Source organism: Rhodopseudomonas faecalis (genome assembly GCF_003217325.1).
In the GTDB taxonomy this organism is placed as follows: domain Bacteria; phylum Pseudomonadota; class Alphaproteobacteria; order Rhizobiales; family Xanthobacteraceae; genus Rhodopseudomonas; species Rhodopseudomonas faecalis.
Genome location: NZ_QJTI01000001.1, coordinates 273050 through 329608 on the forward strand (window position 1 = coordinate 273050; position 56559 = coordinate 329608).

Consider the following 56559-nt stretch of genomic DNA (forward strand, 5'->3'; position numbering starts at 1 on the left):
TGGTGCCCGAAACGCTGCCGAAATCGCTGCTGGTGATCGGCTCGGGCGCGATCGGCATCGAGTTCGCCTCGTTCTACCGCGCCATGGGCAGTGAGGTGACGGTGGTCGAAGTGCTGCCGCAGATCCTGCCGGTGGAAGATGCCGAGATCGCTGCGCTCGCCCGCAAACAGTTTGAAAAGCAGGGCATCAAGATTCTGACCGGCGCCAAGGTCAGCAAGCTCGACAAGAAGCCAGGCAGCGTGGTCGCCACCATCGACAGCGGCGACGGCAAGCAACAGACCGCGACCTTTGAGCGGGTGATCTCGGCGGTGGGCGTGGTCGGCAATGTCGAACAGCTCGGGCTCGACAAGCTCGGCGTTCAAATCCAAGGCGGCACCATCGTTGCCGATGGTGTTGGCCGCACCAATATCCCAGGCATCTATGCGATCGGGGACGTCACCGGGCCGCCGATGCTGGCGCACAAGGCCGAGCATCAGGGCGTGATCTGCGTCGAGGCCATCAAGGGCCTGCATCCGCATCCGCTCGACAAGGGTCTGATCCCGGGCTGCACCTATTGCCACCCGCAGATCGCCTCGGTCGGCCTGACCGAAGCGAAAGCCAGGGAGCAGGGGCGCGACATCAAGGTCGGTCGTTTCCCGTTTGCCGGCAATGGCAAGGCGATTGCACTCGGCGAGGATCAGGGGCTGATCAAGGTGATCTTCGATAAGGCGACCGGGCGGCTGCTCGGCGCTCACATGATCGGCGCGGAGGTCACCGAGCTGATCCAGGGCTATGTGGTCGCCATGAATCTCGAGACCACGGAAGCCGAGCTGATGCACACCGTCTTTCCGCATCCGACGCTGTCGGAGATGATGAAGGAAGCGGTGCTCGACGCCTATGGCCAGGCGCTGAACGTCTGAACGTTCGCGCCTGAATTGCGCCGGGCGGCATTTGGGCCGCTTTGGGCGTGGTAACTCGGCAACTTATGTGGCGACACCGCAACAGTCTGGCGACTTTTGAGCGCGATCACACCCGGCTCTTGCTTGCGCCGCTTTTTGGCCACACCCCTCTATGAGATCATCCTTGGTAGTCAATTTGGCGCGGCACCTGTGCTGGCGATGGAAAATCCATCCGCCTGCCATCGGGCAGACAGGACAGCGCCGGGAAACACGATCGCGATGGATCACAGGGGCACCAGCACGGCACAGACGATCGACCGTCGACAGACGGCCGGTGCGAGCTATGCGTCGCCGGCTGGTCGCGCCCATCACGGCGCGGTGGAAATCGCAAATTGGTTATGCGCTGCCTCGGATTTGCAGAACCCTGGCCGTGATCTTGCCAAAGAGCTTGGCGACACTGCTGCCATCGCAAGACTGACGACATCCTTCGATCAGTGCGACCGGCCCGCGGGCCTCGTCTCGGTCAGCGGCCGGCACCAAGCAGCAGAAGGCTTGCTGAACGTGACCGGTGTTTCGATTGCTCACCCGATCTACCCAAGCCTTCCTCCACGCACAGCCGGCGTTGCACACGATCGCTACGAGCGCGCGCCCTCGAATTGCGTGGACCCGCTTAACATAAAATTGACCGCGGTCGCAGCCGCTGCCGAGGCGACCGCACAAAAGCCTCGAACGACAAACCATTCGTCAGCTTGGCTGTGGAACGTTACCCCGCCAGGTAGCGTGGCAGTTGATGGCGTGGTGACCCATCCGGGCAGTTGGTACGAGTACAGTGATGCGGGTATTTGAGCGTCTCATTCCGGTGGTGGTGCTGGGCGTCCTGGTCGGGGCGCCGGTGATGGCCTTTGAGGGCACGCCGCTGGTCGGCGGTGACGCCGCCATTCCGGTGGCGACCACCCAGCCCGGCACTGTGGTGACCATGAACAAGGCCGCCGCGTCCGCCAGCCCGACCACCTCGCTGACCGCTCTGCAATACGCTGCCGAGGGCGGCCATCCGGTGGCGCAGTGGAAGCTCGGCCGCATGTATGCGATCGGCGATGGCGTCGCGCAGGACGATCTGGTCGCGTTCGAGTATTTTAGCCGGATCGCCAACGCCCATGCCGAGGACAGCCCGTCGGCGCCGCAGGCCGCCATTGTCGCCAACGCGTTCGTCGCGCTCGGGCGGTATTATCTTGGCGGCATTCCCAATTCCAAAGTGAAGGCCGACGCTGAACGCGCCCGCGAGATGTTCTCGTATGCCGCGTCCTATTTCGGCAACGCCGACGCCCAATATGACCTCGCCCGGCTGTATCTGAACGGCATCGGCACCCCGCGCGACTCGCGCTATGGCGTGCGCTGGCTCGGCTTGGCCGCGCAGAAGGGCCAGCACCAGGCGCAGGCCTTGCTCGGCCAGATGTTGTTCAATGGCGAGCAGCTGCCGCGCCAGGCGGCACGCGGCCTGATGTGGCTGACGCTGGCCCGCGATGCCGCTGCGGCGGACGAGGGCTGGATCAAGGACAGCTACGCCAAGGCCTTCGCCAAGGCCTCCGATGACGAGCGCGCCATGGCGCTGCAGATGCTCGAACATTGGGTGCAGGGCCGCCGCGACTGAGGTCGTCGCGACCAAGATCTTCGCGACTATGCCGCGACTGAGGTCGCCAGTCGCGCGCCGCTCTAATCCTGACCAATCCCATCGTTCGCTGAGCGAAGCCTATTTGGTGGCAAAATCCAGGTCGGCCCACACCGGCACGTGGTCGGACGGCTTTTCCCAGGCGCGGACGTGCTTGTCGATGCCGACCGCGCTCAGCCGGTCTGCGGCCTGCGGCGACAGCAGCAGATGGTCGATGCGCAGCCCCCAGTTCTTCTGGAACGCGCCGGCCTGATAATCCCAGAACGTGTATTGCCCCGGCGCATCGCTCACCGCGCGTAGCGCGTCGGTCATGCCGAGCCCGAGCAGCGTCTGATAACTGGCGCGGGTTTCCGGCTTGAACAGCGCGTCATTGATCCAGGCCGTCGGCTGATAGACGTCGGCCGCGGCCGGAATGACGTTGAAGTCGCCGGCCAGGATCAGCGGCTCCTCAGCGCGCAGCCGTTCCTTGGTGAAGTCAATAAGCCGCGACATCCATTTCAGCTTGTAGGGATATTTGTCGCTCTCGACCGGGTTGCCATTGGGCAGATACAGGCAGGCGACCCGCACCACGCGGCCATCGAGCGACACCACGCCTTCCAGGAACCTGGCGTGCAGATCGTCGTCATCGCCAGCCAGCCGAGGCTTTGTTTCATCGAACGGCAGCTTCGACAGCAGCGCCACGCCGTTAAATGTCTTTTGGCCGTGCGTCACCACATTGTAGCCGAGCGCCTCGATCGGCTCGCGCGGGAACGCTTCATCGACGCATTTGATTTCCTGCAGGCAGACGATGTCCGGATCGCGCTCGCGCAGCCAGGCCAAGAGATGATCCAGCCGTTGGCGGACCGAGTTCACGTTCCAGGTGGCGATGCGCATGGGAGTTCATTACCGCAATTTTAGCTGCCGGCGCATATCATGAATACCGGCGCTATGCTAAGCCGAATGACAATTTTGAAGCGGTCCGAGAAGCACCGCGCCAGGGCAGGACAGGCGGCGATCGTCGTCGTTCGGTGACGCGAGGCGGCATGAGACAACGCAAATTGCTGATGGTTGTTGGCGCGCTGGCAGTGCTGGCGCTCGGCTCCTATTGGGGCTGGTCGAGCTGGAACAGCCGCAGCGTCAACGCCGCCGCGCCGCCGCGCGCGCGCATGGTGTCGGTGGAAACCGCGCTGGCGCAGCGGCGCCCGGTGCCGATCGATGTCGACGCGATCGGCATTGTCACCCCGATCTCCAGCGTCGCCCTCAAAGCCCGGCTGGAAACCACCATCATCGGCGTGCATTTTCAGGACGGCGCCAGGGTCGAGCAGGGCGATCTGTTGTTCACGCTCGACTCCCGGCAGATCGATGCTCAGATCGAGCAGGCCGAGGGCGTTTTGGCGCGCGACACCGCGCAGCTCGCCGCCGCGCGCCGCGACGCGCGGCGCTTTACCGAGCTGATCGGCAAGGGCGCCACCACCCAGGTCAATCTCGACAACGCCAACACCCAGGCCGACATTTTGGCCGGCACCATTCAGTCCGACCAATCGGCGCTCGACAATCTCAAGGTGCAGAAGAGTTTTACCCTGATCCGTGCGCCGTTCGCCGGGCGAATTAGTGCCGCCAATGTCAAGGTCGGCAATTTCGTGCGGCCGGCCGACACCTCGCCGCTCGCCACCATCAATCAGATGGCGCCGGTGTACGTCACCTTTGCGGTGCCGCAGCGCGTGCTCGCCGATCTGCGCGAGGCGATGGCGTCCGGCACCACGCAAGTGGTCGCCACCATTCCCGGCAATGGCCGCTCGGAAAGCGGCAAGATGGCGATGGTCGAAAACACCGTCGATGCCGCGACCGGCATGGTGACGGTGCGGGGCATCATGGACAATGCCAGCGAGACGCTGTGGCCGGGCACGCTGGTCAACACCAAGCTGACGATCCGCACCGAAACCGCGGTGGTGGTGCCGACCGTGGCGGTGCAGCGCAGCCAGACCGGCAATTTCGTGTTCGTGATCCGCGACGGCGCCGCCCATGTGCAGCCGGTCAAGGTCGATCGCACTTATCAAGGGCTGTCGGTGATCAGCGAAGGGCTGTCCGGCGGCGAGGAGGCGGTGGTCGACGGCCAGCTGTTGCTGTCGCAAGGCACCAAGGTGACGACGCGCAACCGCAAAGCCGGGGTGTGATCGATGACGCTGTCGGAGCTGTGCATCCGTCGCCCGGTGATGACCACGCTGCTAACGGCGTCGATCATCGCTTTCGGCATTTTCGGGTTCCGACTGCTGCCGGTGTCGGCGCTGCCCAAGGTCGATTTCCCCACCATTGCGGTGACGGCGACGCTGCCCGGCGCCTCGGCCGATACCATGGCCGCGTCGGTGGCCGGCGTGATCGAGCGCCAGCTCTCGACCATCGCCGGCATTTCGTCGATGACCTCGAGTTCCTCGCAGGGCACCAGCGTCATCACCATTCAATTCGATCTCGACCGCAGCATTGATGCCGCCGCGCTCGACGTGCAGACCGCGTTGACCATCGCGCAGCGCCGATTGCCGGTGGAGATGAAAAACCCGCCGAGCTTCCGCAAGGTCAATCCGGCGGAATTCCCGGTGCTGTTCATCGCGCTGTCGTCGGGGACATTGCCGCTCTCGACCGTCAATGAATATGGCTCGATCACCATCGGCCAGGCGCTGTCGCAGGTCTCCGGCGTGGCGCAGGTCACGATCTACGGCGAGCAGAAATTCGCGATCCGTGTGCAGGCCGATCCGGAAATCGCCGCGGCGCGCGGGCTGTCGCTCGACGATATTCGCGCCGCGGTGTCGGCCGCCAATTCCTCGACCCCGGTCGGCACGCTCAATGGGCCGAAGCAGGACGTCGCGCTGCAGGCGTCCGGGCAGATGGACAAGGCCGAGGACTATCGCCAGATCGTGGTCGCCTGGCGCAGCGGCTCGCCCGTCAAGCTGGACGAAGTGGCCCGGATCTATGACAGCGTCGAAAACGACAAGATCGCCACCTGGTTCAACGGCGAACGCGCGATCGTGCTGGCGATCCAGAAGCAGCCCGACGCCAACACGGTCGCGGTGGTCGATGCGGTGCGCTCAAAACTGCCGTCGCTGCGCGCCCAGGTGCCGCCCTCGATCAACATGCAGGTGTTGATGGATCGCTCGATCTCGGTGCGGCAATCGGTGGCTGATGTCGAGCACACGCTGCTGATCGCGGTGGCGCTGGTGATCCTGGTGATCTTTTTGTTCCTGCGCTCGGCGTCGGCGACCTTCATTCCGGCGCTGGCGGTGCCGATCTCGCTGATCGGTACCTGCGCGGTGATGTATATGCTCGACTTCTCCATCAACAACATGACGCTGCTGGCGCTGACGCTGTCGGTCGGCTTTGTGGTCGATGACGCGATCGTCATGCTGGAAAACATCGTCCGCCATATCGAGCATGGCATGCGGCCATTCGAGGCGGCGCTGAAAGGCGCGCGCGAGATCGGCTTCACCATCATCTCGATCACCTTTTCGCTGATCGCGGTGTTCATCCCGGTGCTGCTGATGGGCGGCATCGTCGGCCGCGTGTTCCGCGAATTCGCCGTCACCATTTCGGTGGCGATCCTGGTGTCGGGCTTTGTGTCGCTGACGCTGACGCCGATGTTGTGCGCCCGGCTGCTGCGCGCTCATGACCCGGCGCATCGCCAGAACTGGCTGCTGCGCCAGTTCGAGCGCATGTTCGCAGGGTGGCTGCGCGGCTATGAATGGGCGCTCGACAAAGTGCTGGCGCACAAATTCCTGATGCTGCTGGCGACGCTCGCGACGCTTGGCGGCACGGTCTATCTGTACATGATCGTGCCCAAAGGGTTCTTTCCGCAGGAAGACACCGGCTTTCTGATCGGCGTCACCGAGGCGGCGACCGACACTTCGTTTGAGGCCATGAAGGAACGCCAGCAGGCGCTGACCGCGCTGCTGCGCAAGGACCCGGCGGTCGACTACATCAACTCCACGGTTGGCGCCGGCGGGCCAAACAGCACCGCCAATTACGGCCGGCTGTTTGTCGGGCTGAAACCGCTCGACCAGCGTGAGCCGGTGAGCGCGGTGGTGGCGCGGCTGCGCCAGCAGGCCGCGCAGGTGCCGGGCCTGCAGGTGTTCTTCCAGAGCATCCAGAATCTCAATATCGGCGGCCGGATTTCCAAGAGCCAATATCAATACGTGATGCAGAGCGGCGACACCGAAGCGCTGTATCGGTTGGCGCCGGAGATGCGCGACCGGATCGCGCAGGTGCCGGGGCTGCAAGACGTCACCACTGATTTGTACATCAAGAACCCGCAGATGACGGTGGAGATCGACCGCGAAAAAGCCGCGGTCTATGGCATCACCGTCGAGCAGGTGCGCAATCAGCTCTACAACGCCTATGGTACGCGGCAGGTCGGCACCATCTACACGCCGTCCAATGACTATCAGATCATTTTGGAGGTGCTGCCGCAGTTCAAGGTCGATCCCTCCGACCTCTCCAAGCTCTATATGAAGGCCGCCAACGGCAAGACCATTCCGATGGATGTGGTGGCCAAGCTAGTGCCGACCGTCGGGCCGCTACAGATCAACCATCAGGGTCAGCAGCCGGCGGTGACGATCTCGTTCAACCTCGCGCCGAACTACTCACTGGGCTATGCGGTCGATCAGATCACCGCGATCGAGCAGGCGGCGCGGCTGCCGGTGACGATCGCCACCGGCTTTTCCGGCACCGCTCAGGTGTTTCAGGACAGTCTGCGCGGGCAGGGCGTGCTGATCCTGGCGGCGGTGTTCGCGGCGTTCGTGATCCTCGGCATTTTGTACGAGAGCTTCATCCATCCGATCACCATCATCTCCGGGCTGCCCTCGGCCGGCATCGGTGCGATCCTGACCCTGATGCTGTTCAACATGGAGCTGTCGGTGATCGCGATGATCGGCATCGTGATGCTGGTCGGCATCGTCAAGAAGAACGCCATCATGATGGTGGATTTCGCGCTGGAGCGGCGCCGCTTCGGCCTTGGTGCCGAGCAGGCGATCCGCGAAGCGGCGCTGCTGCGCTTTCGGCCGATCATGATGACCACTTTTGCCGCGATTTTCGGCACGCTGCCGATCGCGCTTGGCGCCGGCGCCGGCACCGAACTGCGTCAGCCGCTCGGCGTCGCGGTGGTCGGCGGCCTGTTCGTGTCGCAGCTGTTGACGCTGTTCATCACGCCGGTGGTCTATATCTATCTCGACGGCATTGATCGCCGGCTCAAGCGGCGGCTCGAGCCGCAATCGGAGCCGGACCAGCGGCCGCGCATCGCCGCGGCCGAGTAAGGCGGCTGCTTGCCGGTTAGATCGAGAAGCTTGTGCCGCAGCCGCAGGACGCGGTGGCGTTTGGGTTGTTGACCCGGAACGAGGCGCCGATCAGGTCATCGACAAAGTCGAGCTCGGCACCGCTCAGGAACGGCGCCGAGGCGGCATCGACCAGCACCACAGCGCCGTCGCGCGTGATCACGAGATCGTCGGCGGCCTTTGTGCGATCGACATCGAATTTGTACTGAAAGCCCGAGCAGCCGCCGCCTTCGACGCTGATGCGCAGCATGGCGCCGTCGCCTTCGCCGCGTAGAATTTCGCCGATCCGCCGCGCCGCGCGCTCGCTGATGGTGACGCTGGGCATCATCAAGGGCTCCTTGTCGTTTCAGCGCGGCAAAACGTTGGAATGCGCCGCTCGACATAGTTAAGTGCGGCGCAGACGGGAATCAATCGCGGAAGGAACGGATCGGGTGATGCAAGCAATGACGGCCGACCGGGCACCCTATGCGTGCGATCCGGAGTTGAGCCGCGGCCGGCGCCATGACGAACCGCCGAGCCGCACCCGCAGCCCATTCCGCCGCGATTGTGACCGGGTGATCCACTCGACCGCGTTTCGCCGGCTCAAACACAAGACCCAGGTGTTCGTGTTTCATGAGGGCGATCATTACCGCACCCGGCTGACCCATTCGCTCGAAGTGGCGCAGATCGCGCGCGCCATCGCCCGGCAATTGCGGCTTGATGAAGATCTCACCGAAGCGCTGGCGTTGGCCCACGACCTCGGTCACCCGCCATTCGGCCATGCCGGCGAGCGCGCGCTCGACGCCTGTCTGCGCGATCATGGCGGTTTTGACCACAATGCGCAGAGCCTGCGCGTGGTCACCGCGCTCGAACATCGCTACCCGACCTTTGACGGCCTCAATCTCAGCTGGGAGACGCTGGAGGGCATCGTCAAGCACAATGGTCCGCTGATCGAACGGGACGGCACCCCGCTTGGGCATTATCGCGAGCGCGGCGTGCCGCTCGGCATTGTCGAATTCAACCGCGATTTCGATCTCGACTTGTGGAGCTTTGCCTCGCTGGAGGCGCAGGTTGCCGGCATCGCCGACGACATCGCCTATGACGCCCACGACATCGATGACGGGCTGCGCGCCGGCCTGTTCCGGCTCGACGATCTGCGCGAGATCCCGCTGCTCGCCGAGATGCTGGCCGCGATCGACGCCCGCTATCCGCACCTTGATCCGGTGCGCCGCGCCGCCGAGCTGGTGCGCGAGCTGATCTCGTGCCTGATCGGGGCGGCGGTCGGCGAGGCGCAGCGCCGCCTTGAGCGGCTTCAGCCGCGCTCGGCCGCCGAGGTGCGCGGCGCAAACGAGGCGATGATCGCTTTTCCGCCAGAGATCGCCGCGGCTGAAAAGATGATCAAGCGCTTCCTCTGGACCCGTATGTACCGCGCCGAGCGGGTGATGACGGTGATGCGCGATGCCGAGACGGTGGTCACCGAGCTGTTCCAGCGCTATTGCGACGATCCGGGGGCGCTGCCGCCAGACTGGCTGCCGGCCTGCGGCCCGATCGCCGAATGCGAGGCCGACCGGCTGCGCCGCATCCGCAATTTCATCGCCGGCATGACCGACCCGTACGCCCTGACCGAGCACCGCCGGCTCTTTGACACAACTCCGGATTTGCGTTAGGCGGCGGGCCTCTCCGCGCCTTGCCTGGCCGAGCTGCGACTCGCCGGCAATCCGCCGAACGCCGCAGGCGGTCGGTGCCGAATGGCGGCCTTGTGCCGGCCGTCAGGCGCGGCCATCCAGCCGGACTGCTCCGGCGCTAGCTCTGGTATCATGTGATTCCCATGGTCAATTCTCCGTCCTCGCCGCATCTGTTCGCCCTCATTCTCGGCCGGGTTCAGGCTGTCTGCGAGGCGCTGGCCGCCGAGGGGGCGCTGCCCGCCGGTCTCGATCTGTCGCGCGTGGTGGTCGAGCCGCCCAAGGACCCGACCCATGGCGACATGGCGACCAATGCCGCGATGGTGCTGGCCAAGGAAGCCAAGGCCAAGCCGCGCGATCTCGCCGAGCAGATCGCCGCCAAACTGCGCGCCGAGCCGATGGTGGCCAAGGTCGAGATCGCCGGGCCGGGCTTCATCAATCTGACGCTGCAGACCAAGGTCTGGACCGATGAGCTGCGCGCGGTGCTGGCGCAGGGCTCGGCCTATGGCCGCAGCGCGATCGGCGGCGGCCACAAGGTCAATGTCGAGTACGTGTCGGCCAATCCGACCGGCCCGATGCATGTCGGCCACTGCCGCGGCGCGGTGTTTGGCGATGCGCTCGCCAATCTGCTCGCCTTCGCCGGCTATGACGTCACCCGCGAATATTACATCAACGACGCTGGCGCCCAGGTCGATGTGCTCGGGCGCTCGGCGTTCCTGCGCTACCAGGAAGCGCTCGGCGAGGAGATCGGCGAGATTCCGGAGGGGCTTTATCCCGGCGATTACCTCAAGCCGGTCGGTGAGGCGCTGAAGGCCGAGCATGGCGACCGGCTGCGCACGATGCCGGAGGCCGAATGGCTGCCGATCGCGCGCGCCAAGGCGATTGCCATGATGATGGACATGATCCGTGCCGATCTGGCCGCGCTCAACATCAGCCATGAGGAGTTTTTCTCAGAACGCTCACTGATCGAGGGCGGCACCGACCGCGTCGCCGAGACCATCGCGTTCCTGCGCGCCAAGGGCGACGTCTATGAAGGCCGGCTGCCGCCGCCCAAGGGCGCCCCGGTCGATGACTATGAAGACCGCGAGCAGACCCTGTTCCGCGCCACCGCCTATGGCGACGACGTCGATCGGCCGCTGCTGAAGTCGAACGGCTCCTACACCTATTTCGCTTCGGACATCGCCTATCACAAGACCAAGTTCGACCGCGGCTATCGCACCATGGTCGACGTCTGGGGCGCCGATCACGGCGGTTACATCAAGCGCGTGCAGGCGGCGATCAAGGCGGTGACCGCCGGGCAGGGCGTGCTCGACGTCAAGATCGTGCAGCTGGTCAAGCTGCTGCGCAATGGCGAGCCGGTGAAGATGTCGAAGCGCGCCGGCGACTTCGTCACGCTGCGCGAGGTGGTCAAAGAGGTCGGCTGCGACGCCACCCGCTTCATGATGCTGTTCCGCAAGAACGACGCGCTGCTCGATTTCGACCTCGCCAAGGTGATCGAGCAGTCCAAGGACAACGCGGTGTTTTACGTGCAATACGGCCATGCCCGCGGCCATTCAGTGTTCCGCAATGCCGTCGAAGTGATTCCGGATTTGCCCGAGGAGCCGGCCGCGCGCATCGCCTTCCTGCGCGATGCCGAGGTCGAGCGGCTGACCGACAGCGCCGAACTCGATCTGTTGCGCCGGCTTGCGCTCTATCCGCGCATCGTCGAAGCGGCGGCGCAGGCGCATGAGCCGCACCGCATCGCTTTCTATCTGTACGAGCTCGCCAGTGAATTCCACGCGCTGTGGACGCGCGGTCGCGACCTGCCTCATTTACGCTTCATTATCAATAATGATGCACTGATAACCAAGGCGCGATTGGCATTGGTCCAAGGCGCCGTTTCGGTTCTCGCATCAGGACTCGCCGTGCTCGGCGTCGATGCGCCCACCGAGATGCGTTAGGCGAAGCAGCCAGTCACGTCGGGGATGCGTGACAGCTTGGTTTGAATCGGCGGTTGTTTCGCTTTTGGGGTGGGGTGGCTGCTTTCCCGCAGGGGATGCGATATCGCAATGGCTGAACGCTATCAGGACAGGTCCTTCCAGGGTGACGATCGCTATGGTCGCGGTCGTGATGCCGCGCCCGAAAGTGATCCGCTCGCGGAGCTGGCCCGTCTGATCGGCCAGACCGATCCGTTCTCCGGTCAGCAGCGCCAGCAGCCCAATATGGCGCCGCCGCCGGCCGCCGACAGCTATCGCGCGCCGCCGCAGCCCACCGTGCCGCCGCAGCCGTCCTATGAGGATGAGCAGCCGCCGATGCCGTCCTGGCTGCGCCATCGCAGCCGCGACACCGGCTTCCGGGCGCACGAGCCGGAAGCTCCGGCTATGCAGGCGCCCGCCGCGCCCGAACCCTATCGCGCGCCGCAGGTCTATCAGCCTGAATCGTACCAACCACAATCCTATCAGCCGGACACTTATCAGCCGGACACTTATCAGCAGGGCGGTTATCAGCAGAGCGGCTACCAAGCCGATCCCTATCAGGCTGATCCCTATCAGGCCTCGTCCTACCGGCAGGAACCGTCCTTTCCCGGGCAGGCTGCCGCGCAACCGGCCGCGCCCGCCGATTTCTCGCGCTATGACGACGCGCTGTACGGCCAGATGCCGTCGCAAGGCTATGTCGATCCGTTGCAGGAGACCGCAGCCTATTCTGATCCGTCCTATAATTTCGGCAACGGTTATGACGAGCCGGAGCAGAAGCCGCGCCGCGGCGGCATGCTGACGGTCGCGGCTGTGATCGCGCTGGCGGTGGTCGGCACCGGCGGTGCATTTGCCTATCGCACTTTCATGGGATCGCCGCGCTCGGGCGAACCGCCGATCATCAAGGCCGAGCCCGGTCCCACCAAGGTGGTGCCGCCGTCGGCGGCCGAGGCGGGTAAGCCGATCCAGGATCGGCTGGCGTCCGGCGGCTCCAACACCGAGATGCTGATTTCCCGCGAGGAGCAGCCGCAGGACCCGAGCAAATACGGCTCGCGCGTGGTGCTACCTCCGCTCACCCAAAACAACAATCCGCCGACCCCGGCCAGCGTTGCGCCCGCCAACAAGCCGCTCGCGGCCGTGCCGAGCAGTGCCTCGGCCTCCGGCGAGGAGCCGCGCAAGATCAAGACCGTGCCGGTGCGGCCCGATCAGGCTGATGCGGCGGCCGGACGGCCGGCGCAGCGTGCCGCCGCTGCCGCACCCGCGGCGCCGTCGCCGAACGCCACCCGCACGCCGCCGCCGCCGGTCGCCAATGCCAATGCCTCGACCGGCGCGCCGCTGTCGCTGGCGCCGCAGCCTGGCAGCCGCGTGGCTGCCACCGCGCCGACTGCCCAGCCTGAGGTGGCGGGCGGCTATGTGGTGCAGGTGTCCTCGCAGCGCAGCGCGGCCGACGCCCAGGCGTCGTTCCGAGCGCTGCAGAACAAGTACCCGTCGGTGCTCGGCTCGCGCACCCCGTTGATCAAGCGCGCCGATCTGGGCGACAAGGGCGTCTATTACCGCGCCATGATCGGCCCGTTCGGCAGCTCCGATGATGCCGCCCGGTTCTGCGGCAGCCTGCGTTCGGCGGGCGGACAGTGCGTCGTCCAAAGAAATTAACGGCCGTTTCCTTGACCCGGATGCGCTGAGCGGGCTAATCGGCCCGAGATGGACAGGCGCGCATTCATTTCCGGTATTTCCGGAACGTCACTGACTGCCGAGGAACGCGAGTTCATCCGGTCAGCTTCGCCATGGGGTTTTATCCTCTTTAAGCGAAACGTCGACAATCCTTCACAAGTGTCTGATCTTGTGAAGGAACTGCGTGCAACGCTCGAAGACGATCAGGCGCCGGTTCTGATCGATCAGGAAGGCGGGCGGGTGCAGCGCCTCGGGCCGCCGCATTGGCCGAGCTATCCGGCCGGGGCGGTGTTCAGCGCGCTCTATGACATCGACAGCCAATTGGGCCTGTCCGCCGCCTGGCTGAGCGCGCGGCTGATTGCCGCCGACCTGTCCGAACTCGGCATTACCGTCGACTGCCTGCCGCTCGCCGACCTGCCGGTGCCGGGCGCCGATGCGGTGATTGGCGACCGTGCCTATGGCACCGATCCCGCCAAGGTCGCGGCGATCGCGCGTTCGGTCGCCGACGGGCTGGCACAGGGCGGCGTGCTGCCGGTGCTCAAGCATATTCCCGGTCATGGCCGCGCCACCGCTGACAGCCATTTGCGGCTGCCGGTGGTCGAGACGCCGGAGCTGGAACTGGAACAGACCGATTTTGCCGCGTTCCAGCCGCTGGCCGACTTGCCGATGGCGATGACCGCCCATGTTGTGTTCAACGCGCTCGATCCCGCCCAACCGGCGACCACTTCTGCGACCATTATCGATCGCGTGATTCGCGGCCTGATCGGGTTCCAGGGGCTTCTGATGAGCGACGACGTCTCGATGAATGCTCTCAGCGGCAGCATTGCCGAGCGTAGCCGCGCCAGCCTGGCCGCGGGCTGCGACCTCGTGCTGCACTGCAATGGCCGGCTCGACGAAATGCGCGAAGTCGCCGCTGCGGCGCCGCTGCTTACCGGCGATGCCGCGGCACGGGCCCATGCGGCGCTGGCGGCGCGGCACGTGCCGGAACCGTTCGACCGGCTTGAGGCGCGCGCTGAACTCGATGAGTTGATCAGCCGGGTCGGAGCCGGGGCATGACCGCCGAAATCCTGTCGTTTGAAACCGGCCGGCCGACCCAACCGGCGGCGGAGCTGCCGGACGACGAACCGGCGCTGGTGGTCGATGTCGAAGGCTATGAAGGCCCGCTCGACCTGCTGCTGGCTTTGGCGCGGCAACAGAAGGTCGATCTGCACAAGATCTCGATCCTGGCGCTCGCCGACCAATATCTGCAATTCGTCGAAGCGGCCCGCAAAATCCGGCTGGAACTGGCCGCCGACTATTTGGTGATGGCGGCGTGGCTGGCGTTTTTGAAATCGCGGCTGCTGCTGCCCGAGCCGCCGAGCGCCGAGGGCCCGAGCGCCGAGGAAATGGCGACCGCGCTCGCCAACCGGCTGCGCCGGCTGGAAGCGATCCGCGAGGCCGCCAACCGGCTGATGACAAGGCCGCAATTGCAGCGCGACGTATTTGCGCGCGGCTGCCCGGAAGCCATCGCCGAGATCAAGCATCCGCGTTTTACCGCGACCTTGTACGACCTGTTGTCGGCCTATGCCTCGCAGCGCCAGCGCTCGGTGATTGCCAAGGTGCATCTGGCGCGCCGGACCGTGTGGTCGCTCGCCGAAGCGCGCGCCACGCTGGAGCGGCTGGTTGGCGCTACCGAGGATTGGAGCCGGCTGGATTCGTACCTGTTGGACTACGTCGTCGATCCCACTCAAAAAGCTACCGTCTTTGCCTCGAGCTTCGCCGCTGCGCTGGAGCTGGTGCGTGAGGGGCAGCTTGAGTTGCACCAGTCGGAGCCTTTTGCGCCGCTTTATTTCCGCAAGCGGTCATCGCCGCCGGTGGAGGCGCTGGCCGAGCCGGACGTGTCGGTAGAGTAAGTGGAAGAAGGAGACCGAGCCATGGCCAGTCTGGCAGAACAGCGCGTGATCGAGCTGGAGGATATGCCGACCGAGCCGGAGGCGCAGGCCCGGCCCGAGGAGCTGCGTCTGCTGGAAGCTCTGTTGTTCGCTTCGGCCGAGCCGCTCGATCAAGCCGCGCTCGCCAAGCGCATGCCCGAAGGCGTCGATATCAAGAAGGCGCTGCTGCAGCTGCAGGCCGACTATGCGCCGCGCGGCGTCAATCTGGTGCGTGTCGCCAACAAATGGTCGTTCCGCACCGCTGGCGATCTCGCCTGGATGATGACCCGCGAGAGCACAGAGACCCGCAAGCTGTCGCGCGCCGCGATCGAGATGCTGGCGATCATCGCCTATCATCAGCCGGTGACCCGTGCCGAAATCGAAGAAATCCGCGGCGTCGTCACCTCCAAGGGCACGCTCGACGTGCTGCTCGAAACCGGCTGGGTCAAGCCGCGTGGCCGGCGCAAGACGCCGGGACGGCCGCTGACCTTTGGCACCACCGATGCGTTCCTGGCACAGTTCAGCCTGGAGAGCCTGAACGATCTGCCGGGCCTGGAAGAGCTGAAGGGCACCGGGCTGCTCGATTCGCGGCTGCCGACCGGCTTCAGCGTGCCGGTGCCGTCCGACGATCCGGCGCTGCGCGAGGACGAAGACCCGCTCGAGCCCGGCGATCTCGATCTGGCGCTGGCGCCTGTTCCCGATGCGGAACCGGAAGCGACCGAAGCCGGGGAAGCCACCGAGGCGGCGGTGCAGGACGCCGCGCCCTCTGAGACTGCTGCTGAAGCGGAGGCTGAGACCGGGGCGGTGGTTGAGGCTGTCGTTGAGGCTTACGTCGAGGTTGAGGCTGAGGTTGAGGTGATGGAGGAGGTCGAAGCCGTATCCTCCGAAACGGTCACCTTGGAAGAAACCATGGCCTCGGAAACGGTGTCCGACGAGGCACCGGAAGACGATGCCGAATCGGCCCCGGAAACGACCGCCGAGGACGGCGAGCCAAGCGGCCAATGACGCACTTGGCCGCTTCCGCCTGGCGGCTTAAATCCTTGTTTTCGTAGTCTGCTAAGCCTAGGTTCGCACAAGATCGGCCGGCTGTACCGGCGTCACGACTTTGGAGGAAGGCACGATGGGGTCGATGAGTATCTGGCACTGGATCGTCGTGATCGTAGTGGTGCTGCTGTTGTTCGGTCGCGGCAAGATTTCCGACCTGATGGGCGACGTCGCGCAGGGCATCAAGTCCTTTAAGAAGGGCATGCAAGACGATGACAAGGCTGACGAAAAGAGCGAGCCCGTGAAGTCGATCGACCACGCGGGGACGCCGTCTTCGACGCAGCGTTCCGACGTCGGCAGCAAGGCCGTCTAAGGCCATCAGGGTGCGGCAGGCCGTGGCGGGCGACGCCACGGCGGCCAGTCAAGAATACGCGGACTGCGGCTGAGCCGGGGGCGGGCGGCATCGCGCGTGAGCGGAAGCAGTCATGTTCGACATCAGCTGGACTGAACTGATGGTGATCGGCGTGGTGGCGCTGATCGCCATCGGCCCCAAAGAGTTGCCGGGCGTGCTGCGGACGGTCGGGCAGTGGGCTGGCAAAGCGCGCCGCATGGCCGGCGAGTTTCAGGGCCAGTTCCGCGAAGCGATGCGCGAAGCCGAAATGGCTGAGCTGAAGAAGTCGTTCGACGAGGTGAAGTCGGCGACCACCGCCTTTACTGACAACAATCCGCTGACCTCGCTGCAAAAGGATGTCACCGCGGCGTTGAGCACCACGTCGCCGGCCGCCACCAGCCTGCCGGCGCCGGCCGCGGCGGAGCAGATCGCGGCCGAAACGCTGGCGGCCGTCGAGGCTCATGCCGTGCAGAACGCCGTGATGGCGCCGTTGGCGATTGTGCCAGAGGCCGCGGCGATCGCGTCCACCACCGCGACGGCGAGCGAGCCGGCTCCCACGGCTGGCAATGCAGCCGCAGGCCCGGTCAGCCATGATCAGGCTGCGACGGGGCAGGCTGCCAAGGAACAGGTCAAGGATCAGGTTAAGGATCAGGCCAAGGACCCGACCGCGTCATGAGCGCCGAAGATATCGAGGCCAGCAAAGCGCCGTTGATGGACCATTTGATCGAGCTGCGCGCGCGGCTGATCAAGGCGCTGATCGGCTTTGCCGTGGCATTTGTGGTCTGCTTCTTCTTCGCCAAGCAGATTTATAACGTGCTGGTCTGGCCGTTCGTGTGGATCGCGGGGCCGGAAAACTCGAAATTCATCTACACCGCGCTGCTCGAATATTTTCTGACCCAGTTGAAGCTGGCGATGTTCGGCGCTGGTTTCATCTCGTTCCCGATCATCGCCACCCAGATCTACAAATTCGTGGCGCCCGGGCTCTACAAGCACGAGCGCAACGCCTTCGTGCCGTATCTGATCGCCACGCCGGGGTTCTTCGCGCTCGGCACGCTGGTGGTGTATTTTGTGGTGCTGCCGATGCTGATCCGGTTCTCGCTGGGCATGCAGCAGATGGGCGACGCCGAGAGCGCGCAGATCGCGCTGTTGCCCAAGGTCGGCGAATATCTGTCCTTGATGATGTCGCTGATCTTCGCGTTCGGCATCGCCTTCCAGCTGCCGGTGATCCTGACCTTGCTCGGCCGGATCGGCATCATCACCTCGCAGCAGCTCCGCGAGAAGCGGCGTTATTTCATCGTCGGCGCCTTTGTGATCGCCGCGGTGCTGACCCCGCCGGACGTGATCAGCCAGGCTTCGCTCGCGATCCCGCTGATGATATTGTTCGAGGGCGCGATCTATTCGGTGGCGATGGTCGAGAAGAAACGCGCCGCCGCCGCGCAAAGCGACGCCGCCGCGTCCGATCCCAAACCCGCGGAATAGGGCGCTCTGTCATGTAACGGCGGCCGGGAGACCACCCGGCCAGCTTTGCCGCCCGTGCGGCGCCGCCTCCTTGCCTTGAATGTTCCAAAGCGCGGCTATTCGGGGTAGTGGATGCGCGCTGTCGAACCTTCCGAATCCGTCGATCAGCTTGCGATCAGCTTGCCTGCCAGGACCCGCCCCATGCACGACATCAAATCGATCCGCGATAACCCGCAAGCCTTTGACGCCGCCTTCACCCGGCGCGGGCTGTCGCCGATCGCGGACAGCCTGATCAAGCTCGACGAGACAAGGCGCGCCGCCATTCTGGCGGCCGAGCAGGCGCAGGCGCGCCGCAACGCCGCCTCAAAAGAGATCGGCGAGGCCAAGAAGGCCAAGGACAATGCCCGCGCCGACGCGCTGATGGCCGAGGTCGCCGAGCTGAAGACCACCATGCCGGCGCTCGATGAGGCGGTGAAGCAGGCCGAGGCGGCGCTCAATAAGGCGCTGTCGGAAATTCCCAATCTGCCGCTGCCCGAGGTGCCGAAGGGCGCCGACGAGCACGGCAATGTGGTGCGCAGCCATTTTGGCAAGCCGAACGAGTATGGCTTTGCGCCCAAACCGCATTTCGAGCTCGGCGAAGCGCTCGGCATGATGGATTTTGAGGCCGCCGCGAAATTGTCGGGCGCGCGTTTTGTGGTGCTGAAGCAGGGCCTGGCCCGGCTGGAGCGCGCCATCGGCCAGTTCTTCCTCGACGTCCACACCGGCGAGCATGGCTATACCGAGGTCAATCCGCCGCTGCTGGTCAAGGATGACGCGATGTTCGGCACCGCGCAGCTGCCAAAATTTCGTGAGGACCAGTACTTTCCGATCGATGGCGAAGCATTTGCGGAAGTAGAACAGTTCATCAAAGGCGAAGGACGATTTGAGTTTGATTCAGTCGAGTTCCAAAAAGACATTGAAGCCGTCAATAGACTTCTAAACCGGCTGAACTCTCTTGGCTTTGATCGTGAGGTAGTCCGAGCAACAGCCGATCGCGCGAGATTTCAGTTGGAGAGGAATGTTGATGACGAGAAATACTGGAAGAAGATAGTCATTCCCTCGAGGGAAGAATATGGACAGGCTCGTCGTTGGCTGATCCCGACCGCCGAAGTGCCTCTCACCAACCTCGTGCGTGAATCGATCCTTGATGAGCGTGAGCTGCCGCTGCGCATGACCGCGCTGACGCCGTGCTTCCGCGCCGAGGCCGGTGCCGCCGGCCGCGATACCCGCGGCATGATCCGCCAGCATCAGTTCACCAAGGTCGAGCTGGTGTCGGTGACCACGCCCGAACAGTCCAAGGACGAGCACGAGCGCATGCTGGCCTGCGCCGAGGAAGTGCTGCGCCGGCTCGGGCTGCATTACCGGGTGATGACGCTGTGCACCGGCGACATGGGCTTTGCCTCGCAAAAAACCTACGACATCGAAGTGTGGATGCCGGGCCAGGGTGAGGGCGGCGCCTATCGCGAAATCTCGTCCTGCTCGGTGTGCGGTGATTTCCAGGCGCGGCGCATGAATGCCCGCTCGCGTGGGCCGGACGGCAAGCCGCGCTTCGTGCACACGCTGAACGGCTCGGGTACCGCCGTCGGCCGGGCGCTGATCGCGGTGATCGAGAACTATCAACAGGAGGACGGCTCGATCGCCGTGCCGGACGTGCTGCAGCCCTATATGGGCGGGCTGAATGTCATCGCCAAAAACTGACAATCTGCAGCCCGCCACGCCGGCGTGGCGAATCAGCACCCGCATTCCTAGGATCGTGCCGTGGCCCGGCCGATCCATGGTCAAGCATGTCTTCTCCGCGTTTCGTGCTCCAGGTTCGGCGCGCCTTTACGAAGCTGGGGGGAAGTTCGTGATGCGCACGACACTGGTGGTTGGTTTGGCTGTGATCGCTCTGGCGCTGGCCGGATGCGGCGAGAAATCGGGCAATAGCAAGGGCGACAGTTCGCTGCTCAGCGGGCTCGGAGGCTCGCCCGCTAAAGAAGGACCGCCGGGCCCGATGGGCCCGCAAGGCCCCGCGGGACCGCCTGGTCCGGCGGGGGCGTCGCTCCGCACCGCGACCTCGACCTCCTGTGCCTCAAATGGCTGTCCGCTGTCGTGCAGCGCCGATGAGGTGCTGGTGTCGGCGTTGTGCGTGGGCGCCACCGGGGTTCGGCTCAGCGACAACATGCAGCTCGATCGCGAGGGCGCGCTCACGGTGCGCTGCGGCTCGACCTCGACCAGCCTGATCCTGAGCTGCGCCAAAAAGTAATGGGCGTCACGCGCGGCTGGCACCGACCAGCTTGCAGCGGCCGCGGGTGGTGACGACGTTGATATGCCCGACCAGCACATTGGCAAAGGTCTCGCGGCTACGCGCCTCGATCACCTCGGGCAGCACCCGCCGCCGCGTCGTGACATAGCCGTCGCGGCCGCGGAACGCGCACAGGATTTCGACGTCCTTGATGGCGTATTGGTGCCGGTTGCGCACCGTGACGGTGGCAAACACCCGCGCGCCGAGCCCGCTGCGTTTCAGCGATTGCCGCACCAGCCGGACTTGCGACAGCGGCACCGCCGCCATCGCAGCCTGCGGCTCGACCGGCTCGGGCTGGAGCGCGGGAGCATTGACGGCGCTGGCAATGGTGGCCGGAGCGGGCGCCGGTTCGGCCTGCAGCCGGGCCGCGCGGTCGCCGGAGCCGGCCCACAGCAGCGCGGTCATCATGATCACCAGCGCAGCGATCAGCACGATTTTGCGGGCTGAGATCGACATCGCGTCGCCTTACCGTCCTTCCGTTTTGGCTGGACCGAGCCGCAGCTCGACGTCGCGGGGAGCGGCGGTTCTGCCTGGGGCTGACAACAAAACGGGGGCGGGGCGGGAAGGTTCCCTTGGCGTGCCGTGCCTCGTGGTCGCAACAGGCCCCCTGTGACAGAGCGAAGTCGGAATGGTAAGAGCCGCTGCGGCTGGCCAACGGAGTGCGGCCGGCGCGGTTCAGTGGAGGCGAATGCGAGAATGCGGATTCTGTGCACCAACGACGATGGCGTTCATGCGCCCGGCTTGCAGATCGTAGAACAGATCGCGCGGGCGCTGTCCGACGATGTGTGGGTGGTGGCGCCGGAGCTTGATCAGTCCGGGGTGTCGCATTCCTTGTCGCTCAACGATCCGCTGCGGCTGCGCGAGATCGGACCGCGCCATTTTGCGGTGCGCGGCACGCCGACCGACTGCGTGATCATGGGCGCGCGCTACATTCTCGGCGACAAGGGGCCGGATCTGGTGCTGTCGGGCGTCAATAAGGGGCGCAACGTCGCCGAAGACGTCGTGTATTCCGGCACCATCGCCGGCGCGCTCGAAGGCACCATTCTCGGCCTGCCGTCCTTCGCGCTGTCGCAGGAGTTTTCGCACGAGACCCGTGCCGCGCCGATCTGGGAGACCGCGCTGGTGCATGGCCCCAAGATTCTGCGCCGGGCGATCGAGGCGGGCGTGCCGAAAAACACCGTGATCAACGTCAACTTCCCGTCCTGCGCGCCCGATCAGGTCGCCGGCGTGATGGTGACCCGCCAGGGCAAGCGCAATCAAAACTTCCTGCGCGTCGACGAGCGTCATGACGGTCGCGGCAATCCTTACTTCTGGATCGGCTTTGAGCGGGTCGCCGCGGAAGCTTCGCCAGCCGAAGGCACCGACATCGCCGCGCTGGCCGCGCGCTATATCTCGGTGACGCCGCTCAAGCTCGATCGCACCGACGACGGCTTTTCGGAAACGCTGCGGCAGACGCTGGGCTAAACGAAGCCGGCCGCTAGGCGGCGAGGTTCTTCAGCGTGTTGGCGAGGAGGTCGGCGAGCGCCTCGATCTGAAACGGTTTTTGCAGTGCCGGGCGGTCGCGGTGTTCGGCCGGCACGCCCTGCACGCCGTAGCCGGTGGCGAAGATGAAGGGGCGATTGCGCGCCTTGATCAGGTCGGCGACCGGCGAGATCACCTTGCCGTTGACGTTGACGTCCAGGATCGCGATGTCGAAATCAGTGGTTTCGGCGAGCCGCAGCGCCTCGCTCAATTCGCCGGTCTCGGCGGCGATGCGATAGCCCAGCTCCTCGAGCATGTCGGCCACCATCATCCGGATCATCGCCTCGTCTTCGACCAGAAACACGGAGCCCGGCTGCATCGTCGTCATGATCGGTCCTTCACCCATTCCGGCAACTCTACGCTTCCGGAAAAGACATGATTTCGGAAATGATACGCCAAAAGCTGATCGCAGCGAGACCACTGGGTTTGATACCATCATGTTGGCAAATAAGCCGATGGGAGGCAATGTCAACATTGGCAACGTCGACCTTGCAGCGCATGTTCCGACACAGGAACTGATCGTGGCCCTTTCGATCCTCTGATAGCTGCGAGACCACCATGTCGTTCGTCGGACCGCCGCCCCCCGAAAAGATGATGTTTCAGCTTAACTTGCGCCGTCGCGGCATCAGCGACCAGGCGGTGCTGCGAGCGATGGATGATGTGCCGCGCGATCTGTTTGTCGCGCCGCCGCATCGCGACGAGGCCTGGCGCGACACCGCGCTGCCGATCGAGTGCGGCCAGACCATCAGCCAGCCTTTCGTGGTCGCCTATATGACCGAGCAATTGCAGCTGCAGCGCGACCACAGGGTGCTCGAAATTGGCACAGGGTCTGGTTACCAGGCCGCAGTGCTGTCGCGGCTGTGCCGCCAGGTGCTGACGCTGGAGCGCTTCAAAACCCTGGCCGACACCGCCCGCGCCCGGCTCGAACGGCTGGAGTGCCATAATGTCGAGGTCCGGGTCGGCGATGGCTTTGACGTGCCGAAAGAGGCCGGGCTGTTCGACCGCATTCTGGTGACCGCGGCCATGGAGCAGGTGCCGGAGCCGCTGCTGGCACGGCTTGATCTCGACGGTATCCTGTTAGCCCCAGTCGGCCCGCAAAGCGGCGCCCAGAACCTGGTCAAATTCCGCAAATCGAAGGGCGGAATGGAGCGTAAAGAGCTGGTGGCGGTGCGGTTTGTACCGGCGCTGCCGGGCATCGCGCGCGAGCTGTAAGCGCGATTTCGGAGCGTCCGAACGCGCCGATTTTGGCTGCGGAAAACTGCTGAGAACCTGCAATTTGCCGGCAGGGTTAAACGCTTGGTAACTGAACAGGTGTTTAACTGAAAAGGTAAATTCTGTTGCGTAAAGAGTGAGTAACCATGTCCCGCGTCGTCGCGTTGCTTTGCTCGCGCCGGGTCCCGCAGTTTGCGGTGCTGGCGTTGATGTCCGTCGGATTCAGTGGCTGCAGCGCGGACATGCAGTCCCGGCTTTCACAGCATCCGTTTCAGGACTCGACAGGCTCGGTAGCGCAACAGCCCGCGCCGCAGCGTGAGTTGCCGCAATATGCGCGGCCGCATTACCAGGCTCAGCCGCAATACCAGGCTCAGCCGCAGTATCAGCCCCATTATCAGCAGCCGCAGTATCAGGCGCAGCCCTTGCCGCCGCCGATCTCGTCGCCGCAGAGCTATCCGAGCGCCCCGGCGCAGCGCCCTTACGCGGCGGCGCCAGCCCCGGCCTATCCGCCGGCAGCGGGTGGACGCGGCGTTGCGGCCTATGCGCCGCCCGCGGCGGCGCCCGCCGACATGGTGACGGGCACGACCGCACGCGCCGGCGCCAACCGCGCGCCGGTGGCGGGCACCACCATCATCGTCGGCACCAGCGATTCCCTGGAAACTCTGGCGCGGCGCTACAACGTCTCGACCGCGGCGATCCTGCAGGCCAATGGCTATCGCGGCCCGCGCGTGCTGCAGCCCGGCCAGCAGCTGATCATCCCGAACCGTGCGGCCCTGGCGGCCCCGGCCGCGCCGGCTCCGGCTGTTGCGGCGGCGCCGGCACCGGCCCCCATGGCGGGCCGTCCGGTCGCGGCGGCGGGCAGCGTCCATATCGTCAATCCCGGCGACAGCCTGATCGGCATCGCGCGGCGCCATAAGATTTCGCCGGCTGAATTGGCGCAGGCCAATGGCCTCGCAATCAGCTCGCCGCTCAAGGTCGGTACCCGCCTGAACGTCCCGGCACCGGGCGCCCGGATGGCCGCGGCTCAGCCCGCCCAGATGGCCGCGCCGGCTCCGGCGCCCGCCGCCGTGGCTGCCCCGGTTGCCGCTGCGGCGCCGGTGACCATGGCCGCCGCCATGCCGGCCGAACCGCCGCAGAAGGCGCGGCTGGCGAGCACCGCCACCCCCGCTGAAGCGCCGGTCGCTGAAACGCCGGTGAAATCTGCCGAAGCCACCGGCGCGCTGCCTGGCTTCCGCTGGCCGGTGCGTGGCCGGGTGATTGCCGGCTATGGCGCCAAGACCAATGGCAAGCAGAATGACGGCATCAACCTTGCGGTGCCGGAGGGCACGCCGGTCAAGGCCGCCGAGGATGGCGTGGTCGCCTATGCCGGCAACGAGCTGAAGGGCTACGGCAATCTGGTGCTGATCCGGCACAGCAACGGCTATGTCACCGCCTATGCGCACGCTTCCGAGCTGCTCGTGAAGCGCGGCGAAACCATCAAGCGCGGCCAGACCATTGCCAAATCCGGCCAGAGCGGCGAAGTGGCGTCACCGCAGCTGCACTTCGAGATCCGCAAGGGCTCGACCCCGGTCGATCCGCTGCAGTTCCTGAACGGCGCGTAAGCCGTACAGCCGACCCAGAAACGCGAAATGCCCGGGCCTGTCCCGGGCGTTTTCTTGTAGGTAGGGCCGGCGCCCTTGTTTGTGCGGCGTGGGCGCTGAAAATCAGCGTTCTCGTTCGTCCTCGGTCAGGCCGCGCTGCATCGCCGCTTGCGCCGCGGCGCGGTGGTCCGGGGTGATGTTGTTGGCCACGAGACGGATCGCGGTCGCTAGTACCGCAGCGTCATCGGCAAAGCCCAGGAACGGCATGATGTCGGCGACAAAGTCGAACGGCAGCACGAAATAGGCCAGCGCGCCCAGCAGCGCGACCTGGACATGGCGCGGCGTGGTGCGATCGAACGCGCAGTAATAGGCGGCGAGCAGATCCTCGGCGAACGGCAGTTTCACCACCATCCGCTTCAGTTTCAGCCAGAAACGGCGCCGCAGTTCCTCGGGGTGCTCGGCGAGGCGGTCGGCCGGCTCGAAGCCGACGCTATGCTCTGACGTGTTCATGCGGTTGGCTCACCATCTGCTGGTTGCGTTGCCTAAAAAAGTTCACGCGCGCCTCGCGCTGCCGGGAACCGCCCTGGTCGCGGCCGTGACTCCCGATATAGGTACGCTTCAGTTGATTGCATCAGGCCGGCGAAACTGCGGCAGCGACCGCGTCGATGGCGCGCGCCAGCTCAATGTCGCGGTTGGTCAGCCCGCCGGCATCGTGGGTGGTCAGCGTGATCTCGACGCGATTGTAGACGTTGCGCCAGTCGGGATGATGGTCGTGCTGCGCTGCAATCAACGCGACGCGCGTCATGAAGCCAAACGCGGCATCGAAGCCGGAAAAAGTCAGCGTGCGCGCGATCGCTTCGCGGTCCGGCAGTTCGCGCCACTCCGGCAGCATCTCCAGCGCGGCGCGGCGCGCCGCCACGGTTAGCCGTTCGGTCATAGTTCTCTCCCTGATGATCGCGCTGTCATGGCGCCATGTTATCGATTGTTGCCACATTAGCGCGATAGACGCTTTGAGACCCTGGTGACCATCCGAGGCGCTTCAGCCGAAAAATCGCTACCCAAGCCACCCTGGGTGAGGGCACAATTGAATTCGAGCTTTCGACGACCTCCGTCCCAGCCCGATGCGGCCGGCCCTGATTTGGTGGGGGCGATGACACCGACGCCTGTACGCTCCAGACGCCGTAAAGCGGTGTTTATTATCCTCGCCGCGGTTCTGGCCGGCATCGGGGCGTTGCTGAGCGGCTATTACTTCACCATGCGGCCGGTGCCGCTGCGCATCGCGGTCGGGCCGCCCAGCTCCGATGACGTGCGCGTGGTGCAGGCTTTGGCGCAGGCGTTTTCGCGCGACAACACGGGTGTGCGACTGAAGCTGGTGGTCGCCGATGGCGCGCTCGGCAGCGCCAATGCGCTCGCCACCGGCAAGGCTGATCTCGCGGTGATCCGCGGCGACCTCCAAGTGCCCAAGGAAGCCCAGGCGGTCGCGGTGTTGCGCAAGAACGTGGCGGTGCTGTGGGTGCCGCCGCGTGCGAAGGGCGATCGCAGGAAAGGCGCCAAGATCACCAAGATCGCGCAGATCGCCGACAAGCGGATCGGCATCATCGGCCGCACCCAGGCCAACGTTAATTTGCTCAAGGTGGTGCTGCAGCAATACGGCATCGATGCCAGCAAGCTCGACATCGTGCAGTTCTCGACCACCGAGCTCGCTGACGCGATCAAGGATCACAAGGTCGACGTGTTCATGGCGGCCGGGCCGATCAACAGCAAGATCACCGCTGATGCGATCGCGGAATCCTCGCGCGGCGGCACGCCGGCTTTTCTGGCGATCGATGCTGCGGAGGCGATCGCGCAAAACCACCCGATGTATGAGTCCGCCGAAATCCCGGCAGGCGCGTTTGGCGGCTCGCCGCCGCGCCCGGATGAGGAAGTGAAGACCATCAGCTTCGCCCATCATATCGTCGCCCGCAAATCGCTGCCGGAATCGACCGTTTCTTCTTTCACCAAGCAGCTGTTCGCGGTGCGGCAGTCGCTGATGAACGATTTTCCGCTGGCGGCGAAGATCGAAACGCCGGACACCGACAAGGACGCGGCGATCCCGGCGCATCCGGGAGCCGCGGCGTTTGTCGATGGCGAAGAGAAGACCTTTCTGGATCGCTACAGCGATTACATCTGGTGGTCGCTGATGGCGGTGTCCGCGCTCGGCTCGGTCGGCGCCTGGCTTGCGAGCTATCTGCGCAAGGATGAGCGCAACACCAATTCGACCTTGCGCGAGCGGCTGCTCGACATGATCGCGGCGGCGCGCAAGTCGGACACCATGGATGAGCTGGACGCGCTGCAGGCCGAGGCCGACGACATTTTGCGGGACACCCTGACGTGTTTCGAGAACGGTGCGATCGAGGAGGGCACCTTGACCGCCTTCAATATCGCGCTCGAGCAGTTCCACAACGCGGTTGCTGATCGCAAGGCGCTGCTGCTGACCCCGCCATTCACGCCGGTGCGGCCGCAGCGGCCCCAGGTGGTGTGAGCCTGCAAGCCGGGCGGTTTGGGGCCAAAAGCGCAGTGGTGCCGGCTGGTTACGGGCCGGGGCGCGACCGATCGATTACCCGGCGCGCGGCGGCCGCGGGGCGGACAGAAGCGGGTTGGGCAGGGGTGATGGGCAGGTATTGTGGCTCTAAGGGCGGATTGGCACCATCCCTGCATTGTGTTTTTGCAGTTTTCCGCTATATTGCGCCGCAACGCGTAGAGTGCCCGGCCCGGTGCGGCCGGGCTTGCTTTTTCGGGACTGCCTGAGATCGGCTCGGGGTGTCCGGGCGCGTTTCAGGCAAGGTTGAAAGCAAGCGCGCCTTAGAGCGTGCCACGGCGTTCGCCGATTGCGCTGACGGGCATCTGGCCGATCAACATTTGACATAAGAAGCACGCATGAAACTTCGCAACATTGCCATTATCGCCCACGTTGACCACGGCAAAACCACGCTGGTCGACAAGCTTCTGCAGCAGTCCGGTACTTATCGCGAGAACCAGCGCACCGTGGAACGGGCGATGGACTCCAACGATCTCGAGCGCGAGCGCGGCATTACCATTCTCGCCAAGTGCACCTCGGTGATGTGGAAAGACACCCGCATCAACATCGTCGACACCCCCGGCCACGCCGATTTCGGCGGCGAGGTGGAACGCATTCTGTCGATGGTCGATGGCGTGATCGTGCTGGTCGACGCCGCCGAAGGCCCGATGCCGCAGACCAAATTCGTGGTCGGCAAGGCGCTCAAGCTCGGCCTCAAGCCGATCGTGGCGATCAACAAGGTCGATCGTCCGGATGCGCGCATCACCGAAGTGGTCAATGAAGTGTTCGACCTGTTCGCGGCGCTCGACGCCACTGACGAGCAGCTCGATTTCCCGATTCTGTACGGTTCGGGCAAGAATGGCTGGATGGCCGAAAGCCCGGATGCGGCGCACGATGTCGGCATGCAGCCGCTGTTCGACCTGGTGCTCAAGCATGTGGCGCCGCCGACCGTCGAGCAGGGCCCGTTCCGCATGCTCGGCACTATCCTGGAAGCCAATCCCTATCTCGGCCGCATCATCACCGGCCGCGTCGCCTCCGGCACCGTGAAGCCGAACCAGAGCATCAAGGTGCTGTCGCGCGACGGCAAGCTGGTGGAAACCGGCCGCATCAGCAAGGTGCTGGCGTTCCGCGGCTTGGAACGCACCGCGATCGACGAAGCCGAAGCGGGCGACATCATCGCGATTGCCGGTCTGCCGAAGGGCACGGTCGCCGATACGTTCTGCGATCCTTCGGTTGACGCGCCGCTGCAGGCGCAGCCGATCGATCCGCCGACCGTGTCGATGTCGTTCATCGTCAACAACTCGCCGCTCGCCGGCACGGAAGGTGACAAGGTCACCAGCCGTCTGATCCGCGATCGTCTGCTGCGCGAGGCCGAAGGCAACGTCGCGCTGCGCGTCGTGGAATCCGCTGAGAAGGACGCGATGGAAGTGTCCGGCCGCGGCGAATTGCAGCTCGCGATCCTGATCGAGACCATGCGCCGCGAAGGCTTTGAACTGAGCGTGTCGCGTCCGCGCGTGGTGCTCAGCAAGGATGAAGACGGCCAGCTGCTCGAGCCGGTCGAAGAAGTAGTGATCGACGTCGACGAGGAATTTTCCGGCGTCGTGGTGCAGAAGATGAGCGAGCGCAAGGCTGAGCTGATCGAGATGCGCCCGTCCGGCGGCAATCGTCTCCGTCTGGTGTTTTACGCGCCGACCCGCGGCTTGATTGGTTATCAGGGTGAACTGATGACCGACACCAAGGGCACCGCGATCATGAACCGGCTGTTCCACAACTACCTGCCGTATAAGGGCGAGATCCAGGGCCGCCGCAATGGCGTGCTGATCTCCAACGATCAGGGCGAGGCGGTCGCTTACGCGATGTGGAAGCTGGAAGATCGCGGCCCGATGATGATTGAGCCGGGTTGGAAGGTCTACAAGGGCATGATCGTCGGCGAGCACACCCGCGACAACGACCTTGAGATCAACGTGCTCAAGGGCAAGCAGCTCAACAACATCCGCACCACCTCGAAGGACGAAGCGGTGCGGCTGACCCCGCCGATCCGGATGACGCTGGAAAAGGCGCTCGCCTATATCGAGGACGACGAGCTGGTCGAGATTACGCCGAAGTCGATCCGGCTGCGCAAGCGCCTGCTCGACGCCAACGACCGCAAGCGCGCCGAAAAGAGCAAGGTCGCGTAAGCGCGCACCTTCCAAGCACTGCCAAAAACAGCCGGGGGCCATGACATGGTCTCCGGCTGTAGCCGTTGGACATTCGCCGCGGCCCGGGCCATGGTGGCCTGATGCCGGCCGTGTCGTGACCGCCTGCGCGCGGACAACGTCGGGCCAGGCTGACCCACACGCTGCCCCGCTTGAGGAAACAACTCATGCTCAGATTTCACCGCGCGCAGTTGGTGGCGATCGCCGCCGCTGCGTTTCTCTCTGCCGGCGCGATCGTCGCGCCGGTTCACTCCGCCTTGGCGCAATCCGCAGGACAGAAACAGAAAATGACTACCGCTTCAGGACTCGTGATCGAAGACATTCAGGTCGGCACCGGCGCCTCGCCGAAGCCCGGCCAGATCTGCGTGATGCACTACACCGGCTGGTTGTACGTCAATGGCGAGAAGGGCAAGAAGTTCGACTCCTCGGTTGATCGCAACGAGCCGTTCCAGTTTCCGATCGGCCGCGGCCGCGTGATCGCTGGTTGGGACGAGGGCGTTGCCACCATGCAGGTCGGCGGCAAGCGCACCCTGATCATTCCGCCCGAGCTCGGCTATGGCGCGCGCGGCGCCGGCGGCGTGATCCCGCCGAATGCCACCTTGATCTTCGAGGTCGAGCTGCTCGGCATCAAGGGCTGAGCTGATTGCGTTACTGACCGGGTCGCATGCGCAGCCCGGTCAGGTTTGCCGTTTGGTCCATTCTAAATAATTGATAGTTATACCAACGGCTCCTACCATTGACTCGTCATGCCCGCGCTTGTCGCTGGCATCCACGTCTTGAAAGCGCTGCAAGAACAGAGATGTGGATGGCCGGGACGAAGCCTGGCCATGACGTGCGGATGGGTTGGTATCAATTTCCGTTGGTATTAGTTGATATTCCGCCGGGCGCGAAAACGCGGAAGTAATCGGTTGCCGAACTGGTAGTAAAGTGCCGCGGCATGCGCGATCGGTAGCGATCGATGTGAAGCTTGAGCTGGTTTGGTTGTCGCTCGCTTCACTCACAACACTGCTCAAAACGGGAATGTTGGCAGGCTGCAAGCTGGACTGAATCTAGCTGCGCTAACCGTTGCGTGTACCGGGTTTCCGCGCAACTGCTTGGCGATGAATCGATGCTTGTTGCTTTCCGTGAAGCGGGGTGTACTTAGTTGTTAGCAAGTGAGCGTGATCCAAAAATGTTCGCGGTACGACGTGACGCATTCTGAGCAGCCAGATGATCAGCAGCAGGTTCGCACTTGCGAGAAGTGCAGCCAAGTGATGGTGCGTCTTGGCGAAATCCGCCGCTCCCTGCAGAGCACCATGTGCGTCTATCGCTGCTACAACTGCAATAATGTGGTGGTTGAGCTGAAATAGCGCGCGACCTGCCGGCGCCCGGAACGCGGCAAAAGCTCAGTAAAATACCGATCGGGAAGAGGTGTGGGGCGGCCTGCTGAGCGCTTCGTTCAGCGCGATGTCAGGCGATTTTCAACCGAATCCAGCGGGTCGGTGCTGGAGGCGACCACCACCAGGTGATGGTCGCATAGCCCGCACTGAAATGTGCGCGCTTCAAAACCATCCGACAGCAGATGGACCCGCTTAACGGCGAGCTGTGCATGACAGCGAAAGCAGAGCGGAGTCCGATCGACCATTATCAAACCTGCGACATGAAGAATGTAGTCGTAGACCATCATCAGTTGTTGGTCAAAGGAGGAGAGTGATTATTAGTTGTGCACTCTGCTGCAAACGAGCTAATCGGTCTGCTGTGCCGGGTCGCTCAGCTAACTAATGGAGCTTTCATCCGTCTGTTGCGGACGGGACGCCATGCGCGTGATTCGGGATGCGGCGCTAACAATGCAGGCGAGCAGGGCGTTGATCGCTTCCCCAAAAAACAAACCCCGGAACACAAATGCGTTCCGGGGTTGCATGAAGCTGGAAAGCTTCACAGCTCGGATGAGCTGGATTAGCCAACCTTGACCGACGACTCGATCGCGGCAGCCTTGCCGTTCCAGTACTTCGAGAACCAGGTGGTCTTCGACAGGAGAGCGGCGTGCACGAGGATCGCGATCACAGCGACGCTGCCCAGGAAGAGCGGCAGACCGACGGTCGGCTTAACGACAGTCCAAATACGACCTTGATTCATGGTCCGAGCTCCTTAGTGCAGCCAGGGGGTGTAAACGAAGGCGAGGAAGTGAGCGAAGATCGCCACGGCGCCGAACACGCGGGTGCCGTCGATTACGTGCTTGTGGAGCTCTTCGGACTCCTCGACCGTCAGACCGGTCAGCGACTTTTCAGCCATTTTGGAACCTCATTATAATGAGTGTGTGACTTGATCTAAGAACCGAAGCCCTCGATCGCCGGCAACCTTAGCGGCGTCAGCCGCGACGACATTGCGCAGGAACAATTTTTGGTGAGGTCGGCGTGATTATTGGTGAGGTATCGGGTTGCAGATAGTGCCGTTTGAACCCTGCCGGCGTGCTGCGAATAGAGTTTAAACCCAAGTAGACACTGTCATTTTGCGAGCAGGTCGAAACGCTGCAAAGCGCTCGTCAACCTTGGGCGGGGTCGAATTTTCACTGTCCGGTTCATGCCGGACAAAAGCCTATTTTGGGGAGGCGGAGCCATTTTGCGGGATCTTGAGCCCCGAATCGCCGTTTCGCGATTCGCGTTCTGCAAGGCAAGGCGTCGGCACCAAGGCGCATGACGAGGCCGCTTCGCTCAGCAGCACGGGAGGCAAGGCGTTCCTCCTACCCGTTGAAGGGCGTGCCGAGGTCAGCGGGCGGTCCGGCGTCGTGATCCTTGCAGACCATGATCCGAGCGCAGCCGGTACACTTGAACACGCCGATCCTGGGGCGCAGGCCAGATCGTGGGAGATCCGCCACCAGATGCGTCGTCTCCCCGCACTCGCTGCATCGAGGCGGCCGTCCCGCGTCGTTACCGGTCATGAGACAACTCCGAAGCAATTTGCTTTTAGACTCGCGACGTCCGATTAAAATCGTGACGTTGCGTGTTCCTCGCATTCACATTTGTGAATGATTGCGTGTCGGAAGTGCGATCGGGGAATCGTCTTTGCCCATTCTTCATGGGGCCTTGCGTCGTTGCCGCGTGCATGGGGGCATCGTCGCCCACGGGCCGAACCGGGGGTGGCAAGCGTTGCGCTTGCATCGTGGCGTTGGGCCTGAGCCATTTGAGAAGAGCAGGGCTGGGCCCCGCGCCCTTGTTGTCGGTCGCTGGGGCCAGCCTGGGCTTCCTCCGGGATCACGGATCGGCCCTGATCCTGCCGTTTCCTGACCGAATCAGGGCGCGAACCGCGGCTCAGCTTGTGCTGGGGGGGCTTAAAAACCGACCGCATGACCAATGTTCCGCCACCCCATTGGTTGCTATTTCGCGCGACCGAAACGCGCCGGCCGTTATCGGCTCGGCTCCGTGTCGGTGACAGCGGTTGCTCGGTACGCGCGGCGGATCGCTTCGGCGGCATCCTTGGTCTGATGGGGCGCTGCTGGTCTCACGTGCAATTCCGCCGCATGCGGCGTCGCCGCCTACCTCATCGCCAACGACATTCCGCAGCTTGTGCGTGTCACGGAGTTGACCGTTCGGAAGTGATCTGGCGACCGTGACCTTGCCCCAATTTTATCCAGCGGCGAGTTCGGTCCTGGCTGTTGAGTTGCCCTGCTGGGCGGGTGGCGCAGCGGGAGCTGGCGCGCAGCCCTCGGCATAGCGTAGCACCAGATCCCGTCGCGGATGGGTGAAGGCGAATTCGGCCGGCGTCCGCCATCCGAGGCGGGAGTGTGGATGGGTTTGATTGTAATCGGCCCGCCAACGTCCGACGGAAGAGCGTCTCCTCAAGGGCGAGCAACACGCGGTGCTATCGTGGGCTGGCATGTAGTCCCTCACTCCCAGACGAAGCAAAGATCTTCGCGAAATGCGAAGCGTTCGATGTGGCTCATGACGACCTCCTGGAAGGTCGTCATGGTGGCTGCATCGATCGCGGTCAGATCAATCAACAAAGTGTCGGGCGTAGCGGTCAGCCGGGCCTCTCCGAGCGGCAAAGAAATCCGGGCCTGGGTCGGATCGAATTCGGTTTCGAATTTGTGCGCCCAATGCTTGCAGAGTTGCTGAAGATAGCGGCTGGCGTTGGTTGTGGGCACGGCGGCGTGGGTCGTATGCTGGCTGGAGGTCGAGGATGAGGTCATGCACGATCTCGATTGTTGCTTGATTGTGACGAACGGCTCAGGCGGGCGACGCCTGAGTTGTTTCGCGTTGTTTGGGCGGCGTCGCCGAACCGCGCGCCGCACGATCGATGTTTAGAAATTGAACGTCGCCGACACCATGTAAGTGCGAGGTGCGCCGACGGCGAGATAGCCGCGGGCCGCCGACAGATAGTAGGCCGTATCCGCCACGTTCTCGACCGTCGCGCGCAGCACGGCCGGCTTGCCGTTCGGGGCGATGAAGGTGTAGCGGGCGCCGAGGTCGACCCGCGTCCAGTCGGACACGGTCTGCGTGTTGGCCTGATCGTAGAACACGTCGGCCGCGTGGATCACGCGGCCGGTGAGGGTGACGTCCGGGGCCATCCAGGACGGCAGATCGTATTCGCCGTAAAGCGTCAGCGAGGTCGTCGGCACACCGGGGACGTCGTTGCCGTTGTAGCGGCCGCCGATGGTCGATACCAGCTTGGCATCGATCACCGCGATGCCGCCGAGCAGGCGGACGCCCTTGAACGGCTCGCCGAAGATGTTGAATTCGGCGCCACGGTTGCGCTGCAGCCCGTCGACCGAGAAGATTCTGGTGGTGGGGTCGGTGTAGGCGCTGGGCTGCTCGATCTGGAATAGTGAGGCCGTCAACGCGACGAAACCGAAATCATACTTGGCGCCGACCTCCTGTTGCTTGCTCACCGTCGGCGGGAATACCGTGTTGGGGTTGCGCGCCGTTGCGGGGGCAGTCGGCCCCGCGTCGAGCGCTTCGATATAGTTTGCGTAGATCGATAGCTCGTCCGTCGCGCGGATCACGGCGCCGACGGCGGGGCTGAAGCGGGCTTCGTTATAGTAGGAGGAGCGGGTTCCCTGCGTTGGCCCCGCGGCCGTGACGAAGCCGCTCAGCGCGATGTCCTGCCAGCGACCGCCAAGGGTCAGGAGCAGCCGGTCGTTGAACAGCGACAGCGTATCCGACACTGCCACGCTGCGAGCGGTCAGCCGCGACAGCAGCGGCCGGTCGTCGGACTGCGCAAAACCGCTGGTCTGAAACGCCCCCGGACGCGGACGCACCGGATTGTAGATATTGGTCACATAGCTGTACGGCGTGAAGCCGAGCGTGCCGCCGCGATACAGCTCGTTGTTGGCCTCGACCGCCGAGACGTTGAGCTGGTGGCCGATTACGCCGGTCCTGAACTTCGAGCGCAGCCCGATCTCGCCGGTGTAGCCCTGTAGCTCTTGCGGCTGGACTGCGAGCGTGTTGGTCGCCGTGCCGTTGAAATTGGTGATGCGGTAGGACGAAGTAAGGAAGTCTTCGTTGTAGATGCTGCCGCCACCGGCGAGATACAGCGTGGTATCCGGCAGAATGTCGTATTCGGCGCGGCCAGCGATCATCTTGTAGCGGCTGTCGATGTACTCGTCCTTGCTTGCGGTGTTGATGCGGCCGTTCGGCGCGGGCGGGATGACAATGTTCGGTGCCGCCGAGTTGAACAGCGACGTTGGCGCATTGATGTGCTGGACCGAGCTGTTGAGGTCGAGCGAGGCGCGGAAGTTCTCGCTGCGATAATCGAGGCCGAGCGAGGCGACGCCGACCTCGACCGAGTTGAGGTCGAGCGGCGTGTCGCCATTGCGGTAGGAGCCGTTGAAGCGAACGCCCCATTCCTTGAGGTCGCCGAAGCGGCGGCCGACATCGAGGTGATTCCAGATCTGGGAGTCGCTCATCCAGCCGGTCGTCAGGCGCGTCAGCGGTTCGTCGCCGGCCCGCTTCGGGATCAAGTTGATCGTGCCGCCGACCCGGGCGGTGCCGCCGCTGAGCAGCGCGCTCGGGCCTTTCAGGATCTCGATTCGCTCGATGCCCTCGAGGAAGTTTCGCCGCGGATTGGCGAGATAGAACAACCCGTCATAGGCGGTGTCGAGGTTGGTTACCGAGAAGCCGCGGATGAAGAACGAGTCGCGCTCGCTGAACGGTGGGGCGTCGTTGCGCACCGACGGATCGTTCGACACCACGTCCGCGATACTCCGCGCCTGCTGATCCTCCATCAGCTTGGAGGTGAAGCTGGTGATGTTGAACGGCGCCGAGAAGATGGAAGTGTTGCCGAGCAGGCCGAGGCGTGCACCGCTGCCGACCTGACCACCGGCATAGGGAACCGGCGGCTGTCCGATCGTTCCGGTTTGTGGCACGCCGGGCGTGGGGAACACCGTCGGCGGCGCCTCGGTCTGCCGCGCCCGGATCTCGATCGGCGGCAGGCTCGTCGAACGCGACGACGACGTTTGCGCCAGAGCGCCGTCGGCAAGCGGCATCACACCGAAACCAGAAATGACCAGAGCGATCTGACCAACTGTCTTTCTCATCAATGTCTCCGAGATGTTGTTCGTTGAATGTCGTGGAGAGCTACCGTTGCGCTGCGGGACTGCGGGCGATCGGCCGCAATCTGCGGCCACGGTTCGCGGCTGCGTCGAGCGGCGCCTCGAGGCCGAATGCGAAGTAAGACGAGGCAATTCATCGCAGTCGCGCCATGCAATGGGCGTCGACGAACTCACCCTCTCGAAAGCTGGCGGCCTTGTGCGTGCCCTCGATCGCGAAGCCGAACTTCGCGTACAGCGCCAGCGCTGCGACATTGTCAGTGAACACCGTCATCTCCAGCCGTTTGATGTTCAGCCAGTTGTCGGCGGTGTCGATCATCGCGGCCAGCAGCTTCGTGCCGACGCCGATGCGGGCGTAGCTCTCGTGAACGCCGATCCAAAATTCAGCGGCGTGGGCGCGGCGCCCGTAAAACGGGCGCAACGCGGACGCACCGACAACGCGTCCATCCACCTCCGCCGAGTAGTTCAGGTCGCGTGGAGACTGTGGCTCCAGCCATTTGGTAATGGTTTCGAACGACTCGTAGGGAAGGGCGAGGGTCCAGAACCGAAAGGCGTGTTGATTGACGATTTCGTAAATGTCGGCCGCATCTTCCCGGCGCATCGCTCGAATGATCACATGCATGTCGTTTTCCATTGCGCGGGCCGGCTAGAACGTCAGCTTGGCGCTGACCAGGTAGGAGCGGCCGGGGTCATAGAGTGGCCGGACGATGCCGCTGCCATATTCGAGTCCGTAAGTGCCGCGCGCCGCATAAGTCTGGTTCAAGAGATTGCGAACATCGCCGCGGAGCGTCAGCGACGGCACGGCGATCGGACGGTGTTCGGCAAAGAGGTTGACCACCTCGTAGCCGTCGAGTCGGCCGATCCCGGTGACGGGATTCAGCAGGCTGTCGTCCTCGAACGCGATCTCGACATCACCGCCGATCGCCAGGCTTAGCGGCGCGAATCTGTGCTCAACCTGAACGGTCAGGATGTCGCCGATCGGCGCGGTTAGGTATTTTCCGAAATAGCTGTCGGCCGGCCTGCCACTGATCGTTGCGTCGGTGCGAACGAACCGCAGGCGAACGAATCCATCGTCCCAAGAGAACGCACTGCCGATGTGAAAGCCTTGGCTTTGCACATCGAAGGCGCGGAGCGCCATGGCGGCGGCCCACAGCGGGACGCGGGCATCCCAGATTCGAGTACGGAATACGCCGCCCTCGATCCGGAACCTCGCAAAGTGCGCGACCAAGCCGGCGGTAGCGTTGTCCGAGGTAACTGAACGCGGCCCGGCGCCGTAGTTCCAGGCCGGGTTCTGGACGTAGTTCTCTGCAAGCGGAACGCCGGCCCAGACGTTGGAGTAACCGGCCTTTGCGGTCAGGTGACTAGTCAGGGCGTGCTCGCCCGATACGTTGCTGCTCAAGCCGTGGTCGCTGGAGCGGAAGCCATTGATGCCGCCGAACTGCTGATGGTCGCCGCGCAGCCCGAAGGACAGCTTGGTGCTGTTTGCGAGTTTCAGGCGGGCTTGGGCATAGGCGCCGACATTGTCGGCGGTCTCAGCAGTTCGATAGGTCTGTTCGATCGACCTGGCGCGGTCACGATAGAAATCGATGCCGGCGACGATGTCGCCGATCGGCAGTGCGAACTTGTTCTCAAGCTTGCCGTTGAGACTGTCAGTTAAGCCTTTGCTGGTGTGGCTGTAGGTGTCTAGCGTGGCACCAGCGTATTGGTCGACCGCGACCTGGGTGCGGTTGTAGCCAAGCACAACGTTCGGATCCCACCACCCCTCTGCAGAGTCATTGGAATAGGTAACGACCGTGTTTTGCCGGTCGAGGGTGTAAGGGCGGACGAGCGGCGTCATCTGCGGGCCGTAGATCTGCACCGCGTTGGCGCGGAATGGCCGGATGGCATCGTCGCGGATCAGCTCGTGACTGATCGACAATCGACGTCCCTCGGCACTCTGATAGGCGAGCTTGCCGAGGCCGCTCAGAACATTGGTCGAGCTGCCGAGCACCTGTTCGTCATTACCGGCTCGGAATTCGCTGCCTTTGCCATAGGTGAATGAGCCAAGCGCCTCGAATCCGCCCTGACGGCTGTAGCTGGTGAGGTTGGTGGTCGAGACATTGCCGTTCAAGTTGAACGTCGACTTGATCGAGCCGCCGAAACCGTCCGCGGCGAGAAAGTCTCGCGCGTCCTTGGTCAAGTAGGCGATTGCGCCGCCGAGCGCGCCGGGACCGGAGTCGGCAGGGGCTACACCGGCATCAACGCGGAGCGCCCTGAGCAGGTTGGGATCGATCATCGTGGTGGCGTTGTGGTGGAATACCTTGTTGTTCTGGCGCGAGCCGTCGATCGAGATCGCCAGATTGGTTTCATCGATGCCCTGAACATAGAGCTTCTGCGACATCGGCAATGACGAGCCGACCACAACGCTTGGTTCGCCGCGGAAGACGCCTCTGAGGTCGGTTGCATTTCGACGTTCGATATCGGCGCTTGTGATATCGATCTCGCTTACGCCGCCGCGCCCGATGCTGGCCTCACTCACGCTGATCGTTTCGATGGCGATGTCGAGCGACGACTCGATGGCGACGGTGCGCGGGCCGGTGAAGCGATAGGTGAGGTTCGAGCCGGAGAGAATTTCGCGTAGCGCGCTTTCGGCGGCGAGCCGGCCGCTGACGGCCGGTGAGGTGCCGCTGATCGCTCCTCCACCCAGCCGAACGACCTGAATCCCTGTTGTCGTCGTGAAATCGGCCAGGGCCGACAACCGGGGCTTGGCGTCGATCCGAAAATCGAACGACGCGACCGCTTGCGGCCGGGCTTCGGACGCGGTCACGAGAAACGCCAACGCACAGAGGGAGGCCCCGCACCTCGATCCGGCGATACTGGCAAATCTTCGCATGGTCTTGACGTCCCCCACGACGTTCGAGGGGTACGCGTTCAAAGCCCTCGCTGATCAACGTGCGTGCGAGGCAAAACCCGTAAAAATAGTGAGAGGCATTATCGATAGATCAGGGTGGCGACTCCAGGCACCGACAAGGTGCGCACGCCAAGGGTGGCGCGCAGCGCCTCCAGCACCGTATCCTGATCGTCGGCGCGAAAAGTACCGGACAGCGTCGTCCGTTCGAGTTGCCGATCGACGATCAGAACGTGACCGGCCGCCATTTTGTCGAGTTCTTTGACCACCTGCGACAGCGGTGCGCGGTCGACGATGATCAGGCCGCGTCGCCAAGCGAATGCCTGATCCGGTTCGATCGCGGCTGGCGTGCCGAGGCGATCGTTCTGGAAAGCGACCCGCTGCCAATCGGTCAGATCGACTTGGAGATCTGCAGTCTGAGGACCTGAGACTGCGACACGGCCGTGTTCGACAGTCACCGTCGCAGCGTCGCGGTCGACTTCGAAGGCGGTGCCGCGGACCAGGACGTCCACCTGTCCCGCGTGGACGGTGAAAGGACGTGCCGCGTCGGCAACGACGTCAAACCAGGCCCTGCCGCGCAACAAGGTAACGACGCGGCGACCGCCGGCCATGTCGCTGTTCAGGGCGGTATCGCCGTCGAGCACCGCCAGCGAGCCATCGGCGAGGCGCACGTCGCGCCGCTCACCAGGGCGCGTGGCCGCATCGGCAAAGGCCCGGTCGATGATGCCGGGATCGCGCCAGACGAAGATCGCGGCAGCCAGCGCCAGCACCGTTGCAGCGGCGGCGAACTTCCCCCCGATTTTTGCCGGTTGGCGGGGGCGCGGAGTCGGGATCGGCGCAGGGGCTTCGCGGTGCCAGCCGGAAGCGGCGAGCCGAGCTGCCGGTTGATCGAGCTCACCCCAGAACTCCCAGACGGCCTGGATCGCTTCAGCATGTGCAGCATTCGCCGCGAGCCAGGTCTGGTAAGCGCGGCGCGTTTCGTTGGACGCGAGAGGATTGTTGAGGCGGACGAACCACTCGGTCGCCTCGTGAAGCGCCCGCTGACGGTCGTCGTTATCCGACGCGGTGGTCATCTCCACGCCATCTCTCGCGAGGCGCACGGCCACAATCGACGTCGCGCGTCTCCAACGCGCGGCCGTCGCCGCGTTCTCGCGTGGGATCGTAGGATGCCGTGTTTCAATGCATCAGGACTTCATAAGTGGTTCAGAACGACCGGCCTGCCGTGATAGCTTTCGACCGGCATCTCATAGCCGAAGATCCGCTGCAAGCTGGTTGTGTTTGCGATCAGCTCCGGAGGGCCGCTCGCAACCACCGCGCCGTGCTTCAGGGCGACGATGTAATCGGCGAAGGTCACCGCCTGATTGATGTCGTGCAGAACGATCACGATGGCTCGCCGCTCGCTGTCGGCGATCTCGCGGAGGCCGCGCATCAGTTCGCGGGCGTAAAACATGTCGAGATTGTTGAGCGGCTCATCCAGCAGCAACCATCGCGTGCCCTGACAGAACGTCATCGCCACCAGCACGAGTTGGCGCTGTCCACCCGACAGCGTGTCGATGAAGCGGTCGGCGAACGACGTAAGATCGAAGCGTTCGAGTGCAGCCTGGGTCAGCGCCCGATCCTCGTCGGTGATGCGGCCGCCATTGTGCGGGAACCGGCCGAAAGCGACCAGCTCACGCACGCGCAGCCGGCTGGCGATCGCCGGGTCTTGCCGCAGGATCGCGAGAGTGCGGGCGAGTATGCGGCTCGGCGTTGCGCCCACCGTCAGCCCGTCGACTGTTATGGTGCCTTGCTGTAATGGCTGAAGCCGCGCGATCAGCGACAGCAGGCTCGATTTGCCGGCACCGTTCGGCCCGATTAGAGCGGTGACGCCGGTCTCCGGAATTTCGAGATTAATGTCTTTCAGGATCGGTGCGCCTTGATGGGCGAGCGAGACATTGTTTACGACGATCATCGCCGGACTCCGTGCAGAAGCATTGCGAGGAACACCAGACCACCGACGAACTCGATGACGACGCCGAGCGTCGAGGCGCCGCCGAGCACATGTTGCAGGATCGTTTGGCCGCCGACCAGCACGATCACCGCCACCAGCGCTGCGGCCGGCAGCAGGATCGCGTGGCGCCGCGTATCGATCAGCCTTTCTCCGAGCGCGACGACGAGCAGGCCGAAGAATGCGACCGGCCCCACGAGCGCGGTCGAGACCGCGACCAGCGCCGCGACCAGCATGATCATGCCCGCAACGACGCGTGGCCATTCAAGGCCGAGACCGGTCGAGACATCGCGGCCGAGCGCCAGCACGTCGAGGACGTGGCGCATCCGCCATACGATGGCGATGCCGACCAGCGTCAGCGCGCAGGCGGCGACCAGAAGCTCGCCGTGGATCCTGTTGAAATTGGCGTAGCTGGCGCTCTGCAGCACCACGAAGTCGTTCGGGTCGATCAGCCGGGCGAGCAGCGACGACAGGCTGCGGAACAGCACGCCGACGGTGACGCCGGTGAGCAACATCAGGATCAGGTCCATGCGCGCCTTGAGCAGCGGCATAAACAGCAGTGCCGCGAGGGTCACCATCACCATGGCTTCGCCGGCGAATTTGAGCCGCGGATCAAGCGTCGCAAAGCCGAGCCCGCCGACGGCGAACACCAGCAGCGACTGGCTGAACACGTAGAGCGCGTCCAGCCCCATGATTGAGGGCGTCAGAATCCGATTGGTCGTCACCGTCTGGAACACCACCGTCGAGACCGCGATCGAGACCGCGACCACGATCAGCGCGAGCAGGCGGACGGCGCGCAGTTCGAGCGCGAACCAAAGGTTTCCGCGCAGCCCGACCGTCATGTAGGCCGCGATCCAGGCGAGCGCGACCAGGCCGAGCGTGGTCAGCACGATCGTCGATCTGTCACGCATGGGACGGCCGGCGCAACAAGAGCCACAGGAAGGATGCCGCGCCGACGACGCCGAGCACGGTGCCGACGGGGATCTCGTAGGGGAAGTGCAGCAGCCGGCCGATGATGTCGCAGGCGAGCACCAGCGCGGCGCCGCTTCCCGCGACCCAGGGGATCAGCGACCGCATGTTGTCGCCGATCAGCCGCGAGACCATGTTGGGGACGACGAGACCGACGAACGGGATCATCCCCACGATGACCACGGTCAGTGCGGTAACGATCGAGATGATCAGCAGCCCGATCTGCATCATGCGGGCGTAATCCAGCCCCAGGCCGACACTGACGTCGCGCCCGAGCGACATCAAAGTGAGGCGGTCGGCGAACGCCCAGGTCACGGCAAGGACCGCGGCCGAGGCCCAGAGTAGTTCGTAGCGGCCGCGCAGCACGCCGGAGAACTCGCCGTTGGTCCAGATCTCGATGAACTGCAGCAGATCGGTGTGCCAGGCCACAAAGGTGACGGCGGCACCGACCACACCGCCGTAAACGAGCCCGAACAGCGGCACCAGAAACGGCTGCGTCGGCGGCAGTCGATGGGCGATCGCAAGGAACAGCGATGTGCCAGCGAGGGCGGTCAGGCTCGCGACCAGTGTCTTGGTGGCGATCGAGGCCGAAGGGAGCAACAGCGCGACCACCAGGATGCCGAGCGCGGCGCTCTGGCCGGTGCCCGCCGTAGTCGGCTCAACGAACCGGTTACGCGCTAGCGTTTGCATCACCAGGCCGGCAATCGCGAGGCCAGCACCGGTCAGGACGGCAGCCAAAGTGCGCGGCAACCGGCTCGCGGCGACGAGATACAGCGCATCGGGATCGCTGAAGACGTCGCGCGGTGCGACTTCGCCAACGCCGACGAAGATGCTGATGACGAACAGCGCGGCCAGCGCCAGCAGCGCGGCCGCACCGATGGAGCGCGAAGCCCCCCGCTCGACTGCGATCATCTCGACTCCGAGAAACCGCGGGTGAGCGCTGCCAGAACGCGGGTCATCGCCTGGATGCCGCCGCCAGCGATATACAGATCGGCCGACGGCAGATAGATCACGCGGCCGCTCTTCCAAGCTCTGGTGTCGCGAACCAGCTCGTTGTCGAGCGTGGCTCGCGCCTGGCTGTCGCTGGCTCCGATCGCCACCGCGCGATCGACCACGATCAACCAGTCCGGATCGGCCTTGCGGACGAACTCGAACGAGACAGCTTCGCCATGGATCGAGGGGGCCATGGTGGTTACCGCAGGCGCGATCTGGAGCGTGCTGTGAATCCAGCCGAATCGCGATCCGAGCCCGAAGGCGGAGATTTTCGGTCCGTTGGTCATCACGATCAGCGCGCGCCCTTTGCCCTCGGCCGCACTGCGCGCCGCGGCGATCGCCGAGTTGAACGTCTCTCTGGCCTCCTCGGCAGCTCGCTCTTTGCCGAACAGCCGGCCGTAGGCCTGAAGGCGGATTTCGGCATCCCGGATCAATTCCTGGCCGTCGATCGTCATGTCGATCGTTGGGGCGATCCGGGCAGTGAACTTCGCCTTAGGCGACGAACGGCCACCGAGAATGATCAAATCCGGCGCGAGCGCGCTGAGTGCTTCGAGATTGGGTTCGAACAGCGTACCGACCACTTCGGCGCCGACAGCGGCAGATTTCAGTTCGGGCAGGAATACCCGATCCGGAACACCGGCGACCTTCACGCCGAGCAGATTGAGCGTATCGAGCGCCGCCATGTCGAACACGGCGACGCGCGAAGGTCTTGCCGGCACTCTGACCATGCCCTGAGCGGTCTGGATCTCGATTGTTTCCGCGGAGGCCAACGCGGGCAGAGCGAGGGCAGTCAGCACGGCGATGATACGGATCAGGTACATGAGTGTCCTTTGGATGAGGCAACGCGACTGGCGACACGAGACTCTGTCAGCCGCACTTGCTGCGCGCCTGTCGAGCCGACGACACCTCTCGTCGACATTGAGCGGGAGAGAATGGCGAGTCGATCCCGGGCCAGCGTTCCGAAGCAATCGTGACCGAACCATTCGAGCGACGCTTCCGAGCCGCACTCATCCGCCAACGCCGCAAGGAAGCAGTCGTACTCCATCGCGCCGTCGAACAGCGGCACCATGCCGTCACGCGAACCTGCAGCGGAGTAGACATTCTCAGGGGCGAACACACCGAGTTCGGTGCGCGATCGAACGTTCTTGAGATGATAATGCCCGATGAACTCGGCGAGCGCGCGGCGCGCCAGGACGGGATCATCGCCACCTTCCCAGACGTGCAGGGCGTCGAAATTGATACCGAGGCCTGGCTGATCTGCAGCCGCCAACAGGCGCAGCGTTGACTCGACATTGTCGGCCAGCGTGTTCGGGTGTGTCTCGACCAACAACCGGATGCCGTGATCTTGGACGATCCCGGCAATCGCACCGATACGGCCGGCCAGCGCTCTGCACTCCTCGCGCGAAAGTTCCGCACTCGGCTTGTTACCGGCGAAAGTACGGATCTTTCGCGCCGACCAATGCTGCGCAATCCGGCAGAGCTGGATGGTCCGGTGGCGAATGTCAGCAACGTCGCCGTCGGTTGGCAGGTAATCGCTCAACATCGGCACCGACAGGCCGTAACTGCGGAGCCAGTCTGACCCGTATTCCGGGTGCGTCTGCATCAGGTTACGCGCATGTGCGCCCCACAGCTCGACGCCGTCGAAGCCGTTGCGTTGTGTCCACTCGACGATCTCGCTGAAGCAGAGCAAGTGATGGCGGAACGTGATGGTGCAGACTGAGAGTTTCATCACCGCACACCGACACGGCGTTTCCGGAGCGTCGCCTGGGGCAGACGTTGGTGGGCGCACCAGGCGACGAATACCTCGTGCAGCTTGGCCTTGATCGCCGTCTCGAGCGCACCCAGTCGGCCCAGCGTCTGATAGATGTCGGCGGCACAGGTGCGATCCGCGGTCTGGGCCAACCGCAGGATCTTCAGATGTAACGCCGGCAGGCCGAGCGCGAGCTCTTCGATCCGGTCGCACCACGGCAGGAACGTGTCGTTCGGCAGCTTCAGCTCTCGCCAGAAAAAGGCGAAGCCGTGTTCGTAAGCCCATTTCCGGATCGACAGCACAGGAAGTTCACGCATCGCATCGCCCAGCGCCTGCAGGCGCACGCCGTTGCGGCTTTCGAGATGAGTGTCGACGATTTCGCGGATGCTGCGGATCAGCGGATTGTCGTCGGATACGAAGCACGCCAGAAAATAGTCGCCGATATCGACGGTGGCCGGCAGTCGCATGGCGCGACGATCGAATATGTAACCACCGGCGACGCTCGGCTGAGCGACGGCGTTGAGGATACGGTCTTTCGCGATCGGCCCCTCCCAGCGGAAATCGGGATCGCGAACCTGCCACGTGTCTGGATCCGCCGCCGTCTCGAGCATCAGATAGTGCGGAAATGGGTTCTGGTTGAACTTGTTTTCCCGCTCCGGCAGATGGAACATGTCCAACATCACCATCACGCTTTCGGTCGGCTGCCGGGCGGTGACCAGACTGACCAGCCTGTCGAGATTTGCCTGCTTGGTCGCCGAATGATCGTACCATTCGGTGACGCGCACGCCGTAGAGCCGCTCGAACCAATGGCAGAAGAAACCGTGGCTGATCTGATCGGTGTGATAGCGCAATTGGAACTTGTCCGAGACAGCGAAGTCGGCGTCCCAGATTCCGAAATACAGCGGACGGTGATCGAGGCCGGCGGCCTTCACCGCGTCGCAGAGACACGACACGACGCAATGCACTTTGATGTCCGGATAGACGTCGGCATGAACGTTGGGAGCGTCTGCCGCCGCTGTATCACCAGCGCCTGAAGAGTGGGAAGCACCGGCTAGCAACTCGACCAGATCGTTCACTGTCTCGATCGCGGTCGCTGCGATTGCCTCTTCGGGGGCGGCAATGCCGTGATCGAGCTCCAGATGCAAAAGCAGGTCCAGCACCAACACCGAGTCGAGGTAGAGGTCCGAATTCAGCCGCGATTGTGGGCTGAATCCGTCCAGGTGTCGGCTGTTCATCCGCTCGTCAAGCACCTGGCGTATCGCGGCTGTGATCTCTTGACGCGTCAAGCTGCGGTCTCCTCGGTCACACACTCGAGGCGTCCTGCGGCGTACAGCGAAGCGATCTCTCGCCGACTGATCTTGCCGTTCGCCTGCCGCGGCAGGCGGGCCAGCCGCACCGTCTCCATTGGGACCTGATGGGCGGCCAGGTTCTTGATACACCAATTGCGCAATGCTGCGGGTGCAATACTGTGCTCGGCGCTGAACGCAACAGCCACCCGCTCCCCCGCGAGTGAATCCTGCAACCGGAACACCACCGCGTCGGTCACACCCGGCATCGCCATCACCACGTCCTCGACCTCCTTCGGATAGACGTTGAGACCAGAGACGTTGATGGTGTCGTCGAGGCGCGCGACGAACACCAGCGTTCCATCGGCTCTTGTGTAGCCGAGATCGGCAGTGCGGATTGCGCGTTCGCCGACGTAGACCACGATCTCTCGCGGCTTATCGGCATCTCCGGCCTCGACACGAAGATGAGGCAACGGCACTCCCATGTCGCCAGATGCCGACAGGTTCGGATTGATCGCGACGCATCCGGCTTCCGAGCAGCCATATTGCTGAAACAGATGCGTCGTCCGAGCGCGGATCGTCATCAGCCACTGGTCGGGCAGTAGCGTTCCGGAGGTCATCGCCGCATGGATCATCTCGCCTTCCGGCAGCAGGCGGGCGATGGCGTGGAGCATGGCGGGCGATGAATACAACAGCGGCCGCCGGGTTTGACGCAGGCGAGCTATAAGATACTTCGGATTGGCCGTGCCGAGAATGTGCGGAATTTGGCTGCGGCGCAGGCTAACCAAAACGCCGCAGATTAGTCCGTAGGAATGCGTGATTGGACATGCGACCAGCGGCGTCATGTCCTGCGGGCCCGCGAAAGTAGTCACATAGCTATCGATCTCGCGATCGATCTCAGCCCAGCTGCGGACGATCCGCTTCGGTTCGCCGGTGGTGCCGGACGTCGTCTGCAACAGGCCACCGGGGCTGGGGCCTTCGCCGCCGAGATCGTCGATGGAGAAATCATCGGTCACCAGCCGGTGGCAACCGAGGTTGATCGCAAGCCGTCGCGCCGCAGCGCGCGGTGTGGACGGATGGATCGGCAGCACACTGGCGTCGGCATCGCGGATAGCGAGCAGCAGTGCCAGGAATTCTGCCGGATCGGACAGGCAGACTGCAAAGCTCAGCTTGGACCGATCGTTGAGGCCCACAGCCTCAGCGGCGCGGGCGCCCATCGCGTTCAGCTGTGCTTGATCGTAGAAACTGTCGCCGACCTGGATCATGCATACTCCCGTGCGATCGGCGCGACGGCCGCAAGTGGATTGGGGACTTTGTGTTGGAGCGCTTCACCCGACAGCCCGAGCTTTCGGGCGAGCAGGCTCTCGATCACAATCTCAGGTGAGCCGAAGCCGAGACAGGCGGCGCGTTCACCGAGGCCGTGCTCGGCGATGTCGGCGGCCAGACGCAACGACACCCGATGCCAGAAAGCGCCCTCGCTGATCCCGTAGAAGCTCTGCACCAGATGCGAGATCTCGGACAGATTGAACACGAACAGGCAATCGACGAACAGGTCGCGCAAGTCCTCCGGTCGCTCCATCCAATAATACTGGTTCGGCAGCGCGCGACGATAACGAGGATCGAGCGTCGGGAAGTCCGGCGCCAGGTTCGGATTGGCTAGGAAGTCCGCCACGAATTCCAGGCTGTCGTGGAAGTCGCGCAGGATCAGACGTTCGGGCCAGCCGTCGCGGTGCACCAGCACCATGTTTTGTCCGTGCGCTTCGGTAGCGATGCCATGGACGACGAGCAGCCGCCACACCGGCAGCACCGCAACTTCGATCAATCGGTCGAGCCATGGCTTGATGCCGTAGCGCTGCAGCCACGGATCGATGAAGGGCAGGCCATCTGATTCGATCGCCATCAGCGCATTGAACGGCACTGCACACTCGCCGTCCGCAAGCTTGCTCTCGACGCTCTCCCGCCAGATTGCGGCGATTTCTCCCCCGAGCGGACCATCGCGATCGACGATCGCGCCGGCGAATTCGCGGAGGATGTCGAGTCGATAGCTGGTTCCGAACAGCGGGTCGCTGTCGAGCACCGCGTCGAGCCAGCGCGACAACTCCGGGGCGGTCGCGACGGAGTGTGCCTCAATGTTGCGGAGTGTCGAGGTGTTGACGATGCCGAGCGATAGCTTGACGCTGCTCCGGCCCGGGCTCTGAGCGTTACCGAGCGTGCGCACCGACTGGCTGGCGCAATACAGATCACCGGCAGCGCCGAGATCGTGAATACGGCCGGCCTGGAGCAGGGGACGCAGGCGGTTGGCCGACAGATCACGCCATTGCCAGGGATGGATTGGCATCAGACCGAAACGTTGCTGTTCGAGACCGAGAGCAGCAGCGTGCGCTGCGATCTCTGCTAGTCCCGCGGCGCCGAGCTCTCGTTTCCAGAACGTCTCTTCCGCGTCCGGCAACGACATATGGAGCAGATCCCGCGTCACCGCGAGCCAGACCAATTGGAAGGCGCCTCCTGCTTCGGGGCCGTAGCGGCGATGGTCATGCTCGTCGAAACCGGTGCGTGACTTGAAGCACGGATGATAGGGGTGCCCTTCGTCGATCGCTGCGTCGAGGGCGGAAAATGACATCCGTCGCCGGTCATGGCGCGGAGCATTGAGCCGATTCCAACGCACCAATGCTTCAGTCTGGGCGAGTTCTTGACCAAGCCGTACGCGTTGTTGCGGGTCTGCGGGAAGGTCCGCCACCGCATCCGCGATTGACGCCTGGTTCCACACACAGCCGGTGCGACACTCAACCGTTCCCGGATCCAGCCGAGGTCGGCCGAAAGCGCCGATCCGGCCGTGCGCTCGCCACGCACGTCCGTTGCAGCGCCATTCAAAGCGGCGAGCCGGACAAGGGGCCAACGCGATTGGTCCGCAAAGGTTTTCATACAAGGCCGCAGCAATGAGCTGGCGCACGACTCGCTCCTCCGGCAGGGCCGGGACGTCACCGGGAAGCGACATGAGCTTCTCCTCTTCGTGCCGCGCGCCGATCGGAAAACAGCGGATTTGGCAACTGCACATAGATCGCGCGGCCGTCTTCGGCTTCTAGCTCGTCGATGTCGAGTATTCGTGTCAGGAGGTTGGCTTTGGCGGAGACGGTCGGGCGATCGAGAATACTGGCGGCGAAGTCGCGCCCGACTCCGTCGAGTTCGTCCGTTAGGCCGCTCAGCCGCTCGCGTAATATGATCAGCAGCGCTTCTTCGTCGATTAGCAGATCCTGACCCATGCGGGCGATCACCGAGTAGATCTGATTGACGATCAGGTAATAGCCGAACCGCTCTTGGATCGCGCGATCGTCGAAATACAAACCGCCAATCTCGGCGGTGTCCGGCACGAGCGCGACCAGCCGATCGCGATGGGCGCTCGACAGGTAGAAGCCCTGATTGTCCCGATAATAGGACGCGGTCGGCAGGCCGGAGGAGACGTCGAGCAGAACGTTCTGTTGATGGGCTTCCAAGGCAACGCCCAGCTCGTCATAGAGCCTGACGAGCGGGTCCAGCGCGCAATCGAGATAGGCTGAGAACCACTGCCGCGAAGCGTTCACCACAGGCAGGCCTTGCTGCGTAGCATGTTCGCGCACCAATAAGTCGAGCCGCGAGCGCGTGCAGGGCGGAGGGTCGGCTGTCAGAGCTGCGATCGTAACGCCCTTGGTCTCGCTGCCCGAAACGAATGGATTCTCGCGGAAGATGACTTCGAACCCACTCTCCGTGCGGCCGGGTAGGGCGAGCGTCAGGTAGGCCGGATCGCGGATCAGCCGGAAGCAAGGATGGCGCGCGAGAAAATCGGTGCGTGCGAACAGCCGAGACATTTCGACGCCGGCCCTCAGCTCCGGCATCCGATTGATCCGCAAGGAGTTGGTGATCCGAACCGGCAGAGAGAATTTCAGCATCCACGGTACATCGGCGCTGTACAGCGTGCGAACCGAGGATGTCGGCGAGAACTCTGCCCCGAACGAGCCGAGGTGGCGGAGCCTGCCTTGTCTGGCGAGTTCCGCGATGTCGGGATCGAGCATCACAGCTTCGGCCTGTAGCGGATGGAGGGGGAGCAGAGCTTCTCCCGGACGCAGCGTTGGGCGGCAGGACGCAGGCAGGAGCGTCTCGAGAATCCCAGAGACGGAAACCTCATCTGTGCTGCCGTGACGTAACAGCGTAGCATCGACGGCAAAGTATGTGAGCTGGAACCGGCCACGATGCTCCGGCGCGTAGGTGGGCTGCTGCCAGTCGGCCATGCCTTGCCGACTCTTTGGTGTCGGATGAAGCCAATGCCCAAACGTCAGGCTTTGTTCGCAATCGATGAAGGTGCGGCCAGTGTGGTCGGATGTCTGCTGCAGGCCGTCGGCGATACACTGATAGCTCGCGAGTACGCGGCCGAGCAGCTCTGCTTCTTCGTTGCGCAGCGATTCCGCCCTTGCAGCGCCCATGCCGGAGTAGCATTCCTGCACCATCAGATAGAGCGCCCGGAGCGGCGCGATTTCGTGCCAGGCGTTCTCTGGCGTTCGGCAAATGTAGACGCGCCCGAAGCGAAGCGGACCGCACAGCGACTCCCGCTCGATTTCGGCGCGTAATGTCGCGGCCGCCATCGGGCAGGACCACTCGATGTACTTCTGCCGTTGCCCGCATTCCGACCGATGTGACGATGGCATCCCGGGATCGATTTCGCGCCGGTAGCAATTGGCAAAACTCTGGAAGGTTGCGCGCTCGGCGATCTCGCGCATGGATCCGTGCATCGATGTGTCTTCCGTAAAGCGGCCCGAACGGCGGGGTCGTATGGTATCAACGATTGACACCCGCCAGACCCGTAATCGTGACCAGCGTCCATAACTTAGAATTCAACCAATCATCGATTGCAAAGACCGTGCGGCGTTGACAGATCCGCGAGGAATGCGGTTAGAAGAATGACCTGAGGTAATGTCTACGAACATCGCTTTCGCTTCGAGTTGTGTCGGCGATGACGTCAGCGACTACGCCGAACGCTTCCCGTTCGGTCGGGGCTGATGCGCTACGATGGGGATTTCATGTCGTCTGCGACAGAGCTGCTCAGTATATTCGGAGCGGAGCAGGGCCAGCTCAAGCGGATGGTGCGTCGCATCACCGGAAATGCGCATACGGCGGAAGACGTCGTCCACGAGACGTTTATCAAGCTGATGAATCGAAAGGTAACCGAAAGGGACGTCGGTCTCGTCGTCACGACCGCACGGAATCTCGCTTGCGATACGATCCGGGCAGAACGCGTTCGCGCCTCTTATGCCAGCAAAGTGTCGTCGGAGCAGTTGCAGACTGGCGTCGTGGACCCTGAAGACGCGGTGGCCAGCCGGTTGGATCTCGACGCTCTGCTGCGTGCGCTACAGACGCTGCCGATGCGCACTCAGCGCATCTTTCTGCTTAGCAAGGTCGATGGCATGACTTACCCCCAGATTGCGCGCAGTCTCAACATTTCAGTCTCTACGGTCGAGAAAGAGATGATCTCCGCACTCGAGTTTTGCCGTACTTGGCGTCAGCGGCGTGAGACCATTTAATCCTCGATCCCGTTCATCCTGGCATTATGCCAGCGTGCGGAAGAGGCGACAGTGTTCGACGGGGCATAACGCGGCCATCGATACCCATTGCGGGACGTCGGTCTGTTTCTCAAGTTGTGGAGCGAATGCGTGCAGCGGCGCCGACCATACGTGAGCACGGAGTTTGCTGGGAATTGCCGATGAGGGAAGAAGCGCTAATACAGCAGGCCGACAGGCTGCCGTAACTCCTGACCGTCCGCAGGCTAATCCAGGTTGAAGTTCGTTCTGGCCCAAGACGAGGACCAGAACCTGAAGCGCAGTCGCTTTTCAGAAGGGCAGATCATCGGGGATTTTGAAGGAGCACGAGTCCGGCGTTGCGGTTGCCGAGCTGTGCCGCAAGCACGGCGGCAGCGATGCCAGCATCGACAAGTGGAGCGCGGCAAGCCGAAGATGGTGGTCAGCGACAACGGCACCGAACTCACCACATCCTGGCTTGGGCCGATGCCGCCCGGATCGAGTGGCATTACATCGCGCCGAGCAAGCCGACGCAGAATGCCTGAACGCCTATCGATTCCTGTTCCTTGCGGACGCCCGGGAAAAATTGGATACTTGACGTAAATTCCATAATGAGGAAACAGCCTCTCGGGTCGACCGGTAATCGACCGCCGATTTTGCTGCCAAACCACGTCGGCGCTACCATCCCGCCAACGTGATCAGATGTGCAAAACTCTAGTTCTGGGTGGTCTAAGGTCCAGTCTGGGGGCGGATCAAGAAAACTCAACAAATGCTCCCCCGGTTTGGGGAGTTGATCGCGCGGTTTAAAGATGAAGCTTGGAATCGTATTTTCTATCCTAATTATCGCAATTGGATCAATTGTCGTTGTTCAGAAGTTCAATCGTCGGGTCCACTACAATCATTGGTCGCCGATTGTCCAGTGGCAATCATATTCGGCTAATAGCTACCAGGGTATCCACGAATGGGTTGATGGCGATTACCCTTACCGTATTGAGATGGTTGACAGAGTCTCAAAAGCATTCCGTAGTGGATATGCCTTCGTTTCAGGAGGTCGGCTTATCCTCCGAGATTTGGCCAACGAAGTGCAGTTTCGGAAGTTTGGAGCGAACTACGTCAAGGAGTATATATTCAAATCAATTAGGCCGCGTCTGATCAATAGGACGCATGAATTTAGTTTTGATTATCATCATGGAGTGCTCAGTGCGTGTCTGATTCTTGGTAGCAAGCAATGCCAGAGAATATCTGTTAAGGGAGGGTCATTTCCTTATGTTTATGCCATCTCTGGAGACAGTGTTCTTGCTATTACTAACTATGCCGACGCTCTTCTTTTTAAGGGAGGTAGGTGGTGTCGGATGGTAATGGAGGACGATGTCTACCGATGTGATGAGTCCCGTCAAGATATGTTGGTTGAACCGAGGAAAATACAATTCTATAGCTCTATTATCTATCAATCGAAGACGCTGATTGGTGAGTGGCCGACCGGGCGTTTATATGAATTTGATGGCGACGTATTGAAGCCGTCAACTTTTACGCCTCCGGCTATTCAAGAGGTTTCACTTCAACGATTGGGCTATGAAGCTCAGTCGATGGCCGAATATTGTGGAGACCTGTTTGTTGGCTATTGGCCAAAGGGGGAAATCTGGAGATTTGATCACAAAGAGGGGGTCTGGGGATTGTTCTTTAGGGCTTTCAGTCCTGAGGTGAATGAGACGTTTATCCCATATGCAGGACGGCCGGATGATGGGTTGGGGGCGGCATTCTTCGGACAACGCGTGACCGCCCTGGTTCCATTCGAGGAATCTCTTTATGTGGCAACGTCGAACTTACGGGAATGGAAAGACGACATAGTTCCGCCGAGTTCTATTCCTGCTGATCGACTTGATGAGTACGGTCGCGTGTATCGTATTTCGCGATACGGCTGTCAAAGTTCTTATCGGTAGTTGTGAGTGACGTTGCCCCTCGGATTTAATTCGGATTGAATTCGGGGCGGTTCAATTCCTGGCCGGAGCAGGATCCGAGAAGATGAAATCAGTCTAACAGAGGGCTTATCGGCCGGGCGATCTCAGGAGCCGCGTACTGCGATTCGCGACTCCTTGAGACACCTGAGCTTCCTCTGCCAAAACTCCTGCGGCTCTTTTCCTGTGATGCCAGGCAAAACGCGCGCAATTCGGCCGATTCCGTCCTTGGCCAGTTCGCCCGCGGTTTCAACATCCTCGAGGACTTGACCAAGACGGGCATCGGCGCGCCGCCAACCCGGACACCTCGCTCTCTGGCCAGTGTGTGGCCCGCGAACTGACTGTGATCGTCGAACGGCATGGCAGGCCGGGCATGATCGTTTCGATCACGGCATCGAGGTCACAACGCTTGCCAGGTGCCAGCCGAACGATGCCGGGCGCCGCCAATGTTGCGAGGGTAATATAGCACCAAAGCCGAGTTTGCGGACAATTTGGCGGACAGCACCCGCAAGCCGCCGCGCCATCTTGGAGCGGTTTTGCGAAATGGAGGCCCGCTCCAGATCAAGACAGTGCCGAGCACGGAATTGTGAGGCATCCACGTTTATTGACTCACCGGTTGATTCGGTTCGCCAAAAGCAGATCAAGCCATTGAAAGCGCTCGCAAATGAGGGGTGGCGATCCCAGCAGGATTCGAACCTGCAACCCGCGGAGTAGAAATCCGCTACTCTATCCAGTTGAGCTATGGGACCGTCGATGCGGTGGCCAATTGGGGCTGCAACCGCAGCCCGTCAACCAGCGAAGCCATTCAGCGAAAGCCGTAGGCGCCACTGTCGAACCATTTAGCGCGAACGGCTGTCAAAGCAAAGTGGCTGCTGCCGTTGTGTTTGGCGCAGCCGGACGCGAAGATGCGCGCCGAAACGAGTCCGGCGCGGCCGGGTGGCCTGAGGCTGGAAGTCGTCACGTCGGTGTCGCTTCCGCGGCCTCGACGTCGCCGCGATCCGGGGCAGGGGGAGTCGACATGAAGATCTGGGTTCGGGCCGTTTCGGTTTGCACCGCCTTTTGCTTGTTGTGTTGCTCCGTCCTGTGGTTCGGCCTGGTCTCGGCCCAAGCCGCCAGCAAAGCGCTGACCCGCGATGATCTTGCGGACGCCGCGATCAAGCTGGAAGCGCAGATCAAGGCCGACGCGGCGGGCACCAGCAAGCCGGCCGCGGCGCTGCGCGCCGATGTCGACGCCGCCTTCAAACGCAACGATCAGCGCACCGCGCTGCAGGCGCTCGGGCAGATCGCGGCGCTGTCGCCGGGCGATGCCAGCAACTGGCTGCGGATGGCGCGCACCATCCTGCTGGTCAAGCCCGCCAACACCAGCGAACAGACCGTGCTGTTGGAGCGCGCCTCGACCGTGGCCTATATCGCCTATCAGCGCGCCGGCAATCGCGGTGAGGAGGCCGAAGCGCTAGCGCTGCTCGGCCGCGCCATGGCGGAGCGGAAATTGTGGCGGCCGGCGCTCGACGCCCTGCGGCTGTCGCTCGACCTGCGCGAGACCGCCGATGTGCGCGGCCAATATGAACGGCTGCGCGACGAATATGGCTTCCGGCTGCTCGACTACACGGTGGATTCGGAATCGGCGACGCCGCGGGTCTGTTTCCAGTTCTCGGAAGACCTCGCCAAGCGCACCGATTTTGCCCCGTTCGTGGCGATGGCCGGCACCGACAAGCCGGCACTGAGTTCCGAAGACAAGCAGCTGTGTGTCGAAGGGCTGAAGCACGGCGAACGCTACAATGTCAGCCTGCGCGTCGGCCTGCCGTCGGCGGTCAAGGAAACGCTGCCGAAATCGGCCGAGTTCAACGTTTATGTGCGCGATCGCAAGCCGTTGGTGCGCTTCACCGGACGCGCCTATGTGCTGCCGCGCACCGGGCAGCGCGGCATCCCGCTGGTCAGCGTCAACACCACCACCGTGACGGTGAAGGTGTTCCGGATCGGCGACCGCAATTTGATCAACACCGTGGTTGGCAGCGATTTTCAGCGCGCGCTGTCGAGCTATGAGCTGTCTGATCTTGGCGGCGAGCGCGGCATGAAAGTGTGGTCCGGCGAGCTCGACACCGCCAGCCCGCTCAATGCCGACGTCACCACCGCGTTTCCGGTCGATCAGGTGCTCGGCGAGCTGCAGCCCGGCGTCTATGTGATGACCGCCGCGCCAAAAGGCCCAGGCTCCGGCTCGGATGAAGATTACGCCTCGCTGGCGACGCAGTGGTTCATCGTCTCCGATCTCGGGCTGACCGCGTTTTCAGGCCATGACGGCATCCATGTGTTCGTCAATTCGCTGGCCTCGACCGAGCCGCTTGGCAAGGCCGAGGTGCGGCTCGTCGCGCGCAACAACGAAATCCTCGCCACCCGCAAGACCGATGACAGCGGCCATGCGCTGTTTGAGTCCGGGCTGGCGCTCGGCGAGGGTGGTCTGTCGCCGGCGATGCTGACGGTTGCCACCGACAAATCGGATTACGCCTTCCTCAGCTTGAAGAGTAACGCCTTCGATCTGTCGGATCGCGGCGTTGCCGGGCGCGCGGTGCCGGCCGGTGCCGACGCCTTCGTCTATGCCGAGCGCGGTGTCTATCGCTCCGGCGAAACCGTGTATCTGACCGCGCTGCTGCGCGACGGCCAGGGCAACGCCATCACCGGCGCGCCGCTGACCCTGGTGGTCGAGCGGCCGGACGGCGTCGAGTTCCGCCGCGCTGTGCTGCCAGACCAGGGCGCTGGCGGCCGCAGCCTGACGCTGCCGCTCAATTCCGCGGTGCCGACCGGCACCTGGCGGGTGCGCGCCTTCACTGACCCGAAGGGCAGCAGCGTCGGCGAGACCACCTTTATGGTCGAAGACTATGTGCCGGATCGGATCGAATTCGAGCTCAGCTCCAAGGATAAGCTGATCAAGCCCGATGCGCCGGCCGAGCTGAAGGTCGAGGGCCGGTTCCTTTATGGCGCGCCAGCCTCCGGCTTGCAGCTCGAAGGCGACCTGTTGGTCGCGCCCGCCAGCGAGCGGCCCGGCTATCCCGGCTATCAGTTTGGCGTCGCCGATGAGGAGACCGCCAGCAACGAGCGCACCCCGATCGAAAATCTGCCGGAAGCCGACGCCCAAGGCGTCGCGACTTTCCCGGTCTCGCTGCCCAAGCCGCCGTCCTCGTCGCGGTCGCAGGAGGCGCAGATTTTTGTCCGCATGAGCGAGGCCGGTGGCCGCGCCGTCGAGCGCAAGCTGGTGCTGCCGGTGGCGCCCAAATCGGCGATGATCGGCGTCAAGCCGCTGTTCGCCGACAAGAACGTTGCCGAAGGCGATAACGCCAATTTCGACGTGGTGTTCGTGGCGCCCGATGGCGGCCAGCTGGCGCGCAGCGGGCTGCGCTATGAGCTGCTCAAGATCGAGT

The 56559-nt window shown here is 63.5% G+C and carries 51 protein-coding genes, 1 tRNA gene and 2 pseudogenes (2 of these 54 only partly in view); 29 read left to right on the forward strand and 25 right to left on the reverse strand.

The window, feature by feature from the left end; all coding sequences use genetic code 11:
* The 3 genes from lpdA to BJ122_RS01320 all read left to right on the forward strand — a co-directional run.
* Nucleotides 1–899: the 3' portion of a dihydrolipoyl dehydrogenase gene (gene lpdA, locus BJ122_RS01315; protein WP_110779360.1), read on the forward strand. Its footprint begins 523 nt before the window's first position; only the last 899 of its 1422 coding nucleotides appear in the window; its start codon lies beyond the left edge, outside the window; it ends in the stop codon at nt 897–899.
* A gap of 96 nt (nt 900–995) precedes the next feature.
* Nucleotides 996–1724, forward strand: coding sequence for a hypothetical protein (locus BJ122_RS18915; protein ID WP_146227128.1), 729 nt, complete (start codon nt 996–998; stop codon nt 1722–1724).
* Complete coding sequence (locus BJ122_RS01320) at nt 1711–2526, forward strand: tetratricopeptide repeat protein (protein ID WP_110779361.1); 816 nt, start codon at nt 1711–1713, stop codon at nt 2524–2526. Before BJ122_RS18915 ends, BJ122_RS01320 begins: the two co-directional genes overlap by 14 nt.
* A gap of 99 nt (nt 2527–2625) precedes the next feature.
* On the opposite strand, the gene xth is transcribed toward BJ122_RS01320, so the two are convergent.
* The gene (xth, locus tag BJ122_RS01325; protein WP_110779362.1) at nt 2626–3417 is read right to left on the reverse strand and encodes an exodeoxyribonuclease III; all 792 of its coding nucleotides are present in this window, start codon (nt 3415–3417) and stop codon (nt 2626–2628) included.
* A gap of 149 nt (nt 3418–3566) precedes the next feature.
* Between xth and BJ122_RS01330 the strand changes: the two genes are divergently transcribed.
* Nucleotides 3567–4697: an efflux RND transporter periplasmic adaptor subunit gene (locus BJ122_RS01330; RefSeq protein ID WP_110779363.1), complete on the forward strand. Its 1131-nt coding sequence runs from the start codon at nt 3567–3569 to the stop codon at nt 4695–4697.
* 3 nt (nt 4698–4700) lie between these two features.
* Nucleotides 4701–7820, forward strand: coding sequence for an efflux RND transporter permease subunit (locus BJ122_RS01335; protein WP_110779364.1), 3120 nt, complete (start codon nt 4701–4703; stop codon nt 7818–7820).
* A gap of 16 nt (nt 7821–7836) precedes the next feature.
* Here the strand turns inward: BJ122_RS01335 and BJ122_RS01340 are convergent, their stop codons facing one another.
* Entirely contained in the window at nt 7837–8166 is a 330-nt protein-coding gene (locus BJ122_RS01340) for a HesB/IscA family protein (RefSeq protein WP_027277394.1), read from the reverse strand.
* 115 nt (nt 8167–8281) lie between these two features.
* Here BJ122_RS01340 and BJ122_RS01345 point away from each other — a divergent pair, with 115 nt between their 5' ends.
* The 11 genes from BJ122_RS01345 to BJ122_RS01395 all read left to right on the forward strand — a co-directional run bounded on the left by BJ122_RS01345 (nt 8282) and on the right by BJ122_RS01395 (nt 20149).
* Nucleotides 8282–9484: a deoxyguanosinetriphosphate triphosphohydrolase gene (locus BJ122_RS01345; protein ID WP_110779365.1), complete on the forward strand. Its 1203-nt coding sequence runs from the start codon at nt 8282–8284 to the stop codon at nt 9482–9484.
* A 161-nt stretch (nt 9485–9645) separates the two neighbouring features.
* Nucleotides 9646–11439 (forward strand): arginine--tRNA ligase, encoded by a 1794-nt coding sequence (gene argS / locus BJ122_RS01350; protein WP_110779366.1) that lies wholly within the window; start codon nt 9646–9648, stop codon nt 11437–11439.
* Nucleotides 11440–11547: 108 nt separating this feature from the next.
* On the forward strand, nt 11548–13104 hold the full coding sequence (locus BJ122_RS01355) for an SPOR domain-containing protein (RefSeq protein WP_110779367.1): 1557 nt from the start codon (nt 11548–11550) through the stop codon (nt 13102–13104).
* 48 nt (nt 13105–13152) lie between these two features.
* Nucleotides 13153–14178: a beta-N-acetylhexosaminidase gene (nagZ, locus tag BJ122_RS01360; protein ID WP_110779368.1), complete on the forward strand. Its 1026-nt coding sequence runs from the start codon at nt 13153–13155 to the stop codon at nt 14176–14178.
* On the forward strand, nt 14175–15014 hold the full coding sequence (locus BJ122_RS01365; protein WP_103013024.1) for a segregation and condensation protein A: 840 nt from the start codon (nt 14175–14177) through the stop codon (nt 15012–15014). Before nagZ ends, BJ122_RS01365 begins: the two co-directional genes overlap by 4 nt.
* A gap of 21 nt (nt 15015–15035) precedes the next feature.
* Nucleotides 15036–16037: an SMC-Scp complex subunit ScpB gene (gene scpB, locus BJ122_RS01370; protein ID WP_110779369.1), complete on the forward strand. Its 1002-nt coding sequence runs from the start codon at nt 15036–15038 to the stop codon at nt 16035–16037.
* A gap of 115 nt (nt 16038–16152) precedes the next feature.
* On the forward strand, nt 16153–16389 hold the full coding sequence (locus BJ122_RS01375; RefSeq protein WP_103013031.1) for a twin-arginine translocase TatA/TatE family subunit: 237 nt from the start codon (nt 16153–16155) through the stop codon (nt 16387–16389).
* A gap of 112 nt (nt 16390–16501) precedes the next feature.
* Nucleotides 16502–17083, forward strand: coding sequence for a Sec-independent protein translocase protein TatB (gene tatB, locus BJ122_RS01380; protein WP_110779370.1), 582 nt, complete (start codon nt 16502–16504; stop codon nt 17081–17083).
* Nucleotides 17080–17886, forward strand: a complete 807-nt coding sequence (gene tatC, locus BJ122_RS01385; RefSeq protein ID WP_110779371.1) for a twin-arginine translocase subunit TatC — start codon at nt 17080–17082, stop codon at nt 17884–17886. The genes tatB and tatC overlap by 4 nt, the downstream gene beginning before the upstream one ends.
* Before the next feature lie 180 nt (nt 17887–18066).
* Nucleotides 18067–19602, forward strand: coding sequence for a serine--tRNA ligase (gene serS / locus BJ122_RS01390; RefSeq protein ID WP_110779372.1), 1536 nt, complete (start codon nt 18067–18069; stop codon nt 19600–19602).
* Between the two features lie 151 nt (nt 19603–19753).
* Nucleotides 19754–20149: a hypothetical protein gene (locus BJ122_RS01395; protein ID WP_110779373.1), complete on the forward strand. Its 396-nt coding sequence runs from the start codon at nt 19754–19756 to the stop codon at nt 20147–20149.
* A gap of 6 nt (nt 20150–20155) precedes the next feature.
* On the opposite strand, the gene BJ122_RS01400 is transcribed toward BJ122_RS01395, so the two are convergent.
* Complete coding sequence (locus BJ122_RS01400; protein ID WP_110779374.1) at nt 20156–20644, reverse strand: hypothetical protein; 489 nt, start codon at nt 20642–20644, stop codon at nt 20156–20158.
* A gap of 240 nt (nt 20645–20884) precedes the next feature.
* Here BJ122_RS01400 and surE point away from each other — a divergent pair, with 240 nt between their 5' ends.
* The gene (gene surE, locus BJ122_RS01405) at nt 20885–21652 is read left to right on the forward strand and encodes a 5'/3'-nucleotidase SurE (protein ID WP_027277384.1); all 768 of its coding nucleotides are present in this window, start codon (nt 20885–20887) and stop codon (nt 21650–21652) included.
* Nucleotides 21653–21665: 13 nt separating this feature from the next.
* Here the strand turns inward: surE and BJ122_RS01410 are convergent, their stop codons facing one another.
* On the reverse strand, nt 21666–22037 hold the full coding sequence (locus BJ122_RS01410) for a response regulator (RefSeq protein ID WP_110779452.1): 372 nt from the start codon (nt 22035–22037) through the stop codon (nt 21666–21668).
* On the opposite strand from BJ122_RS01410, the gene BJ122_RS18920 reads away from it, so the two are divergent.
* From BJ122_RS18920 to BJ122_RS01425, 3 genes are all read left to right on the forward strand, one after another.
* On the forward strand, nt 22036–22251 hold the full coding sequence (locus BJ122_RS18920) for a hypothetical protein (protein WP_146227129.1): 216 nt from the start codon (nt 22036–22038) through the stop codon (nt 22249–22251). The genes BJ122_RS01410 and BJ122_RS18920 overlap by 2 nt on opposite strands.
* A 16-nt stretch (nt 22252–22267) precedes the next feature.
* A complete protein-coding gene (locus tag BJ122_RS01420) occupies nt 22268–22921 on the forward strand; it encodes a protein-L-isoaspartate(D-aspartate) O-methyltransferase (protein WP_110779376.1) in 654 nt (217 codons plus the stop codon).
* 146 nt (nt 22922–23067) lie between these two features.
* On the forward strand, nt 23068–24522 hold the full coding sequence (locus BJ122_RS01425) for a peptidoglycan DD-metalloendopeptidase family protein (protein ID WP_110779377.1): 1455 nt from the start codon (nt 23068–23070) through the stop codon (nt 24520–24522).
* A 102-nt stretch (nt 24523–24624) separates the two neighbouring features.
* Here the strand turns inward: BJ122_RS01425 and BJ122_RS01430 are convergent, their stop codons facing one another.
* Together BJ122_RS01430 and BJ122_RS01435 are read right to left on the reverse strand one after the other, a co-directional pair.
* Entirely contained in the window at nt 24625–25011 is a 387-nt protein-coding gene (locus tag BJ122_RS01430; protein ID WP_110779378.1) for a YkvA family protein, read from the reverse strand.
* Nucleotides 25012–25132: 121 nt separating this feature from the next.
* Nucleotides 25133–25495, reverse strand: coding sequence for a 4a-hydroxytetrahydrobiopterin dehydratase (locus BJ122_RS01435; RefSeq protein ID WP_283808407.1), 363 nt, complete (start codon nt 25493–25495; stop codon nt 25133–25135).
* A gap of 195 nt (nt 25496–25690) precedes the next feature.
* Here BJ122_RS01435 and BJ122_RS01440 point away from each other — a divergent pair, with 195 nt between their 5' ends.
* The 4 genes from BJ122_RS01440 (at nt 25691) to BJ122_RS19100 (ending at nt 30602) form a co-directional block, all read left to right on the forward strand.
* Nucleotides 25691–27022, forward strand: a complete 1332-nt coding sequence (locus BJ122_RS01440) for a TAXI family TRAP transporter solute-binding subunit (protein WP_245407562.1) — start codon at nt 25691–25693, stop codon at nt 27020–27022.
* A 395-nt stretch (nt 27023–27417) separates the two neighbouring features.
* Nucleotides 27418–29235: a translational GTPase TypA gene (gene typA / locus BJ122_RS01445; protein WP_110779381.1), complete on the forward strand. Its 1818-nt coding sequence runs from the start codon at nt 27418–27420 to the stop codon at nt 29233–29235.
* 185 nt (nt 29236–29420) lie between these two features.
* Nucleotides 29421–29891, forward strand: a complete 471-nt coding sequence (locus BJ122_RS01450) for an FKBP-type peptidyl-prolyl cis-trans isomerase (protein WP_110779382.1) — start codon at nt 29421–29423, stop codon at nt 29889–29891.
* 549 nt (nt 29892–30440) lie between these two features.
* Entirely contained in the window at nt 30441–30602 is a 162-nt protein-coding gene (locus BJ122_RS19100; protein WP_181418845.1) for a hypothetical protein, read from the forward strand.
* A gap of 89 nt (nt 30603–30691) precedes the next feature.
* On the opposite strand, the gene BJ122_RS01455 is transcribed toward BJ122_RS19100, so the two are convergent.
* The 18 genes from BJ122_RS01455 to BJ122_RS01540 all read right to left on the reverse strand — a co-directional run bounded on the left by BJ122_RS01455 (nt 30692) and on the right by BJ122_RS01540 (nt 50408).
* A complete protein-coding gene (locus BJ122_RS01455) occupies nt 30692–30919 on the reverse strand; it encodes a hypothetical protein (RefSeq protein ID WP_146227130.1) in 228 nt (75 codons plus the stop codon).
* A gap of 269 nt (nt 30920–31188) precedes the next feature.
* Nucleotides 31189–31368 carry a light-harvesting protein gene (locus tag BJ122_RS01460; RefSeq protein WP_103013036.1) on the reverse strand — a complete coding sequence of 60 codons (180 nt, stop codon included), beginning with the start codon at nt 31366–31368 and terminating at the stop codon, nt 31189–31191.
* A 12-nt stretch (nt 31369–31380) separates the two neighbouring features.
* The gene (gene pufB / locus BJ122_RS01465) at nt 31381–31524 is read right to left on the reverse strand and encodes a light-harvesting antenna LH1, beta subunit (protein WP_027277373.1); all 144 of its coding nucleotides are present in this window, start codon (nt 31522–31524) and stop codon (nt 31381–31383) included.
* Nucleotides 31525–32855: 1331 nt separating this feature from the next.
* Nucleotides 32856–33107 carry an integrase core domain-containing protein gene (locus tag BJ122_RS01470; protein WP_146227131.1) on the reverse strand — a complete coding sequence of 84 codons (252 nt, stop codon included), beginning with the start codon at nt 33105–33107 and terminating at the stop codon, nt 32856–32858.
* 8 nt (nt 33108–33115) lie between these two features.
* Nucleotides 33116–33418 carry a DUF2218 domain-containing protein gene (locus tag BJ122_RS01475; RefSeq protein ID WP_110779385.1) on the reverse strand — a complete coding sequence of 101 codons (303 nt, stop codon included), beginning with the start codon at nt 33416–33418 and terminating at the stop codon, nt 33116–33118.
* 111 nt (nt 33419–33529) lie between these two features.
* The gene (locus BJ122_RS01480) at nt 33530–35764 is read right to left on the reverse strand and encodes a TonB-dependent receptor (RefSeq protein ID WP_110779386.1); all 2235 of its coding nucleotides are present in this window, start codon (nt 35762–35764) and stop codon (nt 33530–33532) included.
* A gap of 148 nt (nt 35765–35912) precedes the next feature.
* Complete coding sequence (locus BJ122_RS01485; protein ID WP_245407563.1) at nt 35913–36398, reverse strand: GNAT family N-acetyltransferase; 486 nt, start codon at nt 36396–36398, stop codon at nt 35913–35915.
* 24 nt (nt 36399–36422) lie between these two features.
* Nucleotides 36423–38582 (reverse strand): TonB-dependent receptor, encoded by a 2160-nt coding sequence (locus tag BJ122_RS01490; RefSeq protein ID WP_245407564.1) that lies wholly within the window; start codon nt 38580–38582, stop codon nt 36423–36425.
* A 164-nt stretch (nt 38583–38746) separates the two neighbouring features.
* Nucleotides 38747–39736 (reverse strand): FecR family protein, encoded by a 990-nt coding sequence (locus BJ122_RS01495; protein ID WP_110779389.1) that lies wholly within the window; start codon nt 39734–39736, stop codon nt 38747–38749.
* A 119-nt stretch (nt 39737–39855) separates the two neighbouring features.
* Nucleotides 39856–40614 carry an iron ABC transporter ATP-binding protein gene (locus tag BJ122_RS01500; RefSeq protein ID WP_110779390.1) on the reverse strand — a complete coding sequence of 253 codons (759 nt, stop codon included), beginning with the start codon at nt 40612–40614 and terminating at the stop codon, nt 39856–39858.
* Nucleotides 40611–41561, reverse strand: a complete 951-nt coding sequence (locus BJ122_RS01505; protein ID WP_110779391.1) for an iron chelate uptake ABC transporter family permease subunit — start codon at nt 41559–41561, stop codon at nt 40611–40613. Before BJ122_RS01505 ends, BJ122_RS01500 begins: the two co-directional genes overlap by 4 nt.
* The gene (locus BJ122_RS01510; protein WP_110779392.1) at nt 41554–42531 is read right to left on the reverse strand and encodes an ABC transporter permease; all 978 of its coding nucleotides are present in this window, start codon (nt 42529–42531) and stop codon (nt 41554–41556) included. The genes BJ122_RS01505 and BJ122_RS01510 overlap by 8 nt, the downstream gene beginning before the upstream one ends.
* Nucleotides 42528–43433 carry a siderophore ABC transporter substrate-binding protein gene (locus BJ122_RS01515; protein ID WP_110779393.1) on the reverse strand — a complete coding sequence of 302 codons (906 nt, stop codon included), beginning with the start codon at nt 43431–43433 and terminating at the stop codon, nt 42528–42530. The genes BJ122_RS01510 and BJ122_RS01515 overlap by 4 nt, the downstream gene beginning before the upstream one ends.
* Nucleotides 43424–44341 carry a sugar phosphate isomerase/epimerase family protein gene (locus tag BJ122_RS01520; RefSeq protein ID WP_110779394.1) on the reverse strand — a complete coding sequence of 306 codons (918 nt, stop codon included), beginning with the start codon at nt 44339–44341 and terminating at the stop codon, nt 43424–43426. The genes BJ122_RS01515 and BJ122_RS01520 overlap by 10 nt, the downstream gene beginning before the upstream one ends.
* Nucleotides 44341–45648 (reverse strand): DUF6005 family protein, encoded by a 1308-nt coding sequence (locus tag BJ122_RS01525; protein ID WP_110779395.1) that lies wholly within the window; start codon nt 45646–45648, stop codon nt 44341–44343. The genes BJ122_RS01520 and BJ122_RS01525 overlap by 1 nt, the downstream gene beginning before the upstream one ends.
* Nucleotides 45645–46913 carry an AMP-binding protein gene (locus tag BJ122_RS01530; protein ID WP_110779396.1) on the reverse strand — a complete coding sequence of 423 codons (1269 nt, stop codon included), beginning with the start codon at nt 46911–46913 and terminating at the stop codon, nt 45645–45647. Before BJ122_RS01530 ends, BJ122_RS01525 begins: the two co-directional genes overlap by 4 nt.
* Nucleotides 46910–48643 (reverse strand): IucA/IucC family protein, encoded by a 1734-nt coding sequence (locus BJ122_RS01535; RefSeq protein ID WP_110779397.1) that lies wholly within the window; start codon nt 48641–48643, stop codon nt 46910–46912. The genes BJ122_RS01530 and BJ122_RS01535 overlap by 4 nt, the downstream gene beginning before the upstream one ends.
* Nucleotides 48627–50408 carry an IucA/IucC family protein gene (locus tag BJ122_RS01540; RefSeq protein WP_110779398.1) on the reverse strand — a complete coding sequence of 594 codons (1782 nt, stop codon included), beginning with the start codon at nt 50406–50408 and terminating at the stop codon, nt 48627–48629. Before BJ122_RS01540 ends, BJ122_RS01535 begins: the two co-directional genes overlap by 17 nt.
* Nucleotides 50409–50696: 288 nt before the next feature.
* Here BJ122_RS01540 and BJ122_RS01545 point away from each other — a divergent pair, with 288 nt between their 5' ends.
* The 4 genes and pseudogenes from BJ122_RS01545 to BJ122_RS18925 all read left to right on the forward strand — a co-directional run bounded on the left by BJ122_RS01545 (nt 50697) and on the right by BJ122_RS18925 (nt 53131).
* A complete protein-coding gene (locus BJ122_RS01545; protein ID WP_245407565.1) occupies nt 50697–51197 on the forward strand; it encodes an RNA polymerase sigma factor in 501 nt (166 codons plus the stop codon).
* Nucleotides 51198–51485: 288 nt separating this feature from the next.
* Nucleotides 51486–51615: pseudogene (locus tag BJ122_RS01550) on the forward strand (transposase); the annotation flags it as partial.
* Nucleotides 51612–51730: pseudogene (locus BJ122_RS01555) on the forward strand (IS3 family transposase); the annotation flags it as partial. The pseudogenes BJ122_RS01550 and BJ122_RS01555, both read left to right, overlap by 4 nt.
* A 270-nt stretch (nt 51731–52000) precedes the next feature.
* Complete coding sequence (locus BJ122_RS18925; protein ID WP_146227132.1) at nt 52001–53131, forward strand: hypothetical protein; 1131 nt, start codon at nt 52001–52003, stop codon at nt 53129–53131.
* Between the two features lie 687 nt (nt 53132–53818).
* Here BJ122_RS18925 and BJ122_RS01560 read toward each other — a convergent pair.
* A tRNA-Arg gene (locus BJ122_RS01560) sits at nt 53819–53895 on the reverse strand.
* 317 nt (nt 53896–54212) lie between these two features.
* Here BJ122_RS01560 and BJ122_RS01565 point away from each other — a divergent pair.
* Nucleotides 54213–56559, forward strand: the start of a protein-coding gene (locus tag BJ122_RS01565; RefSeq protein WP_210205419.1) for an alpha-2-macroglobulin. The gene runs 2843 nt beyond the window's last position; 2347 of the gene's 5190 nt are visible here — the first part of the coding sequence; its start codon is at nt 54213–54215; its stop codon lies beyond the right edge, outside the window.

What these genes read in the sequence shown, in the direction of transcription:
- BJ122_RS01320 (WP_110779361.1), top strand. Translation starts at nt 1,711, where the DNA reads ATGCGGGTATTTGAGCGTCTCATTCCGGTGGTGGTGCTGGGCGTCCTG.
- xth (WP_110779362.1), bottom strand. Translation starts at nt 3,417, where the DNA reads ATGCGCATCGCCACCTGGAACGTGAACTCGGTCCGCCAACGGCTGGAT.
- BJ122_RS01330 (WP_110779363.1), top strand. Translation starts at nt 3,567, where the DNA reads ATGAGACAACGCAAATTGCTGATGGTTGTTGGCGCGCTGGCAGTGCTG.
- BJ122_RS01335 (WP_110779364.1), top strand. Translation starts at nt 4,701, where the DNA reads ATGACGCTGTCGGAGCTGTGCATCCGTCGCCCGGTGATGACCACGCTG.
- BJ122_RS01340 (WP_027277394.1), bottom strand. Translation starts at nt 8,166, where the DNA reads ATGATGCCCAGCGTCACCATCAGCGAGCGCGCGGCGCGGCGGATCGGC.
- BJ122_RS01345 (WP_110779365.1), top strand. Translation starts at nt 8,282, where the DNA reads ATGACGGCCGACCGGGCACCCTATGCGTGCGATCCGGAGTTGAGCCGC.
- argS (WP_110779366.1), top strand. Translation starts at nt 9,646, where the DNA reads ATGGTCAATTCTCCGTCCTCGCCGCATCTGTTCGCCCTCATTCTCGGC.
- BJ122_RS01355 (WP_110779367.1), top strand. Translation starts at nt 11,548, where the DNA reads ATGGCTGAACGCTATCAGGACAGGTCCTTCCAGGGTGACGATCGCTAT.
- nagZ (WP_110779368.1), top strand. Translation starts at nt 13,153, where the DNA reads ATGGACAGGCGCGCATTCATTTCCGGTATTTCCGGAACGTCACTGACT.
- BJ122_RS01365 (WP_103013024.1), top strand. Translation starts at nt 14,175, where the DNA reads ATGACCGCCGAAATCCTGTCGTTTGAAACCGGCCGGCCGACCCAACCG.
- scpB (WP_110779369.1), top strand. Translation starts at nt 15,036, where the DNA reads ATGGCCAGTCTGGCAGAACAGCGCGTGATCGAGCTGGAGGATATGCCG.
- BJ122_RS01375 (WP_103013031.1), top strand. Translation starts at nt 16,153, where the DNA reads ATGGGGTCGATGAGTATCTGGCACTGGATCGTCGTGATCGTAGTGGTG.
- tatB (WP_110779370.1), top strand. Translation starts at nt 16,502, where the DNA reads ATGTTCGACATCAGCTGGACTGAACTGATGGTGATCGGCGTGGTGGCG.
- tatC (WP_110779371.1), top strand. Translation starts at nt 17,080, where the DNA reads ATGAGCGCCGAAGATATCGAGGCCAGCAAAGCGCCGTTGATGGACCAT.
- serS (WP_110779372.1), top strand. Translation starts at nt 18,067, where the DNA reads ATGCACGACATCAAATCGATCCGCGATAACCCGCAAGCCTTTGACGCC.
- BJ122_RS01395 (WP_110779373.1), top strand. Translation starts at nt 19,754, where the DNA reads ATGCGCACGACACTGGTGGTTGGTTTGGCTGTGATCGCTCTGGCGCTG.
- BJ122_RS01400 (WP_110779374.1), bottom strand. Translation starts at nt 20,644, where the DNA reads ATGTCGATCTCAGCCCGCAAAATCGTGCTGATCGCTGCGCTGGTGATC.
- surE (WP_027277384.1), top strand. Translation starts at nt 20,885, where the DNA reads ATGCGGATTCTGTGCACCAACGACGATGGCGTTCATGCGCCCGGCTTG.
- BJ122_RS18920 (WP_146227129.1), top strand. Translation starts at nt 22,036, where the DNA reads ATGATCGGTCCTTCACCCATTCCGGCAACTCTACGCTTCCGGAAAAGA.
- BJ122_RS01410 (WP_110779452.1), bottom strand. Translation starts at nt 22,037, where the DNA reads ATGACGACGATGCAGCCGGGCTCCGTGTTTCTGGTCGAAGACGAGGCG.
- BJ122_RS01420 (WP_110779376.1), top strand. Translation starts at nt 22,268, where the DNA reads ATGTCGTTCGTCGGACCGCCGCCCCCCGAAAAGATGATGTTTCAGCTT.
- BJ122_RS01425 (WP_110779377.1), top strand. Translation starts at nt 23,068, where the DNA reads ATGTCCCGCGTCGTCGCGTTGCTTTGCTCGCGCCGGGTCCCGCAGTTT.
- BJ122_RS01430 (WP_110779378.1), bottom strand. Translation starts at nt 25,011, where the DNA reads ATGAACACGTCAGAGCATAGCGTCGGCTTCGAGCCGGCCGACCGCCTC.
- BJ122_RS01435 (WP_283808407.1), bottom strand. Translation starts at nt 25,495, where the DNA reads ATGTGGCAACAATCGATAACATGGCGCCATGACAGCGCGATCATCAGG.
- typA (WP_110779381.1), top strand. Translation starts at nt 27,418, where the DNA reads ATGAAACTTCGCAACATTGCCATTATCGCCCACGTTGACCACGGCAAA.
- BJ122_RS01450 (WP_110779382.1), top strand. Translation starts at nt 29,421, where the DNA reads ATGCTCAGATTTCACCGCGCGCAGTTGGTGGCGATCGCCGCCGCTGCG.
- BJ122_RS01455 (WP_146227130.1), bottom strand. Translation starts at nt 30,919, where the DNA reads ATGATGGTCTACGACTACATTCTTCATGTCGCAGGTTTGATAATGGTC.
- BJ122_RS01460 (WP_103013036.1), bottom strand. Translation starts at nt 31,368, where the DNA reads ATGAATCAAGGTCGTATTTGGACTGTCGTTAAGCCGACCGTCGGTCTG.
- pufB (WP_027277373.1), bottom strand. Translation starts at nt 31,524, where the DNA reads ATGGCTGAAAAGTCGCTGACCGGTCTGACGGTCGAGGAGTCCGAAGAG.
- BJ122_RS01470 (WP_146227131.1), bottom strand. Translation starts at nt 33,107, where the DNA reads ATGCCAGCCCACGATAGCACCGCGTGTTGCTCGCCCTTGAGGAGACGC.
- BJ122_RS01475 (WP_110779385.1), bottom strand. Translation starts at nt 33,418, where the DNA reads ATGACCTCATCCTCGACCTCCAGCCAGCATACGACCCACGCCGCCGTG.
- BJ122_RS01480 (WP_110779386.1), bottom strand. Translation starts at nt 35,764, where the DNA reads ATGAGAAAGACAGTTGGTCAGATCGCTCTGGTCATTTCTGGTTTCGGT.
- BJ122_RS01485 (WP_245407563.1), bottom strand. Translation starts at nt 36,398, where the DNA reads ATGCATGTGATCATTCGAGCGATGCGCCGGGAAGATGCGGCCGACATT.
- BJ122_RS01495 (WP_110779389.1), bottom strand. Translation starts at nt 39,736, where the DNA reads ATGACCACCGCGTCGGATAACGACGACCGTCAGCGGGCGCTTCACGAG.
- BJ122_RS01500 (WP_110779390.1), bottom strand. Translation starts at nt 40,614, where the DNA reads ATGATCGTCGTAAACAATGTCTCGCTCGCCCATCAAGGCGCACCGATC.
- BJ122_RS01505 (WP_110779391.1), bottom strand. Translation starts at nt 41,561, where the DNA reads ATGCGTGACAGATCGACGATCGTGCTGACCACGCTCGGCCTGGTCGCG.
- BJ122_RS01510 (WP_110779392.1), bottom strand. Translation starts at nt 42,531, where the DNA reads ATGATCGCAGTCGAGCGGGGGGCTTCGCGCTCCATCGGTGCGGCCGCG.
- BJ122_RS01515 (WP_110779393.1), bottom strand. Translation starts at nt 43,433, where the DNA reads ATGTACCTGATCCGTATCATCGCCGTGCTGACTGCCCTCGCTCTGCCC.
- BJ122_RS01520 (WP_110779394.1), bottom strand. Translation starts at nt 44,341, where the DNA reads ATGAAACTCTCAGTCTGCACCATCACGTTCCGCCATCACTTGCTCTGC.
- BJ122_RS01530 (WP_110779396.1), bottom strand. Translation starts at nt 46,913, where the DNA reads ATGATCCAGGTCGGCGACAGTTTCTACGATCAAGCACAGCTGAACGCG.
- BJ122_RS01535 (WP_110779397.1), bottom strand. Translation starts at nt 48,643, where the DNA reads ATGTCGCTTCCCGGTGACGTCCCGGCCCTGCCGGAGGAGCGAGTCGTG.
- BJ122_RS01540 (WP_110779398.1), bottom strand. Translation starts at nt 50,408, where the DNA reads ATGCACGGATCCATGCGCGAGATCGCCGAGCGCGCAACCTTCCAGAGT.
- BJ122_RS01545 (WP_245407565.1), top strand. Translation starts at nt 50,697, where the DNA reads ATGTCGTCTGCGACAGAGCTGCTCAGTATATTCGGAGCGGAGCAGGGC.
- BJ122_RS18925 (WP_146227132.1), top strand. Translation starts at nt 52,001, where the DNA reads ATGAAGCTTGGAATCGTATTTTCTATCCTAATTATCGCAATTGGATCA.